Genomic DNA, 56302 nt, shown 5'->3' with positions numbered 1-56302 from the left:
GCTGGCGGAGGCGACGATCGTCGGCGCGCCAACCACCTGGGTGCTGTCCAACCACGACAAGCAGCGGCACGTCACCCGGTACGGCGACGGCGAGGTCGGGCTGCGCCGGGCCCGGGCGGCCAGCCTGCTGATGCTCGCCCTGCCCGGCTGCGCGTACCTCTACCAGGGCGAGGAGCTGGGCCTGCCGGAGGTGCTCGACCTGCCGGACGAACTGCGCCAGGACCCGTCGTTCCTGCGCACCGGCGAGAGCCGGGACGGCTGCCGGGTGCCGATCCCGTGGAGCGGCGAGCTGGCCCCGTACGGCTTCGGCCCTGCGGGCAGCGCGCCGAGCTGGCTGCCCGCCCCGGCCACCTGGGCCGCCCTCTCCGTCGCCGCCCAGGCCGGGGTGCCCGGCTCGACGCTGGAGCTGTACCGTGCCGCGCTGCGGATCCGGCACTCCCACCCCGCGCTCGGCCCGGACGCCGGCGAGGTGACCTGGCTGGAGGCCACCGGCCCGGGGGTGCTGGCCTTCCGTCGGACCACCGGCGGGGCCGAGCTGACCTGCGTGGTCAACCTCAGCGAGGCCGACGTCCTGATCGACGGCTACGGCCGGCCGGTCGCCGCCAGCGCGGATCTCACCGAGCAGGGCGTCGGGCACGTCCTGCCGGTGGACGCCGCCGCGTGGTTCGACCGGCGCTGACCTGGGTAGACTCCCATTTGAGCCCCTGGTCGTCCGTTGTGCCCCGCGCCGACGGGCGACTGGGTAGTCGACCCCTTGTGGTGGGGGGTGAGGTGCCGCCGACGCCCCGCGGAGCGAACTCCGCGGGGCGTCGGCGACCATCTGGACCACGGGACCGACGCGCGTCACGCCGGGTCGCGGGACGGCGGAAGTGTTCCCCGTCACCGGAGAATCAGGGCATGGCATATCTGTTTCTGGTGCTCGCGATCGCGTCCGAGGTCGTGGGGACGAGTCTGCTCAAGGCGACGCAGGGGTTCACCCGGCCGTGGCCGACACTCGCGCTGGCGGTGGCGTACCTGGCGGCGTTCGGGCTGCTCTCACTCGCGGTGCGGGACATTCCCGTCGGTGTGGCGTACGCGATGTGGTCCGGGCTGGGCACGGCGGCGATCGTCGCGGTCGGGGCGGCCTTCCTCGGCGAACCGCTCAGCGTGACCAAGGTCGTCGGCGTCGGGCTCGTCATCGCCGGCGTGGTCGTGCTCAACCTGGGCGGCGCGCACTGACCTGCCGCCGGCGACGGGAGCGACAGGTGGCGGCCCGGCCGGCGCCGACCGCGCGGGTCAGCCGCCCTTCTCGGTGAGCAGCTTGGCGATCCGGGCGAAGCCGGCCCGCAGCTCGGCCTCGTCCGGCGCCGGGAGCGGCCCGGTCCGGTCGTCCGCCTCGGCCGCCGCCTCCAGCTCGTCGTCGATGACGTCCTCGAAGTCGCCGTAGAGGTCGGCCGCCTCGATCCGGTTGTCCTCGTCCTGCGCGGCGAGTTGGGCGGCAGCGATCTCGCTGCGGATCTCGTCCGGCGACAGCGCCGGCAGCAGTGGCTCGACCACCGCCATGAGCTGCTCCTCGGCCACCACCGACTCGGCGAGGGCCAGCGCGTGCGGTCGCTCGTACGGCCCGCAGACCACCGGCTCCCACTCGTCGGCGTCGGTCTCGCCGAGCGGGGCGAAGGTGATGATCCAGGGCAGGCCATGCATCGGCGAGTCTTCCGGCAGGTCCAACGTCACGAGAGCGCCCACGCGCTCATCATGGTGGATTCTCACGTTCAGGTGGGTAGCTTTTGCCCTAATTGCCGGTTCTCCGGTTGTCGGTCCGGTGCACGTCCGCCGCCCCGCCCGGAACCACTCACCCTCGGCGGGCCGCGTCCAGGGCGGCCCGGACCAGGTCCAGCGCCGCGTCCGGCGCGACCCCGAGCCGCGCGGCCTCGGCCGCGTAGCCGGCCGCCGCCCGCTGCAACCGGTCCACCGCGTCGTCCCGGCCCGGTGCCACGAAGGTGCCGTGCCGCCCCCGCGTCTCCAGCAGCCCGGCGGCCTCCAGCTCCCGGTACGCCCGGGCCACCGTGTTCGCCGCGAGCCCCAGCTCGCCGGCGAGCCGGCGGACCGTCGGCAGCCGGGTACCGACCGGCAGCCGCCCGTCCCCGATCTGCTCGGCGAGTTGCCCACGCACCTGCTCGTACGGCGCCACCGGCGACGCCTGGTCCACGATGATCCGCATGTCAGCCCGCTCCCCCGGGCGCACCCGGATCGGTGTCGGCGTCGACGTCCGCCGGGACCGGCCCCTCGGCCAGGTCCACCACCCGGCCGTACGGGCTGGTCGCGGCGAGCGCCGCGCCGAACAGGACGAGCTGGTTGAGCAGGTAGAGGTAGAGCAGCACGCCGACCGCCCCGGCCACCACCGCGTACGCCGGGTTCCGCTCGGTGCGCACCACGTAGTACCGCCCGACCGTGTTCAGCAGCGTGATCCCGACCGCGACCACGAACACCACCGGGCGCAGCCGGCGCCGGCTCATCCGGAGCCGGGGCACCGCCACCAGCAGCGCCGTCGCCAGCACCGCGTTGACCAGCACGCTGAGTACCGCGCTCACCACCGTCAACCCCACCGAGCCGGTGCTGCTCAGCAGGAACCGCAGCAGCGACTCCAGCGTGTCCACGGCGGCCACCGAGACACCGAGCATCACGAACACCAGCACCAGCACGCCCAGGTCGATCACCCGGCGCACCACCAGGTTGCCGGGCTGCTGGTTGAGCCCGTATATCAACCGCTGCGACGAGCGGATCGCCTCCACCCAGCCGATCCCGGTGAAGGCCAGGATGACCAGGCCGATCACGCCGACGGTGCCGCTGCTCTGGGCGATCTGCGCCGGGTCCAGGAAGGGCAGGTTCTCCCGGAGGAACCCGGCGGCGGCGGCGCTGATCTCGTCGTTGTCCTCCAGGATCGCCCCGAAGATCGCGTACGCGACCAGGCCGAGCGCGAAGACCGCGAAGAAGCCGTAGTACGCGATGGCCGCCGCCAGCCGCGCGGCGAGCACATCGCCGTAGAGCGTCCCGGCCCGCCACAGATGGTCGAACGTCCGTGACCGGCGGCGCGCGGCGGTGACCCGCCGGCCGATGCCGGCCTCGATCCGCCCGATCATGTTCACGCCGTCATCCTCGCCGATCGGCCGCCGGCACGTCGACGGCCCGCCGGGTTCAAGTGCCGAGCAGGAAATCCCGGCGCGGCTGCCACCGGGCCTGCCCGCTGTGGGAGAAGAGGGTGAACGAGTCCACCTCGAACATCGCCGAGAAGTCGGCCAGGTCCTCGTACACCTTGTCCAGCGCCTCCGGCGCGACGTCCTGCGCCACCGTGACGTGCGGGTGGTACGGGAAGCGGGCCTCCCGGTGCAGCTCGGGCGCGACTCTGATCGCGGCGGCCAGCAACTCGCACTCGCTGATCCCGGCGGCCACCGCCACGAAGACCACCTGGGTGACGGGGCGGAACGTGCCGGTGCCGCGCAGGTGCAGCGCGAACGGCAGGTGGGCGGCGGCCACCGCGGCGAGGTGCCGCTCGACCGCCGGCAGCGCCGCCACCGGGATCTCGGTGGGCCCGAGCAGCGTCACGTGCGCCTGGACCACCAGGGGGTCGCCGGTCTCGACCCGGCGCCGGGTGAGTGTCCCGCCCCACGGTTCCGGGATGTCCACCGCGATCCCGATCTGGATGGTGTCGCCGGCCACCGGCGCCCCGTCCCTGCGATCCACGTTCCGCGCCACCCCTTCGGCCACCGAGCCGTCCACCCGGATCACGTCGCGCCGGCTACTCGGAGCACACCGGCGAAAACATGCCGGCAATTCTGTCAGCACCCCCCGGCGTACGTCATGACGGGCCGGCGGGTCGGCTCTCGGCCGCCGGCACCGGGGCGGCGACCTCGCGCCGCGGCTCGGGCAGGCGCGCCGCGGAGACCGCGAGCCGGGCCACCCGGCGCCCCTCCAGCGTGAGCACCCGCAGCAGCCACCCCCCGGGCGGGACGTCGAGGGCGCCGCCGTCGCCCGGGGCCGGGGGCACCGGCACCTCGTCGCCGTCGATCGGCAGCCGGCCGAGCGCCGCCATCACGTACCCGCCGACCGTCTCGTACGGGCCGGCTGGCAGCCGCACCCCGGTGCGCTCGGCGAAGTGGGCGAGGTTGAGCCGGCCGTCCACCACGGCGGGCAGCCCGGCCAGCGCCGGCTCGGGGGCGTCGTCGTGCTCGTCGTGGATCTCCCCGACCAGCTCCTCGATCAGGTCCTCGCAGGTGACGATGCCGGCGGTACCGCCGTACTCGTCGACCACCACCGCCAGGTGGTGACCCTCGCGGCGCATCTCGGTCAGCGCGGCCAGCACCCGCTTGCTGCCGGGCAACTGCTTGACCTCCCGGGTCAGCTCGCCGACGGTGGCGTCCGGATCGAGGTCGGGACGCAGCAGCACGTCGCGCAGGTGGACAAAGCCGACCACGTCGTCGTGGGTGCCGTCGACCACCGGGTAGCGGGTGTGCGTCTCGGCCCGGACCAGCCGCTCCGCCTCGGCCAGGCTCAGCCCGGCGGAGAGGAAGACCACCTCGGTTCGGGGCATCATCACCTCACGGACCAGGCTCGCTCCGGCCACCAGCACCTCGTCGATGATCCGCCGCTCGTCCGGGTCGAGAACGGTGTTGGCGGCGACCAGGTCACGCAGCTCCGCCTCGCTGATCCGTTCCCGGCCGGCCGCGGGGCTGGCCCCGAGCAGGTCGGTGACCAGCCGGGTGGCGCCGTCGGCGGCCCGGACCACGAGCCGGGCGACCGCCCGGGCCAGCGGCCCCGGAACGCGTCGAGCCCGCCTCGGCGATCGTCGCCGGAGCCCGGGACCGCCCGCTTCCCGCATGTCTGTAGATGGTAGAGCCCCGATGGCCCGGCGACGGCCCATGCGGCCACAGCGAGCCGTCGTAAGGTGATCACGAACGGCCACGCGAGGCGCGGCCAGGCAGGAGGCTCGACGTGAAACTGCTCGTCACCGGCGGTGCCGGCTACATCGGCAGTGTGGTGACCCGGCTGCTGCTCGACGCCGGCCACGAGGTGGTCGTCCTCGACGACCTGCGCACCGGGCACCGGGAGGCGCTCGCCCCGGAAGCCACCTGGGTCGACGCGTCGATCCACGACGCGGCCCGGGTGCTCACCCCGGGGGCGGGCTTCGACGGGGTGCTGCACTTCGCCGCCCTGATCGCCGCCGGCGAATCGATGGTCAGGCCGGAGCTGTACTGGGACACCAACACCGTCGGCTCGCTCGCCCTGATCGACGCGGTCCGGGCCGCCGGCGTGCCGAGGATGGTCTTCTCCTCCACCGCCGCCGTCTACGGCAACCCCGTCGAGCTGCCCATCCCGGAGACCGCCGTCAAGGCCCCCACCAACACGTACGGCGCCACCAAGCTCGCCGTCGACATGGCGCTCACCTCCGAGGCGATCGGGCACGACCTGGCCGCCGTGTCGCTGCGCTACTTCAACGTCGCCGGGGCGTACCTGCGCGGCGACCTCGCCATCGGAGAGCGGCACGACCCCGAGAGCCACCTCATCCCGATCGCGCTGGACGTGGCCGCCGGGCGGCGGGAGAAGCTCCAGCTCTTCGGCGACGACTACCCCACGGTCGACGGCACCTGCGTGCGCGACTACATCCACGTCGAGGACCTGGCCCGCGCCCACCTGCTGGCGCTCACCGCCGCCGTTCCCGGCCGGCACCGCATCTACAACCTGGGCAACGGCGCCGGGTTCACCAACCGGCAGGTCGTCGACGTGGTCCGCGAGGTCACCGGCCGGCCGCTGCCGATCGAGGTGGCGCCGCGCCGCGAGGGCGACCCGGCCGAGCTGGTCGCCTCCTCCGCGCTGGCCCGCGAGGAGTTGGGCTGGGTGCCCGAGAAGCCCACCCTGCACGACATGGTCGGCGACGCCTGGGCCTTCTACCGCACGCACGTCCTGGAGCGTCCGTGACCGATCCCGCGCGTCCCGGCGACGTCGCCGACCGCGCCGGCGCCGGCTTCCTGCACCGGTACGGCAAGCCACCCGCGGGCCGCTGGGCGGCTCCCGGGCGGGCCAACCTGATCGGCGAGCACACCGACTACAACGACGGCTTCGTGCTGCCGTTCACGCTGCCGCTGCGTACCGTCGTCGCCGCCGCGCCGCAGGACGGCGGGCGGTGGACGGTCTGGTCGGAGCTGTCCGAATCCCCGGTCGAGTTCGGCGCCGACGAGGTCGCCGCGCCCGGCCGGGTCGCCGGCTGGGGCGCGTACGTGGCCGGGGTGGTCTGGGCGCTGCGCGACGCCGGCCACGACGTGCCCGGCGCGCGGCTCGCCATCGCCTCGGACGTGCCGGTCGGCTCCGGGCTGTCCTCCTCGGCGGCGCTGGAGGCCGCCGTGCTGGCCGCCCTGGTCGACCTCGGCGGGGTGGACCTGCCGGCCGAACGGCGGCCCCGGCTCGCCCAGCGGGCCGAGAACGCCTACGTCGGCGTCCCCACCGGGATCATGGACCAGTCTGCGGTGATCCGCTGCCGCCCCGGCCACGCGCTGTTCCTCGACTGCCGTACCGAGTCCGTCGAACACATCCCGTTCGACCTGGCCGCCACCGGCCTGGTCGTGCTGGTGATCGACAGCCGGGCCCCGCACCGGCACGCCGGCGGCGAGTACGCCTCCCGCCGCGCCTCCTGCGACCAGGCGGCGAAGCTGCTCGGGGTGGCCGCGCTGCGCGACGTCCCCGCCGCCGGGCTGGACGAGGCCCTCGCCCTGCTCGACGACGACGAGACCCGCCGCCGGGTCCGGCACGTGGTGACCGAGAACCAGCGGGTGCTCGACACCGTCGAACTACTGCGCGCCGGCCGGGTCCGCGACGTCGGCCCGCTGCTGACCGCCTCACACGCCTCGATGCGGGACGACTTCGAGATCACCGTGCCGGAGATCGACACGGCGGTCGAGGCGGCCCTCGCGGCCGGGGCGTACGGCGCACGGATGACCGGTGGCGGCTTCGGCGGCTGCGTCCTCGCCCTGGTCGACGCCGACCGCGCCGACGCGGCGTCCGCCGCCGTCACCACCGCCTACGCCGCCCGCAACTTCCCCGCCCCCAACTTCCACCTGTCCACCCCCGACACCCACCCCCGCCCCTAACACCCCGCCACCTCCACCCCGCCCACCCACACACCCCACCCCACCCCACGCGCTATTTCACGGAAAGAGTGGCCATCCAAGCCCGGATGGCCACTCTTTCCGTGAAATAGCGGGGCGTTCGAGGGGTGGGGGCGGGCGGCGTCAGACGGTCTCGACGATCATGCCGGCGCCTACGGTGCGGTTGGTGGCCTCGTCGATGATGACGAAACCACCGGTGGTGCGGTTGCGGCGGTACTCGTCGGCCAGAAGCGGCACCGTCGTCCGCAGCCGGACCCGGCCGATCTCGTTGAGCCTCAGCTCGGCGGCGGTCTCGTCCCGGTGCAGGGAGTTGATGTCGAGGCGATAGTGCAGGCCCCGCACGATCGCCCGCGCCGAGCGGGTGGTGTGCTTGATCGCGTACTTGCCGCCGACCTGCAACGGGCGGGTCTCGTCCATCCAGCAGACCATCGCCTCGATGTCCTGCGCCACCGCCGGGGCGTTGTTCGGCCGGCAGATCATGTCACCCCGGGAGATGTCGATCTCGTCTTCGAGGCGGACCGTGACCGACATCGGCGGGAACGCCTCCTCCACCGGCCCGTCGGCGGTCTCCACCGCCGCGATGCGGCTGGTGAACCCGGACGGCAGCACCATCACCTCGTCCCCCGGCTTCAACACCCCCGAGGCCACCTGGCCGGCGTACCCCCGGTAGTCCGTCACCGTCGTGGACTGCGGCCGGATCACATACTGCACCGGGAACCGCACGTCCTGCAGGTTCCGGTCCGAGGCGATGTGCACCCGCTCCAGATGGTGCAGCAACGATGGGCCGTCGTACCACGGCATGTTCTCCGACCGGGACACGATGTTGTCCCCCCGCAGGGCCGACACCGGCACCACCGTCAGGTCGGGCACGTCCAGCTTCGCCGCGAACGCCGTGAACTCGTCCGCGATCCGCTCGAACACCTCCTGCGAGAAATCGACCAGGTCCATCTTGTTCACGCACAACACCAGGTGCGGCACCCGCAACAACGAGCACAGGAACGCGTGTCGCCGCGACTGCTCGACGAGGCCCTTGCGCGCGTCCACCAGGATCAGCGCCAGATCGGCGGTGGACGCCCCGGTGACCATGTTGCGGGTGTACTGGATGTGCCCCGGGGTGTCGGCGATGATGAACTTCCGCCGCGGCGTGGCGAAGTACCGGTACGCCACATCGATCGTGATGCCCTGTTCCCGCTCCGCCCGCAGGCCGTCGGTGAGCAGCGCGAGGTTGGTGTACTCGTCCCCCCGCGCCGCGCTGACGGCTTCGACGGCGGCGAGCTGGTCGGTGAACAACGACTTCGTGTCGTACAACAGCCGGCCGATCAACGTCGACTTACCGTCGTCGACGCTCCCCGCCGTCGCGAACCGCAGCAGGTCCATCGGCCGCGCCCCGAGATCGACCTCGGCGGCCACAGTGTCGGTACTCATCAGAAGTAGCCCTCCCGCTTACGGTCCTCCATCGCGGCCTCACTGACCCGATCGTCACCCCGGGTCGCGCCCCGCTCGGTGATCCGCGTCGCGGCCACCTCCTCGATCACCAGCTCCACCGAGTCCGCGTCCGAACGCACGGCAGCGGTGCAGGAGGCATCGCCCACCGTCCGGTAGCGCACCTGGGCCTTGAACCGCTCCTCACCCGCCCGGGGGTGGAAGAACTCGTTCACCGCGTAGAGCATCCCGTCCCGCTCCACCACCTCGCGCTCGTGCGCGTAGTAGATCGAGGGCAACGGGATCCGCTCCCGCGCGATGTAGTGCCACACATCCAACTCGGTCCAGTTCGACAACGGGAACACCCGGATGGACTCCCCCGGGTGATGCCGACCGTTGTACAACGACCACAACTCCGGACGCTGGTTCTTCGGATCCCACTGCCCGAACTCGTCCCGGAACGAGAACACCCGTTCCTTCGCCCGCGCCTTCTCCTCATCCCGCCGCGCCCCACCGAACAACGCGTCGAACCGGTGCTTCTCCACCGCGTCCAACAACACCGGCGTCTGGATCCGGTTCCGCGTCCCGTCCGCCGCCTCCCGCACGAACCCCCGCGCCAACGCCTCCGGCACACTCGCCACGATCAGCTGCAGGCCCAGCTCCGCCACCCGACGATCCCGGTACTCCAGGACCTCCGGGAAGTTGTGCCCCGTGTCGACGTGCATCACCGGGAACGGGATGTTCGCCGGAGCGAACGCCTTCTGCGCCAACCGCAACATCACGATCGAGTCCTTGCCACCGGAGAACAGCAGCACCGGCCGCTCCATCTCCGCGACCACCTCGCGCATCACGAAGACGCTCTCCGCCTCCAACGCGTCGAGGTGCGAGACCTGGTACGCGGCGGGGGTGGTCATGACACGGCCTCGATTCGCTCGGATCCGCTCATGGGATTCCAGACCTTTCCGGTCGGACACGTAAAGAAGAACGCTCAGGCTACCCGGACTGCCTCTGCAACGCTGCAAGCAACCGGCTGGCGAGATCCTTGCGGCAGACCAACAGGTCGGGCAGGCGCGGATCAGCCTCGTTGTATCTCAGCGCAGAACCGTCGATCCGGGAAGCATGCAGTCCGGTGGCCGTCGCCACAGCTACCGGGGCGGCCGAGTCCCACTCGTACTGGCCGCCGGCGTGGATGTACGCGTCGACCTCGCCGGTCACCACTGCGGCGATCTTCGCCCCCGCCGAGCCCATCGGAACGAGATGAGCGCCGACATCCTCCGCCAGATCGGTCAGAAAAACCGGCGGACGACTACGACTGGCCGCCAACCGGATGACCTGCCCCCCGCCCGCGGTCGCCGCCTCCAGCGCCATCGGTGGGTACGCCGGCGGTTGGTCCGTGCCCAGCACCCGGTGTTGCGCCGGCAGCCCGACCGCGCCGGCCACCAGGCCGTGCGGGGTGGCGGCGTTACGCGCCCAGAGCGCCACGTGCACCGCCCAGTCCGAGCGCCCCTCCTCGGCGTACTCCCGCGTCCCGTCCAGCGGGTCGACGATCCACACCCGGTCGGCGGTCAGCCGGGGCACCGCCCCGGCGTTCACCTCCGCCGCCCAGGCCAGCCGCGAGCCCTCGTCCTCCTCGGAGAGGACCGCGTCCCCCGGGCGCCACTTCGCCAGCTCCGTCCGGATCAGGTCGTGCGAGACCTTGTCCCCGGCCGACTTCAACGCCCCCGGGTCGGCGAAGCCCATCTCCGTACGCAGGCCCAGCAGCGCCTGCCCCGCCTGGGCCGCCAACCACCGGGCGAACGCGCCGTCGATCATCGGAGGACTGCCCACAACTCGCTCCCGTCGCCTCGCCGGCGACCCGGGCCGCCGGCTGCGGTTCGCCCGAAAGGCGCAGAATACCGGCCGGGCCCCGGTCACCCGCGTACGCCCCGCCCAGGTCACGCCCCGTGATACTGGTTCTGGGTCGGCTCCACGCCCCGGATGACCACCGACTCGACCACGTCCGCCGCCCGGTCGACCAGGAACTCGAGCTCCTTGCGCTCGGCGGCGGAGAAGTCCGACAGCACGTAGTCCGCCGGGTCCTGCCGACCCGGCGGCCGGCCGACGCCGAACCGCACCCGGACGTAGTCCTTCGTGCCCAGCGACTTCGACATCGAGCGCAGGCCGTTGTGCCCGCCCTCGCCGCCGCCGCACTTCACCCGCACCTGCCCGTAGTCGATGTCCAGCTCGTCGTGGATCGCGATCACCCGGCCCGGCGGCACCTTGTGGAACTGCGCCAGCCCGGCCACCGGCCCGCCGGAGAGGTTCATGTACGTCAGCGGCTTCGCCAGCACCAGCTTCGGGCCGCCGAACCCGAGCCGCCCCTCGGTGACCTCAGCCACCGTCCGCTTGTGCCGGCCGAACTTGCCACCCACGCGGGCGGCCAGCAGGTCGGCCACCATGAAGCCGACATTGTGCCGGTTGCCCGCGTACTCCCGACCGGGGTTGCCCAGGCCGACCACCAGCCACGGCCCCGCCTCGTCCGTCACGCCACGCCCCTCCCGCTCTCAGCGCCGCCCACCACGGCCGTGCGACCCGACGACCACCCCCGATATGCCGACAGGCGCCCCCGATCACGGGAGCGCCTGTCGCACGGAACGGGGACCGATCAGGCCTCGGTCTTCGCCTCGGCCTGGGCCTGCTCGCCCTCGGCGGCCGGGGTCTCGGCACCCTCGGCGGTCTCCTCGCCGACCTCGGCCTCGGCCTCGGCGGTGGCGACCTCGACCTCGGGGAGGGTGGCCTCGAGCTGCTCGGCGGTCGGCGCGGCGGTCACCGAGGCGACCGTGGCCTCCGGGTCGGCGACCAGTTCGACGCCGGCCGGCAGCTCCACGTCGGCGGCGGTGACCTGGGTGCCGGCCTCCAGACCCTCGATCGACGCCTCCAGGTGGTCCGGCACCTTCGTGGCGTCGGCGGTCACCGAGAGGGTGTCGTGGTCGTGCACGATCAGCGTGTCCTTGGCGGCCTCGCCGGTCAGCTGGACCGGGACCTCGACGGTGACCTTCTCGCCGCGGCGGACCAGCAGCAGGTCGACGTGCTCGTAGCTGTCCCGGATCGGGTCCCGCTGGATCGCCTTCGGCAGCGCCAGCACCTGGGTGCCGTCGCTGACCTCGATCGCGAAGAGCTGGTTGGCGCCGCCCTTGCGGATCGCGGCGGCGAACTCACGCACGGGCAGCGCGATGTGCTTGGGCTTCTCGCCGTGGCCGTAAAGCACGGCGGGCACCAAGCCGGCCCGGCGGGTACGGCGGGCACCACCCTTGCCGAACTCGGTACGGGGCTCGGCGCTGATCTTTACCTCGGACACGGGGAAACTCCTGATGCTTTCGCTGCGGCGGGCTTGTCGACTGGCGGTGCTGGGGCGAGGGGCTCGCTGGGGCTCATGCGTCATGAACGACTGCCCGGAGCACCGCGTCGATGACGGTGCATCCGTGCGGCGCTTTTCAGCGGCCCGCCGGGCACCCTCGCCGTGGCAACCGCAGTAGTCTACCCGAGTTGATTACGCCCCCGACGGCAGTCCCCGCCTCCGCCATCCGCAGGAGCAAAAACACCCAGCAGACACCGTCCCCGGACGCCGGTCGGACATCGCCCCGGACGCCGCGTCGGAGCCGGTCCGGACGCCGGTCCGGAACCCGCGCGCCGGCCTCGGGACGACGGCCGGCGCGCGGGCGGCCGTCAGCTCAGGCCGCCGAACAGGGTGGTCACCGACCCGTCGTCGAAGACCTCCCGGATCGCCCGGGCCAGCAGCGGCGCGATCGACAGCACGGTGATCTTGTCGAGCTGCTTCTCGGACGGCAGGGGCAGCGTGTTGGTCACCACGACCTCGGTGATCGGGCTGTTCTTCAGCCGCTCGGTCGCCGGGTCGGACAGCAGCGCGTGGGTGGACGCCACGACGATCTCCGCCGCACCGGCCGTCCGGAGGATCTCGGCGGCCTTGGTGATCGTGCCGCCGGTGTCGATCATGTCGTCGACGATCAGGCAGACCCGCCCCTCCACGTCGCCGACCACCCGGTTCGCCACCACCTGGTTCGGCTTGAGCGGATCCCGGGTCTTGTGGATGAACGCCAGCGGGCAGCCGCCCAGCCGGTCCGTCCACCGCTCCGCCACCCGAACCCGACCCGAGTCCGGCGCCACCACCGTCATCGGCCGACCGGCGAACTTGCGCTCCACGTACTCGGCCAGGATGTCCATCGCGAACAGGTGGTCCACCGGGCCGTCGAAGAAGCCCTGGATCTGCGCGGTGTGCAGGTCCACCGTGAGGATCCGGTTCGCGCCCGCGGTCTTCAGCAGGTCCGCCACCAGCCGCGCCGAGATCGGCTCCCGGCCCCGGTGCTTCTTGTCCTGCCGCGAGTACGGGTAGAACGGCAGGACAACGGTGATCCGCTTGGCCGAACCGCGCTTCAGCGCGTCGATCATGATCAGGGTCTCCATGACCCAGGTGTTGACCCCGTGCGTCACGGACTGCACCACGAAGGCGTCCGAACCGCGCACCGAGTCCTTGAACCGTACGAAGATCTCCCCGTTCGCGAACTCGTACGCGTCGGCGGGCGTCGGCGCGACGCCTAGCACCTCGCCGATCTCCTCGGCCAGCTCCGGAAAGCCACGTCCGGAGAAGAGCATCAGGCTCTTGCGGTTTTCGGCGACGATGCTGCCCATGGGCTCGTCTGCTCCCGTTGGTCGGTGGTCCCGGCTGCGGTCTGGCCGGGACTATGCGGTTGCAGTATCTCCCCCGCCTGACGGCCGTCGAACCGCCTCGGCGCCCCCGTGGATTGCCTCACCTTCCCTTGCGGCCCTCATGCCTCCGGCGCATCCTCCGCCGCTTCCGCCACAGCTTGGCGGGCCCGCTCGGCGGCCTCGGCCGAGGCGGTGCCGGGCCGCCTGCGGGCCACCCAGCCCTCGATGTTGCGCTGCGGCGCCCGGGTAACCCCGAGCGCGCCCGGCGGCACGTCCTGGCTGACCGCGCTGCCCGCCGCGACGTACGCGCCCGGGCCCACCTCAACCGGGGCGATCAGGCTGGTGTCGCAGCCGATGAACGCCGCCTCGCCGACCGTGGTGCGGTGCTTGTTGACCCCGTCGTAGTTCACGAAGATCGTCGCCGCGCCGATGTTGGCCTTCGCCCCGATCGTCGCGTCACCCACGTACGACAGGTGTGGCACCTTCGCGCCCGCGCCGACCTCGGAGTTCTTCACCTCGACGAAGGTGCCGACCTTGGCCCGCTCGGCCAGCTTCGCCGCCGGTCGCAGGTACGCGTACGGCCCGACGCTGGCCCCCGGGCCGACCTCGGCCTCGACGGCGTGGCTGCGCAGCACGGTCGCCCCCGGGCCGATCACCGTGTCGATCAACGTCACGTCCGGGCCGACCACGGCCTCCGCGCCGACCACGGTCCCGCCGCGCAGCTGGGTGTTCTGGTCGATCACCGCGTCCCGGTCCACCGCGACGGTCACGTCGATCCAGGTCGTCGCCGGGTCCAGGATGCTGACCCCGGTACGCATCCACCCCTCGTTCACCCGGTCGCGCAGCAGCCGGCGCAGCGCCGCCAGCTCGACCCGGTCGTTGCAGCCCAGCGTCTCGACGTGGTCGGCGGCCACGTGCACCGCCACCGGCTCGCCGGCGGAGACGAGCAGGCCGAAGACGTCGGTGAGGTACTCCTCGCCCTGGTCGTTGTCGGCGGAGAGCTTGCCCAACGCGGCGCGCAGCCGCACCGCGTCGAACGCGTAGATGCCGGCGTTGATCTCGCGCAGCGCGCGCTGGGCCGGGGTGGCGTCGCGCTCCTCGACGATCTGCTCCAGCCGACCCGCCGCGTCCCGGACGATGCGCCCCAGCCCGGTCGGGTCGGGCACCTCGGCGGCCAGCACCGTAGCCGCGGCCCCCGCGCCCTCGTGCGCGTCGACCAGCGCGGCAACTGTCTCGGGGCGGAGCAGTGGCACGTCGCCGTTGATCACCACCACGGTCCCGGCGGCGTCCGGCGCCGCGTCCAGCCCGATCCGGACCGCGTGGCCGGTGCCGAGCTGCTCGGCCTGGAGCACCGGGGTGGCCGCCGGGGCGACCTCGGCCAGGTGCACCCGAACCTGGTCCGCGCCGTGCCCGACCACCACGACGGTCCGGTCGGCCGCAAGCGGCGCGGCGGCGGTCAGCACGTGGCCGAGCAGGGTCCGGCCGAGCAGGGGATGCAACACCTTGGGCAGCGCCGACTTCATCCGCTTGCCCTCCCCGGCGGCGAGCACGACGACGGTTCGGAGGTGGAGCTGGGACACGATGTAGCTCCCGTCGGGACGGCGACAGTCTCGCGGCCATGCTAACCACGCAATGGCGGTATTCCGCATCCGCACAGACAAAAGCCGGAATACGGCCGGCAGGTGAACGCGAGCTGGGGTGCCTGGATTCGAACCAGGAGCTCAAGGCTCCAAAGGCCTGTGGGTTGCCGTTACCCCACACCCCATCGCCCGCCGGCTCAGCGTAGCGGCATGTCGATCTGACCCGCCACACCACCTATCGTTCGGAACAGCTCGGCGATCATACCTTCGATCCGCCAGTAGAGCTCGCGGCTGCGCGGGACGGTGATCGTTAGACAGCCCCGGTAGTCGTCGCCCGTGTTCCGCCGGACCGTGGCAGGGTTGTGCCGTTTCAGCACCGGGCGCCCAAACCTACCCATCGGCAGCCCCAGCCGCTCCGCCCACCACCGCGCTGCCGCGTCCGCGTCGGCCGACTCGTGGATGCTGACCCGGTAACCAGGCATGCTCCGGTCCACCCCGCATTCGTCGAGGAACCGGAGGAACAGCGCCAGCAGCCCTGGGTCGCTGTTGATGAACTGCAGGCGGTCCTGCGGGCGCCACGGCTTCGATTTGGCACCCTCGCACCAGTAGATCGCCGCCCCGAGGACCAGCACGTCCCGCCGGTCGAGCGAACCAACCACCCCTGCGGCACTGGCCTGCTCGGCCGCACGAGCGGCGTCACGCGTCTGCCGGTGCTCCGCCCATCGGACCTCCGTCATGAGCCGCGAGTGGGCTCGGCGTTGCTGCGCTGACGCGTCGTCTGGATCGAGGGGCAGATGCTTCACCCACTGGTAGGCGGTCGACTTGGCCACGCCGAGACACCGGCCGATATCGTTGACGGACCGCCCTGCGGCGCGCAGCTCCACAGCCTTGGCGCGGAGCTCGTCCTTCGCGTTAGGTCGTCGCGTCCACTCCGGCGGGGGCACCCCGCGCAGTAATTCGTACACCCGATTGCGACCGAGGCCCGTCCGAGCCCGGATTTCCGGACGCTGAGCCGCTCGTCGACACGCAGTCGGCGGACCTCGGCCGCCATGGGGTCGTCCACGAGCACGCTAGAACACCCGTACGACATCGACGTATCCACGTACGGAATGGCGCACTGGGCCTTAAGTTACGGTGACGTAGGGGTAACCCGCTGCGAGGTGCAATGTCCGCCGCCCTACGTGAGCCCCACCCTTCGGCCCGAAGCCCCTCATCTGGGTCTTCGAGAAGGCGGGGGCGGCCTGGGCGGTGCGCTGGCCGAAGCCGGAGCGGATCGCGGCCAAGTTGGTCAGGCCCGAACGGGGCCCGCCGTGCCGGCCGACGCCGGGTCGACCGGCACGGGTACGGTCGGACGACGCGGCGGCACCGTCCCGATTCGGACGGGGTCGACGGCGCGAACAGCGGAGGCAGCGGCTCCCCACGACAGGCGTCCCCGAGCGCCGGCGAGGTGACGACATGGCGGACGGTCCGGTCGGCGAGGGTGGCACAGGTGGTCGGCGGCGCGCGGTTGCGGCGGCGGGCAAGCCGCCCTCGCGGGTGCGGATGTCGGCGGCCCAGCGGCGTGAGCAGTTGATCTCGATCGGCCGGCAACTGTTCGCCGAGCGCGGCTTCGACGCGACCTCGATCGAGGAGGTGGCGGCCCGGGCGAAGGTCTCCAAGCCGGTGATCTACGAGCACTTCGGCGGCAAGGAAGGGCTCTACGCGGTGGTGGTGGACCGGGAGGTCCGGGCCCTGCTGGACCGGATCACCACGGCCCTGACCGCCGGTCATCCGCGGGAGTTGCTGGAGCAGGCGGCGATGGCCCTGCTCGGGTACATCGAGGAGGAGACCAGCGGGTTCCGGGTGCTGGTCCGGGAGTCGCCGGTGATGTCCGCGACGGGCAACTTCAGCAGCGTGATGAACGACGTCGCGCACCAGGTCGAGCACATCCTCGGCGCCGAGTTCAAGGCCCGGGGGTACGACCCGAAGCTGGCCGAGCTCTACTCGCAGGCCCTCGTCGGGATGGTGGCATTGACGGGGCGCTGGTGGCTGGAGGTACGCAAGCCGCGTAAGGAGACAGTGGCCGCGCACCTGGTCAACCTGGCCTGGAACGGTTTGTCGCACCTGGACGCGAAGCCGACCCTGATCACGGCGAAGGGCCGGTGACCGGGGTCCGGAACGGCCGGGTTCAGCGACCGCCGGGGACGGCGGCGCGGCGGTGCCGGCGTTCGGCCTCGGCGCGCTCGGGCGGGCCGACCTTGTCGTAGAGGCCGGTGGCGAGGAGCACCAGCCCGAACAGCAGCGACACGATGACGGTGGACATCGAGAAGTTGAGGAAGTTCGCCGAGGTCTGCAGGACGGACATCATCAGCACGCCGGTGACCAGGAAGACCACCCCGGCGGTCAGGTTCATGTAGTGGCCGAGGTTGCTCCGCCGGGACGCCCCGACCATCAGCACGGCCCCGAAGATCACCGAAACCAGCGAGAACGCGAGATTGGTGCGGAGGCCGAGGGCCCAGGTGCTGCCCCGGTCGAACAGCCCTTCGCCCCAGGTCGCGGCCACTCCCCAGACACCGAAGACCAGGATGTAGAGCCCGATGGCCCCGGCGAGGACGCGGTAGAGCGCCCGCGCCGGGTGATTGACCGGAAAGTGCGCCATAACCCCTCCGTCCGGATGTGTCCGTTCGGAAGGATTGTCGCCCGCGCGGGTGCCGGATGCGGGCCGAACCGCCGCAGCGGGACCGGAACCAGCCGATCCCCGCAGCGGCGCCCCTGGTCAGAGGACGAGCCGGGCCTTCTGCCAGGCCTCGCTCTCCTCCTCGGTGCCGACCTTGCCATACATGCCGACCATCAGCAGCACCAGCGAGAGGGTCAGCACCACGATGTCGGTGAAGATGGTGAAGTTGAGAATGTTGGCGTCGGTCTGCAGGAAGGCCAGCGCGGCCAGGCCGAGAACCATGAGCACGTACGCCAGCCACTGGTTGATCGCGACGTCGAGGTTGCGGCCGATCGCGGTGCCGGCCAGGATCGCGACGCCGAGCAGGACGCTGATCAGCGAGAATCCGAGATTGGTCCCCTGGCCGAGCACCTTCGTGTCATCCTGGGCGAGGAAGTCGTTGCCGGCGCTGGCGATGATGCCGAGCACTCCGAAGACCACGAAGTACAGACCAACGAGCCCGCCGATCGCCCGGTAGATCGGCCGCGCGGGGTGGTTGACGGGGGTGTGGGCCATGTCTGAATCTCCAAGACCGTGCGGGTGAGGGGTCACCTGATTGTCCCGCACGGCGGGCTGTGACGCCGCACACCCCCCACCCGAGGCCGGCTCGCCTTCCGGCAGCCGGCCGGCTCAGTTCCCGGGGACCTGCTCGGCGAGGGCCAGCCAGGTCTCCTCGACCTGCTCCCGTTCGGCCCGCATGTCCTTGAGTTGGGCGTCCAGCTCGGCGACCTTGGCGTAGTCGGTGGCGTTCGCGGCGAGCTGGTCGAGCAGCACCGCCTCCCTCTGGTCCAGCTTGCCGATCTGGCGTTCCAGGCGGGTGAGGTCCTTCTTCGCCTGCCGGGCCTCGGCGGCGGACATCCCACCGGCCGCCGGGGTGGCGCCCACCGTGGCGGTGGATGCGCCGGCGACCGCGGCCAGCGGCTGGTTCGCGGCCCGGGCCAGGTACTCGTCGACGCCGCCGGGCAGATGCACCAGCCGGCCGTCGCCGAACATCCCGTACGCCGATTCGGTGACCCGCTCGATGAGGTACCGGTCGTGGCTGGCCACGATGACGGTGCCGGGCCAGGAGTCGAGCAGGTCCTCCAGCGCGGCGAGGGTGTCGGTGTCCAGGTCGTTGGTGGGCTCGTCGAAGAGCAGCACGTTGGGCTCGCCGGCGAGCAGCCGGAGCATCTGGAGCCGGCGGCGCTCCCCGCCGGAGAGGTCGCTGACCGGTGTCCAGAGCCGGCGGTCGTCGAAGCCGAAGACCTCGGCGAGCTGGGCGGCGGAGACCTCCCGGTCGCCGAGCTGCACCCGGCGGGCGACCTCCTCGACGGCTTCGAGGACGCGCAGGTGGCCGGGCAGCTCGGCCAGCTCCTGGGAGAGGAACGCGGGCCGGACGGTGGAGCCGGTGGCGAACCGTCCGCCGTCGGGGCGGGTGATGCCGGCCAGCATCCGCAGCAGGGTGGTCTTGCCGGCGCCGTTGCGGCCGAGGATGGCGATCCGGTCACCGGGGCCGACGTGCCAGGTGGCGTCGTGCAGGATCTCCTTCGGGCCGGCGTACAGCCGGACGCCCTCCAGGTCGTACACCTGCTTGCCGAGCCGGGCGGTGGCCATCCGTTGCAGCGACATGGTGTCGCGCGCCGGCGGCACGTCGGCGATCAGCGCGTTGGCGGCGTCGATCCGGAACTGCGGCTTGCTGGTCCGGGCGGGCGGGCCGCGACGCAGCCAGGCGATCTCCTTGCGGAGCAGGTTCTGCCGGCGGGCCTCGGTGGCGGCGGCGACCCGGTCCCGCTCGACGCGGGCCAGGGTCCAGGCGGCGAAGCCTCCCTCATACGCCCGGACGGTCTGGTCGGCGACCTCCCAGGTGTCGGTGCAGACCGCGTCGAGGAACCACCGGTCGTGGGTGACCACGACGAGGGCGCCCTTGCGGCCGACCAGGTGCTTCGCCAGCCAGTCGACGCCGCCGACGTCGAGGTGGTTGGTGGGCTCGTCGAGGATGAGCAGGTCGGAGTCGCGGACCAGCAGGGCGGCGAGGGCGACCCGGCGGCGCTCGCCGCCGGACATCGGGCCGACGGGCTGGTCGAGGCCGAGGTGGGGCATGCCGAGGCCGTCGAGGATGCCGCGGACCCCGGCGTCGCCGGCCCACTCGTGCTCTGCGCCCATGCTCTCGCCGAGCCAGGCGGTGCCGAGCACCACGTCCCGGACGGTGGCCTCGGGGGCGAGCGTCAGGGCCTGCGGAAGCCAGAGGACGCGCAGGTCGCGACGGTGGGTCACCCGGCCGTCGTCCGGTTCCTCCTGCTTGGTGAGCAGCCGCAGCAGGGTGGACTTGCCGGCGCCGTTGAGGCCGACCACGCCGATCCGGTCGGCGTCGTCGAGGCCGAGCGAGACGTCGGTGAGCAGCGGCCCGGCGGCGCCGTACCCCTTGGACACCCGGTCCAGGTTGACGATGTTGGCCACGAACCCACCTTTCATGATGAAGGCGTCCCGGTGCCGGCGGGCACCTCAGGACGCCTGGCCTCCAAGGGTACGCGGACGCTCCGGGCCGCCCCGGCGGGCGTACGCTCCGCCCGCCCGGCGGGCGTATTCCCGGCTCAGCCGATCCGCGCGCCGGGCACCGGGCCGTACGCGGTGCGCGCCTGGCGGCACACCCCGGCGGTCGCCAGCTCGGCGGCGATCCGCTCGGCGTCGTCGGCGTCCGCGGCGAGGAACACGCAGGTCGGCCCGGAGCCGGAGACGATGCTGGCGAGCGCCCCGGCGGCCTCGCCGGCCTTCAGGGTGCCGGCCAGCGACGGGCGCATGGCGAGCGCGGCGTCCTGGAGGTCGTTGCCGAGGCTGGCGGCGAGCACCCGGGGGTCCCGCTGGCGCAGCGCGGCAAGCAGCCCGTCGGTGCTGCCCAGCGGCGGGCCGGCGGCCCCGGCGTCGCGGAGCCGGTCGAGTTCGGCGTACGCGGCGGGGGTGGACAGCCCGCCGTCGGCGATGGCGACCACCCAGTGCCAGGAGGTGGCACGGGCCAGCACGGGGCTGACCGCCTCGCCCCGGCCGGTGCCGAGCGCGGTGCCGCCGTAGATCAGGAACGGCACGTCGGAGCCGAGGTCGGCGGCGATCCCGGCCAGCTCGTCGCGGGACAGCCCGGTGCCCCAGAGGGCGTCGCAGGCGACCAGCGCGGCGGCGGCGTCGGCGCTGCCGCCGGCCAGCCCGCCGGCCAGCGGGATCTGCTTGCGCAGGTGCAGCCGGGCGTGCGGCGGGACGCCCGCGTACCCGGCGAGGGCGCGGGCGGCCCGGATGGCCAGGTTGGTGTCGTCCAAGGCCAGCTCGCCGGCGCCCTCCCCCTCCATCGTCAGGGTGAGGGTGTCGCCGCGGCGGGCGGTGAGCTCGTCGTAGATCGAGATGGCGTGGTAGACGGTGTTCAGCTCGTGGTAGCCGTCCCGGCGCAGCGGGCCCACCCCGAGGTGCAGGTTGACCTTGGCGGGCACCCGCACCCGGACCGGGCCGCTGGCCCCGCGCCGCTGCTGGTCGTCATCGTCGTCCGGTCCCCAGGCCTCGGTCACCGCGCCAGCCTACTGCGCGGCCGGTGGGGCGGTCGGGGCCGACGCGGCGATGGCGGCGAACTGCTCGACGGTGAGCGACTCGCCGCGCGCGCCGGGGTCGACGCCGGCGGCGGTGAGCGCCGCGGCGGCCCGGTCCGCGCCCCCGGCCCAGCCGGCCAGGGCGGCCCGCAGGGTCTTGCGGCGCTGGGCGAACGCGGCGTCGACGACGGCGAAAACCTGTTTCCGGGGTACGTCGGGGCGGGGCGGCTCGCGGCGGGTGAAGGCGACCAGGCCGGAGTCGACGTTGGGCACCGGCCAGAACACGTTGGGCGGCACCTTACCGGCGGCGCGGGAGCGGGCGTACCAGGCGAGCTTGACCGACGGGATGCCGTAGACCTTGGAGCCGGGGCCGGCGACGAGCCGGTCGGCGACCTCCTTCTGCACCATCACCAGGCCGTGCCGGAGGCTGGGCAGCTCGGCCAGCAGGTGCAGCACCACCGGCACGGCCACGTTGTACGGCAGGTTCGCCACCAGCGCGGTCGGCGCGGGGTCGGCCAGCTCGGCGGCGCCGATCCGCAGGGCGTCGGCGTGGTGCACGGTCAGGCGGGCGGCGGCCGGCCCGGCGAACCGGGCGGCGGTCTCCGGCAGCGCGGCGGCCAGCGTCGGGTCGAGCTCCACGGCGTGGGTGTGCTCGGCCACCGGCAGCAGGGCCAGGGTGAGCGAGCCGAGGCCGGGGCCGACCTCCAGGGCGACGTCGTCCGGGGCCAGGCCGGCGACGGTGACGATCCGGCGGACGGTGTTCGGGTCGTGCACGAAGTTCTGGCCGAGCTTCTTGGTCGGGTGCACGCCGAGGCGGGCGGCGAGTTCCCGGATCTCCGCCGGGCCGAGCAGGCCGGTCACCACGGGCCGAAGGCGCGCTCGCCGTTGGCCGACAGCGCCGCGCACAGCTCGTCGAGGTCCGCGCCGGTGGTCGCGGCCAGCGCCCGCACGGTGAGCGGGATGAGGTACGACGCGTTGGGCCGCCCCCGGTGCGGGGTGGGGGTGAGGTACGGCGCGTCGGTCTCCACCAGGAGCTGGTCGAGCGGGGTGAGCGCGGCGGCCTCGCGCAGCGCGACGGCGCTGCCGAAGGTGACGGTGCCCGCGAAGCTGAGCAGGTAGCCGCGGCGCACGCAGTCGGCGGCGAACCCGGCGTCGCCGGAGAAGCAGTGCAGCACGACGGTGTCCGGGGCGCCCTCGTCGTCGAGGATCCGCAGCACGTCGGCGTGCGCGTCCCGGTCGTGGACGACCAGGGCCTTGCCGTAGCGCTTGGCGATGGCGACGTGCGCCCGGAAGCTCTCCTCCTGCGCGGCCCGGCCCTCGTCGCCGGTGCGGAAGAAGTCCATCCCGGTCTCGCCGATCCCGCGCACCCGGTCCCGGGCCGCGAGCGCCTCGATCTGCCGCAGCGCCTCGTCGAGGTCTGCCAGCCGGGGCGCCTCGTTGGGGTGCAGGGCGACGGTGGCCAGCACCGCCGGGTAGCGGTCGGCCGCGTCGGCGCTCCACGCGGAGGACGCCACGTCCACGCCGACCTGGACGAGCCGGTCCACGCCGGCCTCGGCGGCCACCGCGACGGCCGCCGCGACCGGGTCGTCGGCGGCGGCGTTCCCGCCCGCCCCGCCGGCCGGGGCGCCGGCCTCGGTGACGGTGATGTCCAGGTGGGTGTGGCTGTCCGGCACGGGGCGGGGCAGCGGCTCGGGCGCGGGCGGGAACTCCCCGGCCCGGCGGGTGGCCCGTTGGCGGCGGGACTCAGTCGGCTCGGTCATCGCCGTCAGCATCACACACCGCCGGTCGGACCGAAGCGGTGGTGGGCGGGCATAACAGCAAGAGGGCCGGGAATGCGCCGGGTGTCCGACGGCCCCGACCCCGCTCCGGGAGACGACATGCCCTTCATCACCGTCGGCGCGGAGAACTCCGCGCCCATCGACCTGTACTACGAGGACCACGGCGCCGGGCAGCCGGTGGTGCTGATCCACGGGTTCCCGTTCAACGGGGCGACCTGGGAGAAGCAGACCAGCGCCCTGCTCGCCGCCGGCTACCGCACGATCACGTACGACCGGCGGGGTTTCGGAAACTCCAGCCAACCGGCCGCCGGGTACGACTACGACACGTTCGCGGCCGACCTGGACGTGTTGCTGACCGAGCTGGACCTGCGCAACGCGATCCTGATCGGGCACTCGATGGGCACCGGGGAGGTGACCCGTTACCTCGGCGCGTACGGGTCGAGCCGGGTGGACCGGGCGGTGCTGCTCAGCCCGCTCGCGCCGTTCCTGCTGAAGACCGCCGACAATCCGGAAGGGCTGGACCGGAGCCTGTTCGACGGGTTTCAGCAGGCGATCCTCGCCGACCGGTTCGCGTTCCTCACCAGCTTCTGCGACAACTTTTTCAACTATGCGGACAACAAGGGCAAGTTGGTCAGCGAGGAGGCGTACCGGGCGCACTGGGAGATCGGCACGCGGGCCTCGGCGATCGGCACGTACCAGAGCGTGGACGCCTGGCTGACCGACTTCCGGCCGGACCTGCCCCGGATCGACGTGCCGGTGCTGATCGTGCAGGGCGACCAGGACCGGGTGCTGCCGTACGCGGCGACCGGGCAGCGATTGCAGCCGATGCTGCCCGACAGCCGGCTGACCACGCTCAAGGGAGCGCCGCACGGCATCCCGTGGACCAACAGCGACGAGGTGAACCGCGCGATCCTGGAGTTCGTGGTGGCCCCGGCGATGGCCCGACGCTGAGGCCGCCGCCGGCCGTACGGCCGGCGCGGTCCCCGGGGGCGGGGGCCGCGCCGGCGCGGTGGGTCGGGCCGGCGGCGGGTCAGGCCGACGGTGGTCAGCCGGCGAGCCGGGCCAGTTCCTCGTCGACGATCGACGGGTCGAGCTTGCGGAAGACCGGCTTCGGCGCCGCGAGCGGCCGGCCCGCCTCCAGCGGTACGGACTCCCAGCGCGTCCCGACCGTGTAGTCCCCGGTCAGCACCGGGTACGCGGGCCCGCCGTCGAGGTCGTCGACCTCCTCCAGCACGGGCATCGGCGCGTGCACGCCGGTGCCGCCGAGCAGCTCGTGGATCTTCTGCGCGGAGTGCGGCAGGAACGGGGTCAGCAGCGTGTTCGCGTCGCTGACCACCTGGAGGGCGACGTGCAGGATGGTGCCCATCCGGGGCTTGTCCGCCTCGTCCTTGAGCTTCCACGGGGCCTGATCGGAGATGTACTTGTTGGCCTCGGCGACGACCCGCATCGCCTCGCCGATGGCCTGCTTCTGCCGGTGCCGGCCGATCAGGCCGCCGACGGTCTCGAAGCCGGCCCGGGCGGTGGCGAGCAGCGCCTCGTCGGCCTCGGTGAGCCCCGCCGGGTCGACCGGCGGGATCGCGCCGAAGTTCTTCGCCGCCATCGAGACGGACCGGTTGACCAGGTTGCCCCAGCCGGCGACCAGCTCGTCGTTGTTGCGGCGGAGGAACTCGGCCCAGGTGAAGTCGGTGTCGTTGCTCTCCGGGCCGGCGACGGCGATGAAGTAGCGCAGCGCGTCGGCGTCGTACCGCTCCAGGAAGTCCCGGACGTAGATGACCACCTTGCGGGAGGAGGAGAACTTGCGCCCCTCCATGGTCAGGTACTCGCTGGAGACCACCTCGGTGGGCAGGTTGAGCCGGCCCAGCCGGCCCGGCTCGCCGTCGCGCGCGCCCCCACCCGAGTAGCCGCCGAGCAGCGCCGGCCAGATCACCGAGTGGAAGACGATGTTGTCCTTGCCCATGAAGTAGTGGCTCTGGGTGTCACCGTCGGTGCCGCCCTCGGCGCCCGTCGGGTTCCAGAACTTCCGCCACGCCTCCGGGTCTCCGGTGCGGCGGGCCCACTCGATGGACGCGGACAGGTAGCCGATGACCGCGTCGAACCAGACGTAGATCCGCTTGTCCGGCCGGTCCCGCCAGCCGTCGAGGGGGATCGGCACGCCCCAGTCCAGGTCCCGGGTGATCGCCCGGGGCTGGAGGTCGTCGAGCAGGTTCTTGGAGAACCGCAGCACGTTGGGCCGCCAGCCCTCCCGGCTGTCCAGCCACTGCCGCAGGGCGTCGGCCAGGGCCGGCAGGTCGAGGAAGAAGTGCTCAGTCTCGATGAACTCCGGCGTCTCGCCGTTGATCTTGGACTTCGGGTTGATCAGGTCGACCGGGTCGAGCTGGTTGCCGCAGTTGTCGCACTGGTCGCCGCGGGCGCTGTCGTACCCGCAGATCGGGCAGGTGCCCTCGATGTACCGGTCGGGCAGGGTCCGGCCGGTGGACGGCGAGATCGCGCCGACGGTGACCTTCGGAACGATGTACCCGTTGCGGTGCATCCCGGAGAACAACTCCTGCACCACGGCGTAGTGGTTGCGGGTGGTGGTGCGGGTGAACAGGTCGTACGACAGCCCGAGCGCCCGCAGGTCCTCGGCGATCACCCGGTTGTACCGGTCGGCCAGCGCGCGCGGGGTGACCCCCTCGGCGTCGGCCTGCACCTGGATCGGGGTGCCGTGCTCGTCGGTGCCGGACACCATGAGCACGTCGTGGCCGGCCATCCGCATGTACCGGGCGAAGACGTCGGAGGGAACGCCGAAACCGGAGACGTGGCCGATGTGGCGCGGGCCGTTGGCGTAAGGCCAGGCTACCGCCGCGAGAACGTGACTCATGACCAGCAAGCCTAGTGACCTCGCCGGGTGCACCGCGAACCAACAGGCCACCCGGGCGGGTCAACGCCCCGTCGGGCATGCCGGGCCGACACGGACGGGGGCGGGGCGAGGGGGCCTCGGCGACCGGGCGGCGTCGGGGCGGACGATCGTTGCCCGAATTGTCGCCGACACGCGGCCTGAGCTGCCTGGACACCCACGCCGACCGGTGTCCAATGAAGCCCGTGACCGCCAGCCGAGCCGCCCGGGACCACGAGGAGCCGCCCACCGGGTCGGCCCGCGACGACGACCCGCCGCCCGGACCGTCGCCCCGGGCCGGGACCGTGGCGCCACAGCCCCGACCGGTCCCGGCCGCCGGACCGACGGGGGCTCCCGCCGCCGCCACGCCCCGGCCGACCGGACCGATCGCCCTGCCGGGGCCGCCCCGGCCGATCGCCCTGCCGGGGCCGACCCCGCCGATCGCCCTGCCGGGGCCGACCGCCGTACCCGCGCCGAGCGTCCCGTCCGGACCAACCGCCCTGCCGGGGCCGACCGCCGCACCGGCGCCGAGCGTCCCGTCCGGACCGGCCGCCCCGCCGGGACCAACCGCCCCGCCGGGACCAACCGCCCCGCCCGCGCCGAGCTCCGGGCCCGGACCAACCGCCCCGCCCGCGCCGAGCTCCGGGCCCGGACCGAACCCCGCAGCCGGGCCGAGCGCGCTGCTGGCCGGTTCGGGCGTCGTGCCCGGGCAGGCCACCGGCGGCCCCGGCCGGCCGGTGGAGGTGGAGCCGACCACCGGGGCGCCGGTCGGCGCCGTGCCGCGCCGGGTCCCGGTCCGGCAGCCGGGCGGCCGGCCCCGCCCGGGAACCGCCGTCGGCGACCCGCCGGGGTCCGACGACGGGCTGTTCTGGGCACCGATCGAGGAGGTGCACTGGGACGGCACACCGCTCGGGGAGGGGCACGGCCGGTGGCGGCACGGCGACGGCGACCGGGCGGCCCGGGTCCGCCGTCGGCGGGCCGACCGCCCTGCCCGGCCGCCGGAGCCCTGGCGAGGGCTTTCCGCGCTTCTGGCGCTGAGCCTGCTCGCCGCATTCTTCGCCTGGGTGAGCGTCAACCCGTTCTGGCTGGCCGTCGGGCACCGCGTCACCGGCAGCGTGGTGGTCGACGAGTGCACCGGCGGCGGGCTCACCCAGCGCTGCCGGGGGATCTTCACCGCCGACGACGGCCGGTACGTCGCGTTCGGGGTGCGGATCAGCGGCGTGCCCGCCGAGCGCAGCGCCACCGGCTCCGTCCTGCCCGCCGGGATGACCGGGCCGGCGTCCGATGCGGCGTACGCCGACACCGGGGTCGGCCGGCACCTGCGCTGGCTGCTCGGGCTGTTGCTGGTGCTGGCCTGCGGTGGGGCGATCGCCCGGTGCACCGGCGCCACCCTGTTCACCGATCGGCGGGACCGCCGCTGGGCGGTGGCCGCCGCCGTGGCCGGTCCGCTCGTGATCACGGCAGGCTTCCTTGTCAACGCCTGGTGACGCCCCCCAGCCGGGCGCGGACCTCCCGTGTCCCGTCCCGCCCACCTCGCCGCCGGCCGGGGCGGCGGCGGGCGACCTCCCGACACCTCAGGCGTGCACGACCGCGTAGACGTCGCGGCGGCGCAGGCCGTACCCGGTGGCGACCTCGGTGATCGCGTCCCGCCGGGACAGGCCGGCGGCCTCTCGTTCGGCCACGGCGGCACGCAGCGTCGCGTCGTCCGGTCGCTCGGCGGCGGCTGGCGCGGCGCCGGCCACCACCAGGGTGATCTCGCCGCGCGGCCCGCTGTCGGCGGCCCAGGTGGCCAACTCTCCGAGCGGCCGGCGGACCACCTCCTCGTACGTCTTGGTCAGCTCGCGGCAGAGCGCCGCCGGCCGGTCGGCGCCGAACTCGGCGGCCAGGTCGGCGAGCGCACCGGTGATCCGGTGCGGGGCCTCGAAGAGCACCAGGGTCCGTTCCTCGCCGGCCAGGGCGCGCAGCCGGGAACGCCGAGCGCCGGGGGTGCGGGGCAGGAAGCCCTCGAAGCAGAACCGGTCGCTGGGCAGCCCGGACAGGGCCAGCGCGGTGGTGACGGCGCTCGGGCCGGGGGCGGCGGTCACCGGCACACCGGCGTCGAGCGCGCCCCGGACCAGCCGGTACCCGGGGTCGGAGACGCTGGGCATTCCGCCGTCGGTGACCAGGGCCACGACGTATCCCTCGCGGAGCACCTCGACCAGCTCGGGGGTGCGGCGCTCCTCGTTGCCCTCGAAGTAGGAGACGATCCGGCCCGACACGGTGATGTCGAGGTCCCGGGCCAGCCGGGTGAGCCGCCGGGTGTCCTCGGCGGCGACCACGTCGGCGGCGGCGAGCACCTCACGGAACCGGGCGGACGCGTCGGCCGGGTTGCCGAGCGGCGCGCCGAGGAGGACCAGGCGGCCAACTTCGGACATTTCACCCACGAGACGCACTCCTTCATCGACAGTTGTTCCGGTATTGGAGACGACGGGCGCCACCGGGCACCTCCGCAGCCTACGATCGCTTCGTGACGAGTGCGTCGACAGCGCAGAGCGCGAGCGCGGGCCAGGCGAAATCGGAGCACGCCGCAGCCGGCGCCGCGACCGAGGAGTCCGCGCCTCCCCCCATCAGCGGCAGTGGGGGCGTCCCCGCCATCGTGCGGCGGCGGCTGGCGACCGTCGATGCCCGGCTGGACGTCAACTCGTGGCTGGCCACCGCCGTCGTGGTGGCGATCGCGGCGATCCTGCGCCTGGTCGGCCTCAGCAGCCCGAAGGGCAAGATCTTCGACGAGATCTACTACGCCCGCGACGGCTGGGGGCTGGTCGACAAGGGCATCGAGTGGAACTACAAGGACAACGGCCCGTCGTACGTGGTGCACCCGCCGCTGGGCAAGTGGCTGATCGGGCTCGGCGAGTGGGCCTTCGGCTACTCCGACGCCGAGCACAACATCTCCGTGCCGGGGCACCTGACGACCACCGCCCCGGAGTTCGGCTGGCGCATCGGCGCCGCGATCGCCGGCATCGTGTCGGTGCTGCTGCTGGTCCGCATCGGCCGCCGGCTGTTCCGCTCCACCGCGCTCGGCTGCGCCGCCGGCCTGCTGCTCGCCCTGGACGGCTTCCACCTGGTGCTCTCCCGCACCGCCCTGCTCGACATCTTCCTGCTGCTGTTCGTGCTGGCCGCGTTCGGCGCCCTGGTCCTCGACCGGGACGCCCGCCGGCGACGGTGGAGCCGGGCACTGGAGGCCGGGCTGGACCCCACCGCCGCGGGGCGGGCGGGCCGGCCGGCCAGCGGCTGGCGGAACTGGCCCTGGTGGCGGCTGGCGGCCGGGGTGCTGCTCGGCTGCGCCTGCGCGGTGAAGTGGAGCGCGGTGTACTTCCTGCCGGCCTTCGCGCTGCTCGCCCTGTTCTGGGAGGTCGGCGTACGCCGGTCCGCCGGGGTGCGCCGGCCCTGGCGCGACGCCCTGCTCGACGAGGTGCCCTGGCTTGCCCTGGCCGGGGTGCTGATGGTCGTCACCTACGTGGCCACCTGGTCGGGCTGGCTGCTGACCGACGACGGCTACTACCGGCTCGCCGCCCGGTACCCGAACGTGCCCGGGCTCAGCGACACCCCGTACCTCGGGGCGCTGAACAACCTGTGGGAGTACCACAAGGCCGCGTACGGCTTCCACACAACTTTGGCCAAGTCACACCCGTATCAGTCCTGGCCGTGGCAGTGGCTGCTGCTCGGCCGGCCGGTGGCGTTCCACTGGTCCGGTGACGGTGCCTGCGGAGCGCCGACCTGTGCCAGCGAGGTCCTGCTGCTCGGCACGCCGTTGCTGTGGTGGTCGTTCCTGCCCGCCCTGTTCGGGGCGGCCTGGATCGGCGTCGCCCGGCGGGACTGGCGGGCCGGGGCGATCCTGCTCTGCGCGGCGGCCGGCCTGCTGCCCTGGTTCTGGTTCGCCCTGGACGGGCGGACGATGTTCTCCTTCTACGCCGCGCCGGCCCTGCCGTTCCTGGTGCTGGCGGTGGTCTACGTGCTGGGCGCCATCGTCTCTCCGGCCCCCGCCGGTGCCCGGGCGCCGGCCGGGGCCCCACCCCCCGGGCCGGACGACGTGGCCGACCGCCGGCTGGTCGGCGGGATCGTGGTCGGCGCGTATGTGCTGCTGGTCGCGCTCTGCTTCGCGTACTTCTATCCGATCTTCGTGGGAAGGCTGCTGCCGTACGCGGAGTGGTCGGCCCGGATTTGGCTGGACGGCCGCTGGACCTGACGACGGCCCAGCGGCGGCGCCCCCGCGACCGGTGGTCGACCGCCGACGTGGGGGCGTTCCGACTGTCGCGGACGGTGATGATGGGGCGAGTCCGGTAGCCGGTAAGCGGAAACCGGAGGCGGCGTCGGATATCGGATAGCCAGCGGCTCCGGCGCGAGGACATCAAGGGCCCGGGCACGAAGAAATGGCCCCGACACGAAGACGCGCGCCCCGATCGCCTGCCACGGGGGAAGCGGGCGATTGGGGCGCGCACGTGAAGCTTAGCCACCGGGAACCACCGGCACAACGGGTGGACTCGGGTCAGATTTCTGACGAGACTCACCCCAGCCTGGTGGTTTACACCCGGCAGTTAACCGTCAGTTATCCGGGGAAGGCCAGGCAAGACCTCCACGGCCGGCCCCGCCGGAGTGCTGGTCATGCGGGCCATTCTGGGCCGTCTGCCGGGTGCGGGGCAGCCGCCGGGGGGCGACCGACCGTCCGGAGTGGATCTCACTACACTCGCCCCGGTGATCAACAGAAGACGATCGACATCCGTCCTCGGTGGACTGCTGGCGGCGACCGTCCTGATCGGTCCCGGGATCGTGCTGAGCGGGCCCGCGCCCGCGTGGGCCGACGAGGAGACCCCCACCGAGCCGCCCCGGGTCGAGCTGGTGCTCGACGTCAGCGGCTCGATGCGGGCCCGGGACATCGACGGGCGGAGCCGGATCTCCGTGGCGCAGCAGGCGTTCAACGAGGTCGTGGACGCGCTGCCGGAGGAGACCCAGCTCGGCATCCGGGTCCTCGGCGCCACCTACAAGGGCAAGGACAAGAAGGTCGGCTGCCAGGACACCCAGCAGATCGTGCCGGTCGGCCAGGTGGACCGGACCCAGGCCAAGGCGGCGGTGGCGACCCTCCGGCCCACCGGCTTCACCCCGGTCGGGCTGGCGCTCCGCTCGGCCGCCCAGGACCTGGGCACCGGCGCCACCGCCCGCCGGATCGTGCTGATCACCGACGGCGAGGACACCTGCGCCCCGCCGGACCCGTGCGAGGTGGCCCGGGACCTGGCCGCGCAGGGCACCAAGCTGGTGGTGGACACCCTCGGCCTGGCCCCCGACGAGAAGGTGCGCCGGCAACTGCTCTGCATCGCCAACGCGACCGGTGGAACGTACACGGCCGCGCAGAGCGCGGACGAGCTGACCGGACGGATCAAGCAGTTGGTCGACCGGGCCCGCGACACGTACACCGTGGCCCCGGCCGTGGTGGGCGGCTCCGCCCGTTGCCCGGACGCGCCGCTGCTCGCCCCCGGCGTCTACACCGACCGGGAGCAGTTCTCCGAGCACCGCTGGTACCGGGTCCCGGTGCGCCCCGGGCAGGAGCTGCGTGCCTCGGTGAGCATCGCGCTGGACCGCCCGGTCAACCCGGACTACGGGGTGCTGCTGCGGGCCACCGCGCCGGACGGCCGCGAGCTGGTCCGCGGCGTGGACGCCGGCAGCGGCCGTACCGACGTGGTCTCCGCAGGCCTGCGCTGGTCGGCCGCCGCCGATTCGGACGACGCCGACGAGGGGGAGACGCCGACCCCGGCGCCGGGCGAGGCCGACGCCGCCCCGACCACCGTCTGCCTGGTGGTCAGCAACGCCTTCGCGCCCCGTCCCGGCACCCGGGCCACCCCTGGCATGCCGATCGAGCTGACCGTGGACGTGGTCGCCTCGTCGCCCGCCCCGGGCGGGCCGGACCTGGGTCGGGGCTGGGTGCTGCTGATGCTGCTGACCCTGGCCGGCCTGCTCACCGGCCTCGTCGCCGGCCTGCTCACCCGCTGGTGGGTCGCGACCTGGAGGGAGAACTGACGATGCGTACCCCGCTGATCCGGTCCGGGGCGGCGCTGGCCGCCGCCGCCGTCCTGACGCTGCCGACCGCCGCCACGCTGGCCCTGCCGACCGCGCCCGCGCTGGCCGGGCCGCCGCCCCCCGCGATCCGGAACGAGCTCGCCGCGCCCACCCCCTCCCCCGGGGCCACCACGGTCACCAAGGCCGGCACCTCGTTCCTGACCGCCACCGGCATCACCGCCGGGCAGCCGGTCCGGGTCGGTGCGTCGACCGGCGACCACCTCTACTGGTCCTTCCCGGCCCGCGCCGGGCAGATCCACGAGATCACCGCGACGGCCGGCTTCCCCAAGGGCCGCACCGGCGCGTCCACCTGGACCGTCGAGGTCTTCGACGGCCTGCGCCGTCGGCAGGCGTGCACGGCGGGGGCGCAGACCCCGACCGCCGCGGCGTCGGTCACCAGCGTCGCGCTCGGCTGCACGCTGCGTCAGGTCCGGCCCTCGGCGGAGCCGTGGTCAGCCGACCCGCTGCCCGGCACGTACTACGTACGGCTCTCGGTGGTGGACCTGCCGGAGCCGGACCTCGGGCTGCCGATCGACGTGGACCTGCTGGTCTCGGACGTGGGCGACGGCGACGCCCCGGCCGACGACGGGGAGCTGAAGGCACCGCTGGTGCCGAACACGAAGGCCGGCACGGTGCTGACCGGTGAGCCGGCGGCGGCACCGGCCGAGGAGGAGGACGACGAGTCCCTCCTCACCGGCTGGCTGCCCGAGGGGTCCTCGCGCTGGATCTGGACCACGGTCGGCGGCGTGCTGGCCGCCGTGGCCGGCGTGGTCGGCTTCGCCCTGACCCGCCGCCCGCGCCGCCCCTGACCGACGCCCCTCCCGGCCCACCGCCCTCGACCGACGCCCCTCCCGGCCGTGCCGCGCGCCGACGTGCCGGTGGCCGCTCCCTCCCGCGGGGGGGGCGGCGGCCACCGGCGGGGGTCGGTCGGGCCACGTCCGGGGCCCTCCGGCGCCGCCCCCTTGCGGTACGTTCGGCACCGATGAGCATCCGGGAGTTGACCACCGAGCAGGTGCTGGCCTGGCGGGCCGAGGCGGCCGGGGCCGGACGTGCGTGACCTGCTGCCGCCCGAGGTGGCGGTGGCCGTCGCCGGGTCCGACGACTGGACCGGGGAGTTGCTGCCCGCCGAGCGGGCCTGCCTCGGCGAGCGGGCGGTGGAGAGTCGGCAGCGGGACTTCACCGCCGGGCGGGTCTGCGCCAGGCGGGCGCTCACCCGGCTCGGGGTGCCGGCGGTCGCCCTGCCGTCGGCACCGGACCGGTCCCCGGTCTGGCCGGCCGGGGTGGTCGGCACCATCACCCACACCCACGGCTACTGCGCCGCGGCGGCGGCCCGCGTTGACCAGGTCCGCTCCGTCGGCATGGACGCCGAGCAGCACAAGGAGCTCAACGCCGGGGTACGCCGGCTGATCGGCCTGCCCGAGGAGTGGGACGGGTGCGCTCGGCTGCCGGCCGGCATCTCCTGGCCGGCGGTGCTGTTCAGCGCCAAGGAGACCGTCTACAAGGTCTGGCATCCGATCGTCGGCACCTGGCTCGACTTCCACGACGCCCTGGTCGAGCTGGACCCGGACTCCGGCCTGTTCACGGCCCGGATCGCCGCCGCCCGGCTGGATGCCGCCCCGGTGCCCGACCCACCCGCGACGATCACCGGACGGTTCACCGTCGACGCCGGCCTGGTCCGCACCGCCGCTATCCTGTTACCCCGCTGAGACGGTACGTGCACCCGGAGCCTTGCCGGGGGCGATACCGTCAGGTCGTCGCGATCGTGATCAGGTGCCGAGGAGTACGGTGAGCCACCCCCAGCCCCCTTACGGGCCGCAGGATCCATACCAGCCGAACCAGGAACCGCCGACGGCGCCCGTGCCGCAGTGGCCGGCCGATCCGACCGCACCGCTGCCCCCGCCGCCCGTGTCCGGTGCGCCGTACACGCCGCCGCCGGTCTCCGGCGCCCCGTACCAGCCGGCCTCCGGGTCCCCGTACCAGCCGCCGCAGGGCGGGTTCACGCCCGCCGATCCGGCGTACCAGCCGGGTGGATACCCGCCGCCGGCCAACCCGGATCCGGCGTACCAGCCGGGTGGGTACCCGCCGCCGCCCGCCCCGGACGCGGCGTATCCGCCGGTGTCCGGCACGCCGTACCCGCCCACCTCGGGATCGCCGTACCAGCCGTACCAGCCGGGTGCCGCGCCGGGCGGCCCGGGCTACCCGCTCGGCCCGGTCCAGCCGAAGAAGAGCAGCAAGAAGCCGATCATCATCATCGCGGTCGTCGCGGCGGTGCTCGCCCTGCTCTGCTGCATCGGTGGCGTGGTGGCGCTCGTGAAGGGCGTCGACGAGGCGGCGAAGGAGGCGGAGCGGCAGCTTCCCGGGCCGGTGAAGACCGCCGATCCGAGCGGCCTGCCGACCGACCGCCCGTCCTCGTCCTCGTCCCCGGCGGACGGTGAGACGTTCAACCTGAAGGCCGGCCAGAGCCTGGTCATCACCGACGACGAGGGCACCCTGGAGATCACGGTGCTGCGGTTCCGCACCTCGACCAAGGGCTGCAAGGCGTACTCGTCCGCGCCCGACAAGGGGCTCTACCTGATCGCGGACGTCACCGCGACGGTGAAGAAGGGCAAGATGTCGATCAACCCGTTCTACTTCCAGTGGGTCGCCGACGACGGCACCACGGAGAACGGGATCGCAGGCGCGTTCGCCGGCTGCGGCGACCTGCTCGACTCCGGCGTCAACCTGCGGGAGGGCAGCAAGCGCACCGGCAGCGTCACCTTCGACGTGGCCAACCAGAACGGCGCGATGGAGTACCGGCACAAGTTTGAGGCCGCCGGCTCCTGGAAGCCGTAGGTCCGATCCGCGTACCCGGATGACCGGGTGCGTCGACCGGCCACCCAGCGACGCGGTTGGAGGCCGCTCCCCTGCCGGGGGGCGGCCTCCAACCGCGACATGACCCGATCGCTGAAGGGCTGAGGGCACCCCCTACGTCACGGGTGCCGCTCGGCAGGCGCCACGTGGCCGGGGGTGGTCTGGCCGACCACGAGTGGGGCGGGCCGGTACGACGGTGGTCGGGGCGGCCCGGCGGTGGCGGCCAGCTTGGCCCGGGGCCGGTCGGCGTCGGGGTGGCGCAGCTCGTCGAAGATGGCCGACGCCGCCCGCCAGGCCCGCCGGGCGGCGGCGAGGTCGCCGGCCGCGCGCTCGGCGTCGCCGAGGTTGTCCAGCACCTCCGCCTCGTCGTACCGGTCGCCCAGCTCGCGGTGCAGCGCGAGCGCCCGCCGGTAGCAGTCCGCGGCCTGCCCGTGGTCACCGCGCCCGTGGTGGACGTAGCCGAGGCTGTCCCAGGTCAGGGCGGCGCCGTGCCGGTCGCCGTTCTCCTCGTGCAGCCGCAGGGCCGCTTGGCAACAGCGCAGCGCCGGCCCGGGTTCGCCGAGGCGGGCGTGCAGCCAGCCCAGGTTGTTGAGCGCCTTGGCCTGCCCGACCCGGTAGCCGGCGGCCCGGTAGAGGTCGAGCGCCCGCTGCGTCTCGTCGAGCGCCGCCCGGTGCCGGCCCTGCCGGGCCAGCACCCAGCTCACCCCGAGGTGCGTGTGCGCCCGACCGGTGTCGTCGCCCAGCTCCCGGTAGAGCTCCAGGTCACGGCCGTAGTGCAGGTGTGCGCCCCGGTGGTCGCCCAGCCAGGTGCAGGCGATGGCCAGGCCCCGGTGCGCCAGGGCCTGCCCGGCCAGGTCGCCCCGGCGCCGGGCCGCCGCGAGGGCGGTGCGGTGCGCGGCGGCCAGTTCGGGCCAGTGCCCGCGCCGGTCGAGGTACGTGGTGAGGGCGGCGGCCAGCATCCACGCGTGCCGGTCCAGGCCGGTGCCCGCCGCCTGTTCCACGGCGGCCAGCAGGACGTGGTGTTCGGCGGTGAACCAGCCGGTCGCCCAGGCGTGGTCCGGCCGGTCGCCCACCGTCACTCCCGGCTCCGGTGCCGGCAGCGTCGCCGGCCGGGCCAGCCGGTACGGGTCGAGCAGGTGGTCCGCCGCGTGCGTGGCGTGCAGGTAGTGGTCGAGAAGGCGGCTCCGGGCGGCTGTCCGCTCGGGCTCCGGGTCGGCCTCGTGGCACAGCTCTGAGGCGTAGGCGCGGAGCAGGTCGTGCATGGCGTACCGGCCGGGGACGCGCTCGGTGAGCAGGTTCGCCCGGGCCAGCCCGACCAGCAACGGGCCGACCCGGGACGGGGGCAGGCCGGCCAGGCTGGCCACCGCCGGCCGCGCGACGTCGGGGCCGGGGTGCAGACCGAGCAACCGGAACAGCCGGGCGGACGCGGCGTCCAGCGCCCGGTACGACCAGGAGAAGACCGCCCGGGCGTCGGTCGCGGGGTCACCGGTCTCCAGCGCGGCGAGCCGGTCCGCGTTGGTCCTGCGCAGTTCCGCGGCGAGGGCGGCCAGCGGCACGTCAGGCTGTCCGACAGCCCGGGCTGCCACGATGGCCAGCGCCAGCGGCAGGCCGGCGCAGCGCCGCACGATTTCGTTGAGCGCCATCGGCTCGGTGCCGGCGCGACCTCGGCCGAGCCTGCGGCCCAACAGTTCCCGCGACTCCGCGGGCGCGAGCAGGTCCAGGGTCACCGGACGGGCCCCGTCGCTGACGACCAGCCCGGTGAGCCGGTTGCGGCTGGTCACCACGACCAGGCTGTCCGGTGAGCCCGGAAGGAGGGGCCGCACCTGCTCGTCGTCGCGGGCGTTGTCGAGCAGCACCAGCACCCGCCGGCCGGCGAGCAGGCTCCGGAACAGCGCGGACTGCCCGGGCAGGTCGGTGGGCACCCGCTGGGGCGGCACGTGCAGCGCCGCCAGGAAGCCGCGCAGCGCCTCGGCCGGCGGGACGGCCCGGCCGTCGAGGTCGAACCCGCGCAGGTTGACGTAGAGCTGGCCGTCCGGATAGCGATGCGCGATCCGGTGCGCCCAGTGCACCGCGAGGGTGGTCTTGCCCACCCCGGCGGTGCCGGCGATCGCGGAGATCACGACCGCCCGGCCGGCACCGTCCCCGCCGGCGTCGCCGGTGCGCATGGTGCCGTCCTCGCCGGCGGGATCGCCGGGCAGCAGGTCGTTCAGCTCGCGCAGCGCCGCCGTCCGCCCGGTGAACCAGGCTGGCTCGCCGGGGAGCTGCGTCGGGGGCGGCCCGGCGGGCGGGGACGCGACTGCCCCGGCGGGGACGGGCGGGGCGGGCCCGGTGGCGGTTGGCACCTGGCCCCGCAGCACCCGCAGGTGAGCCTCGGCCAGTTCGGCACCCGGCTCCACACCCAGTTCGTCGACGAGTTGGTGCCGGGTCTCGGCGTACAACCGCAGCGCGGCGGCCTGCTGGCCGCAGCCGGCCAGGGCGAGCAGGTACCGGGCCACCAGGGGCTCGCGCAGCGGGTGGGCGGTGACGAGGGGGCGCAGGGCGTGCGCGACCCCGGCGCACCGGCCGAGGCCGAGTTCCACGGCGGCGAGCCGCTCGTGGGCGGCCAGCCGCTGCTCGTTCAGGCCGGCGGCTGCGGTGGCGACGAAGGCACCCGCCGCGCCGGCCAGCGCCGGCCCGCGCCACAGCGCCAGGCCGGCGCGCAGCAGCCGCGCCGCCTCCGCAGGCCGGCCGGCCGCCTCCTCGACGCGGGCCTGCTCGACCGCCGCGGTGAACTCGGCCAGGTCCAGCTCCGTCCCGCGTACGGTGAGCCGGTAGCCGCCGCCCTGGGTGACCAGCAGGTGGGCCACGCCCTCGGCGCGCAGGGCCGCCCGGATCCGGGAGACGCAGACCTGCACCTGGGTCCGGGCGGTGGCCGGTGGGTCGTCCGCCCAGAGCGCCGCCACGAGTTGCCCGGCGGGGACCAGCCGGTCGGCGTCGAGCAGCAACAGCGCGAGCACCGCGCGTTGCTGGGGACGGTCGATGGCGAGGACCCGGTCCCCGGCGGTCACCTGGACAGGACCGAGGACGGACCACCGCATGACGTTCCCCACCAGTCGTGATCGGACGAGCCAAGTCTATGGACGGGATGCGCGGGGGTGGCCGGCGGCAAGCCGTCGGATAGTGGACGCCAAGCGTGGCCGCCCAGGCTATCCCCAGCTGCCGGCGACGGACCGGCGGCGACGGGCCGGTGTTAACGCGCCGGCCGTCCGGGGTGGACAGGGAGATCGACAATGCGAGCAATCAGGGGACGTAGCGTGCTGACGGCGGTCGTCGGGGCGGCGGCGGTGCTGGGGGCGATCGGCGGGGCGGTGCCGGCCTCGGCGGACCCCGCCGGGCTGGAGACGGTCACCCAGTTGGCGGCCGAGAGCAGCCTGGACAAGTCGGCGCTCGCGTCGTGCCCGGCCGGCAAGGTGGTCACCGGGGGCGGCGGCTTCCTCACGGCCGGGTCGACGGCCGACGGCCGGGTCGGGCTGGACCGGCTGGAGCCGCTGGCGAACGGCACCGGCTTCTTCGTGACGATGCGGGAGGTCGGCCCGACGAACTTCACCGGCGACTGGGGGCTCCAGGCCCTCGCCCAGTGCGCCACCACACCGGCCGGCTACCAGGTCGTGGCGACCACCGGGGCGGTCGGGACGGAGTTCGTCACGGCCAGCTGCGGGACGAAGAAGGTCATCGGGATGGGCGGGCGGATCAACAGCGGCCTGGGTGACGTCGTGCTCGATCAGGTGGTCCCGTCGTCCGACCTGACGTCGGTGACCGTCCGGGCGGTCGCGGTGCAGGGCACCTCGCCGACCGGCTGGAGCGCCACGTCGTTCGCGGTCTGCGCCACCGCGCCCGCCGGGCTGGAGCGGATCGTGGTGACGGGGACGAGTTCGAGCGACCCCCAGCACACCCACTTCAGGACCTGCCCGGCCGGCAAGGCGCTCTACAGCGCGGGGGCGGACATCAACGCCGGCAACGGGCAGGTGCTGCTCAACGCCATCAACATCACCTCGGGCACCACCGTGCGGGTGCGGGCGACCGAGGACGCCGACGGCTTCGCCGGCAACTGGAGCCTCAACGGGTACGGCATCTGCGGTAGCTGACCCGTGGGTCCGGGTGCCGCCGGCGGTGGCGGAACCCGGACCGGCCCGGGTGGCGACCGGGATCGGCCACGTCGACCGGCGCCGTCGGGGACACGGGCCGACAAGGAGAGGCCTGAACGGGGCCGCCTGCCTGGCGATCCGATCCCGTATCCAGCGGGATCCCGGGTCTGGTCGCCAGGCAGGCGTAGTCGGACCGTGCGGTCCGGGCGTGCCGGAATGGCTGTCAGACGGTGTAGAGGATCTTCACACCGCTGTTGCTCGTCGCCGAGACGGCCGTGCCACGGACACCGGAGCTGAGGTTCCGCCAACCACTGTTGCTGGCCGCCTCGTGCACCACACCCCCGGCCACGGTGTAGACGATCTTCACACCGTTGAGGTTGATCGCCGCCAGGGCGTCGGCGCTGACCCCGGAGATACCGGAGTTGAGGTTCCGCCAACCGTTGGCGCTGGACGCCTCGTGCACCATCCCCCCGGCCACGGTGTAGACGTACTTCACGCCGTCAACGCTGATCACGGCCAGGGCGTTGGCGCTGACCCCGGAGATGCCCGTGTTCAGGTTCCGCCAACCGCTGTTGCTGGCCGCCTCGTGCACCGAGCCCCCGGCCACGGTGTAGACGATCTTCACACCGTTGAGGTTGATCGCGGCCAAGGCGTTGGCGCTGACCCCGGAGATGCCCGTGTTCAGGTTCCGCCAACCGTTGGCGCTGGACGCCTCGTGCACCATCCCCCCGGCCACGGTGTAGACGTACTTCACGCCGTCGACGCTGATCACGGCCAGGGCGTTGTTGCTGACGCCGGAGATGCCGGTCCACAGGTTGCGCCACCCGGTGTCGCTGGACGCCTCGTACACCCGGCCGTCGTTGACGGTGTAGAGCAGCTTGTTCGTGCCCATGACCATCGACGCGGTGGCCGAGCCGGTGATGCCGTTGACCGGCAGCATCTGCCAGCCGCTGTGGCTGCCGGACTCGTACACCTGGCGGTTGGTGTTGACCTGCCCACAGTTCTGGCTGGTCATGTTCCGGGCCGCCGAGGTGGGGCCGGAGATGTACAGCGGACCGGTGTTCGGGCTGCCGTCGGAGGTGATGCCGGAGGCCACCCCGTTGAAGTACGACTCGGTCTTGACGCCGTCGCGCACCTGCTCGTAGTGCAGGTGCGGGCCGGTGGAGTTGCCGGTGCTACCGACCCGGCCGATCTGCTGGCCGGTCGACACCCCCTGCCCGGCGCGGACCATCGGCGACTCGATCATGTGCAGGTACAGCGTCCGCCAACCGCCGCCGTGATCGATGATCACGTACCAGCCGCCGCTGTTCCCCCAGCCGGCGAACGTGACGGTGCCGCTGTACGAGGCGAGGATCGGCCGGCCGTTGCTGGCCCCGCCGGTGAAGGTCAGGTCGATGTCGTAGTCGTCGTGGCCGTAGTAGGTGGCCATCCTCCATGTCTCGCCGCAGGGAACCGGCATCTGGAAGTTGGGCCGGGGGCCGGCGGCATGGGCCGGCGTGGCCATGACAGCGGTGGTGCCCGCGACCGCGAGCACCGAGGCGCCGGCGGTCGCGAGCGCCAGACAGGCCGACGTGAGGACGCGGGTGAATAGACCCGTCATTGAGGAGTCCCCTCCGAATAAGACGACTAGGTAGAAGGATGTCGATCCTACTGCCCCCCGTCGGAGCCTCCCGTCGGACGCCCCACCCAGGCGATGCGGTGAGCATTCCTGACCGCTGGTGGAGGGTTGACTCACGACGGGGTCAGCCCGATCGCCCGGGCCGAAGCGCTACCTCACCGCCGCATCCAACACCACCGTCACCGCGGACCAGGTCGCCGACTGCCCACCCGCCGTCACCGACACCGTCAACAAATGCGAGGCCGGCGAGACCCTGGAAGCCATCGTCGCCCACGACGCCGACAGCCTCGAATACCTCGTTCATGCCGTCGAATACCACCATCAAGGCATCGACAACGTCCAGCGCTGGATCGACAGCAGTCGCGCCGCACTCAAGACCGCCTCCGCGCACCGCATCGCCGACGCGGCACTGACCGGACAACCCCTCGCCTGGCTCACGCGCCGCGCACCCAGGTCATTGCTGGGCGGCCTCGGCGGGCGCGCGCGGAGCCGACCCGACCGCCGCGTACGCGATGAGCCCACCGAGCGCGAGCAGTCCTGCCGTCACGGCCGCAGCGGTACTCCCCGGAGGCTGCGCCTGCCACGTCAGGACTCGCCCGATCGGTTCCGGCTGAGGGAACAGGATCGCGGCCAGCGTCCAGCCCAGCGGCAGGAACCACGCTCGGGCGGTGCCGATGGCCGCGGCGCCCAGGGCGGTCAGTCCGAGCAGCCCGGCCGCGTCGCGCACCACCAACCAGGCAGGGCCGAAGCGGGCCCCGGTCGCCAGCGTGGCCAGCAGCAACACCACTATGACCAGGAACGCCGCCAGCAGATGCGCGGCCCGTCGCGGCGGCCAGGGCATCCCGGCCGTTCTCTCGATGGCGTCGTCGGGGCCGCCGAGCGTGGCGGTCAGTGCGGCGACCAGCAGCAAGACCGTCAGGACGACCATCAGTACGTCTACGCCGCGGTCGTCGGAGAACACCGACCACAGTGACCACATCAGCGCCGCACAGCCGCCGGCCGCGACCAGCGCCATCGGGACCCGCCGGGAGCGTAGGTAGAGCGTCAGCCACCTCATCGCGCGCTCCGGGAGAGCGGTCCGTCGCCGACCGAGCAGGTCACTGCGGCCTGGCGCAGTGCGCTCACCCGGGCGTCCCCCTCGCCTGCGGGCAGCCCTCGCAGGTCGCGCCACAGCTGCCCGGCTTCGGCGACATACTCGGCTTCGTAGATGTTGCCGGCCACCGGCTCGCGTCCGATCAACCAGTAGGCGGCTGCCAGTTTCTCTGCCCGGTTGGCGGAGTTCTCGCATCCAGGTGGGCTGGCGAACGCCCCGGACACCACGTCCGCCGGCACACCGGCCTCGTCCTTGAGGTGACCGTTGGAGCCGGCCTCGACGTGGAGCAGGACGACATCCTTGTTCCACTGCGGGTAGCTGTCGGGGAAGTACGTGGTGGTGTCCTCGTGCACCCGGGTCGGCGCGTCGGGCAGCTTCGCCAATATCGACAGACCTTCCCGAGCTCCCGGGGTCACCTCGGACAGCAGCCCGGAATGGACCCGGCTGACGCATACCCGCGGTTCGTCCTCGGCGCACACCAGTTCCTTCGCCACCGGGTCGAGCGCGTCGGTGACGAGTCTGTTCTGGTGGGGCATGACCGTGATCGCCAGCGCGGCGCCGACCACCACCGGCAGCAGCGCCGCCACGCGGATCCGCCAGCCGCTGAACGCGAACAGCAGCACGGCGGAGACGGCGAGAGCCGTCAACCAGACGGCCTGGGCGACGCTGGCCCGGCCGGGCACGGTCGCGTAGGCACCCGGCATGTTCATCTCGTAGATCGGCGAGAACACCAGGGCCAGCCAGCCCCGGGGACGGGTCGCGGCGGGAATGAGCAGCAGCAGCGCCAGGCCCGCCACGCCGAGCGCCGGAGCGGTCACCGGCGACGGCAGCAGGCGGCCGACCGCCAGGCCGAGCCAAGCTGCCGCGATCAGCGCCAGGGCGCCGACGGCCATGACGCCAAGGACCGACACCGGCAGGTACTCGGCGGTGCCGATGATCCACAACGCCCCTGCCAGAGCCATCGCCAGGTATCCGCAGACCACCGCGACAGCCATCGCACCGAGCGTCGGCGTCGTCCGTTGCACCGCCGGGCGAGGGGTGCTGGCGAACAGTTCCGTCACGTTCGAGCGGTGCTCGCGGCGGGCCTGCCAGGCGCCGGCGGCCAGCGCCAGGGGCCACAGCACCGCCAGATAGAGCCGCTGGGTCATGGCCAGCTGCATCCATCCGGTCGCGAAGCCGATCCCGTCGGCGAAGAAGAGCAGCACGACGCCGACCAGCAGCAGGGTCAGGGCGGTTCCGAGCGCTGCGGAGCGGCGCAGTTCGATACCGAAGATGCGGCTCATCGACCGGCCTCCGCCCGGTGCCGGCGCAGCAGCGCGGAATAGCCCCGCTCGGCCGCACTGTCGCCGGCGTCGCTCTGTCCGCCCTGCGCGACCAGGTCGGCCGGGGTGCCCTGGTAGACGAGCCGACCCTCGTTGATCATGACGACATCGGTGCACGCGGCCACCACGTCCTCGACCAGGTGTGTGGAGACCAGTACGCAACTGTCGACGCCGATGTCGCGCAGCAACTCCCGGAAGTCGAGGCGCTGCTCCGGGTCGAGACCGACGGTGGGCTCGTCGAGCAGCAGCACCGCCGGATCGTTGACGATCGCCTGCGCGATGCCCGCCCGGCGCAGCATGCCGCCGGACAACGTTTTCATCCGGGCACCCGCCTTGGCCGTGAGGCCGACCCGATCGATCGCCCGCTGCACCGCGCCCGGCACCGCGGTCTTCGGCATCTCCTTGAGCCACGCCATGTACTCGACAAACTCCCGCACCGTGAAGCGCGGATAGAACCCGAACTGCTGCGGCAGATAGCCCAGCCCGCGACGTACCCGCCGCAGGTCGGCACGGCCGTCGACCGACTCCCCGAGCAGCGTCAGCCGCCCGCCGGCCGGTTTCACCACCGTGGCCAGCGCGCGCATCAGCGTGGTCTTGCCGGCCCCATTCGGCCCCAGCAGGCCGTGGACGCCGGTGTCGAGGGCCAGGTCGAGCCCGTCGACGGCCAGGTGCCGGCCGGCGCGCACGCGCAGTCCTTCGGCATGGACCACCCAGGGATAGGTGGTGGGGGCTGTCTCGGCCGCGCTCACCGTACGCATCATCAGTCCTTTCGAAGACGGGCAGTGCCCGACAGATCAGTTGTGGCTGGTCAGCTGGCGGAAGTTGCCGGCCCGGGTCGCGGCCAGACCGGCCAGCGTCAGGGCGAGCAGCGCCCACACGCCGGAACTGCCCGGTTGCAGCACCGCCGGCAGCTGGGCGGTGACCACGGCCGGCACCACCACGGCAAGCGCCCAGGCAGTGCCGAGCCCGGCAGCGGCCCGGCGTACGCCGACAAAGGCGCCCAGCGCGATGGTCGCCGCGGTGAAGGCCACGCACGGCAGCAGCGTCATGGCCAGGGAGACTCCGGTACGGGTACTCGCCAACGCGAGCGCCGGCACGACCACGGCGAGCACCCCGGCCGTACGTCTCAGCAGCATCGCCAGTCCGGCAGCCGGCGTGCCGGCGACCAGTTCCCAGGCCGGATCGTGACGCCGGCTCCACGCGATCGCCACCGCCGGAAGCGGCGCCACCGGAGCCAGCAGCGACACCACCGACGGCAAGCTGGATTGCAGTACGTCGAGCAGGACCGCACAGCCCAGAACCGCCACCGTCATGATGAGCCACGGCACCGAATGCCAGACCAGCCAGCGGTTCCGGGCCGCCAACCAGCTCGGGCGGCCGGCCGGAGCCGGTCCGGCGGCGATGACGTGGTCCACGCTGGCGGCGACCCGAGCGAGCAGGTCCCGCGATTCGTCCGTCGTGCTGCTGGCCATCTGGGCGCGGCAGTCCGCGCAGTTCTCCAGATGCGCCTCAACCGACCACACCGTGGCTTCGTCGAGGCTCGTCTCCCGGTCGGCGTAGCGGGCGATCACCGCGGGACTCGGATGTGTGGTCATGACAGCGCCTCCCGAAGAGCGATCCGGGCCCGCCGGGCCCGCGACTTCACCGTGTTTTCCGGGACACCCAGCAGCAGGGAGGTCTCACGCACCGAGAGCCCGTCGAGAACCATTGCCCGCAGGACCTGCCGCGCCTCGGGCGGCAGCGTAAGCAGGGCCTGTTCCAGCTCCTGGCCGACCCGCCCCGCCATGACTTCGTCCTCGGCGGTGGGGGCGACCGTCTCGGCGAGAGGTACCGCCGGGAGCTGGTTCTGCCGGGCCCTCCGGCGGAACGCGTCGACGAGGCGATGGGCGGCGATGGTCCACAGCCAGCCGACCGCGCTGCCCGACGTTGCCGAGCCGGCGAAGCTACCCGCAGCCCGCCAGACAGCCAGGTAGGTTTCCTGCATCACGTCTGCGACCACGTCGTCGTCGGCACACCGGCGGCGCAACCGGGCAAGCAGCCACGGCGACGTACGCCGGTACAGCTCGTCGAATGCGCGCCGGTCCCCGGCTGCGGTGCGGCGCACGAGTTCGTCCTCGTCGGCCGCGTCCAGACTTCGTCTCACAACCGGCAAGACGACAGCCTCCCGCCCGTGGTTTCCCCAGCCGACGTGACATAGGTCACACAGTCATCAAACAGCGCCATGTCTCCGGGGATACAGTCACCGCCCGCATGCGTGCAACGTTTCACGAGGTAATCACAGCGTGGAGACGTCGGGATTTCCGTCACGAGGCGCGGCGGACCTCAGAGCGGCTCCGCCTGACCCTGCACGCGCGGGTTCTATGGCAATATCCTCCCCTTCGGCAGGTGTACGCCTCCGGAGTCCTCGAAGGCGGACCCGCCGTGACCCCTAATCCGACTGATGTGACCCGCCGCCTGGATGCGGCGCTGGCGGGCGTGGCCGCCACATTCCGGGGCATGACCGCCCACTGGCAGGAGTCCAACTGCGAGTGCCACTGGGGTAGCGCGGAGGAGTTGGCACTGCTCAAGACCCCGGACGTGTCGCTTGACGACGAGCTGCTCCGCCGCACGTACTTCACCACGGACTGGCGCTACCCGGGTCCACTGCTACGCCGGATCCTGCCCCAACTGACCCAGGGCATCGTGGCAGGCACAGTAGAGCCGATGGGCGGGATGGGGTGCCTGGGAGGTCTGTTCACCGCCGGTAGCCGGCAGGAGTGGCCCACCGCGCAACGTGACGCCCTGCGGGAATTCCTGAACGCCTGGTGGCTGCACGTCCTGGTCGAGCCCGACGCGAAGGTGCCCGCCCACGACGCCCTGACGCTCCTCGCCGAGATCACCACAGAGGTCGTCCCGTGGTTGACCATCTGGGCAGAGTCGCTCACCGTCACGGTGGCGCGGCGGCGGCTGGTCATGGCCGTGGACGAGTGGATGTACGACCTACTACGCGACGATCTCCCCTGGTCGAGCTGGCACGACGAGGACACCTGGTGCCCCGCGCTGTCACTGTGGGTGCTACGGCACGCGCCGGCCGCGCTACGGGAGCACGAGGCAGCGGCCGAGTTGCACGACCAGGTACGGCTGCTCACGCTGCCCTACGCCGACAGGTGGGGCCCGTAGTCTCCCGGCCTGCGCCCGAACTGCTGCGCTCTGCTGTACAAGATCGAAAAAGGCCGTCTCCGACTACCGGAAACGGCCGGCGGGCGGGCAAAGATCCCACCGAACCGGGCAGATCTAGCGTCTGAGTAGGGCCGTAACGGTCAGCGCTTCTCGACTTTATACACGGGTTTTCGGTCTCAGTTGTGCCGGATTTGTGCCTGTTGATCTTGCGCGGCCCCCGCCAGGTAGCCCTGCTTCTGCCGCCATCCCGCCCGCCGCCTGGCTCGCACTTCAAGCGGAAGCCAGGCGTTGCGGGCGGGTTGGTCTGTATCTCGCCGCCGCGCCGTCAGCAGCAGTTTGCGGTACCCGTCACGGCTGGCTCCTTCGCGGCGTCCGGGGTGCAGCAGGCATCTGCGGCGACCTTTTCCAGGTGATCGGAGTCAGCCTTGACGGTGTAGACCTCCCAGGGCTCGTTGCCGGGGCCGCGTACCCACACCTTGTCCTGGAGGGCGTAGCAGCATTCGGTGCTGTTCTCTTCGAGAGTGATCAGGCCGGAGTCGGTGAGGCGCTTGGTGGCAGCGTCGACCTCGTCGGTGCTGAACACCTCGACGCCCAGGTGGTCCATCACGGTGGGCTGGTCGGCCTCGCCCTCCAGGAGCACGAGCTTCAGCGGCGGGTTCTCGATGGCGAAGTTGGCATAACCGGGGCGAAGCTTGGCCGGCTCGGTGTTGAACAACTTCGAGTAGAAGGCGATGGAGCCTTCGAGGTCGGATACACGAAGGGCGAGCTGGACGCGAGACATGGTTCCCCTCCTGACGGATTTAGCGGATGTGGTAGCTGGTGAGAGCGGTGGTGCGGGCGCGCTCGTAACGGGCGTCGGCGTGGCAATCCGCAGTGCAGACCTGCCCGCACGACTCGCAGAGCGTCACATCTCGGACGTGGGTGTTGCGACGACGGGAGAACAGCATGAGCATCACCCTTACCTAGATGCTTTTCGAAGCAGGACCTACGTTGCACCCTGTTTCGATATATGTCAACCTAGAGTCATGTCGAAACAAGCGCTGCCGGTGGTGGACCTCCAAGCCGTGGCCTGCTGCTCACCGATCGACGTCCGCCCCCTAGAGGCCGATCAAGCGGCGGTGGTCGCGCCGATGTTCAAGGCGTTGGGCGACCCGATCCGGCTGCGGTTGATGTCGATGATCGCCTCCGTGCCGGAGATCTGCGTCTGCGACCTGACCCCGGCGTTCGACCTGTCCGGGCCGACCATCTCCCACCACCTCAAGGTGTTACGCGAGGCCGGCCTGGTCGAGGCCGACCGACGCGGCACCTGGGTGTGGTACCGGGTGAAGCCGGAGGCGTTCCGGCAGCTCGGCGCGTTGCTGGACATCTCCACCGCCCCGGCCGCCGACACCGCAGCGTGAGACTCCAACCACCTGCGTGTACTACACGACGCGGGCCTGGTGTCCACCGAGCCACGCGGCCGGTTCACCTACTACCGGCTGCTGCCCGACACGATCGAGGCCTCCGCCCGCCTCACCGTGCGGGCCGCCGCGCCCGCACCAACACCGAATCTCTCCGGGAGTGCTGATGACCGCCGCCGACACCACGTCCCCACCCCAAGCGGTGGTCGCCCGGCTGTCCCGCTTGGACCGGCTGCTGCCCGCCTGGATCGGCCTGGCCATGGTCGTCGGCCTGCTGCTCGGCCGGCTCGTCCCCGGGCTGAACAGCGCCCTGGACTCGGTGAAGATCGGCGGCATCTCCCTGCCGATCGCCCTCGGACTCCTCATCATGATGTATCCGGTTCTGGCGAAAGTCCGCTACGACCGGCTCGACACCGTCACCAGCGACCGTCGGCTGCTGATCTCCTCGCTGATCCTCAACTGGATCCTAGGCCCCGCCGTCATGTTCGCCCTCGCCTGGATCTTCCTGGCCGACCAACCCGAATACCGCACCGGCCTGATCATCGTCGGCCTCGCCCGCTGCATCGCCATGGTCATCATCTGGAACGACCTCGCCTGCGGCGACCGCGAAGCCGCCGCCGTCCTGGTCGCCCTCAACTCCGTGTTCCAGGTCCTCGCCTTCGGCCTACTTGGCTGGTTCTACCTCACCGTGCTGCCGAACTGGCTGCACCTGCCCGGCGCGCACCTCGACATCTCCGGCTGGGACATCGCCCGCAACGTCCTGATCTTCCTCGGTGTCCCGCTGCTGGCCGGCTACCTCACCCGCCGGCTCGGCGAACGCACCAAAGACCGCGCCTGGTATGAATCCGCGTTCCTACCCAAGATCGGACCGGTCGCGCTCTACGGCCTGCTGTTCACCATCGTGATCCTCTTCGCCCTGCAAGGCGACGCCATCACCTCCCAACCCTGGGACGTGGCCCGCATCGCCCTGCCACTCCTGGCCTACTTCGCCATCATGTGGGCCGGCTCCTATGCCCTCGGCCGCAGCATCGGCCTGAACTACCAGCGCACCACCACCCTCGCCTTCACCTCCGCCGGCAACAACTTCGAACTCGCCATCGCCGTGGCCATCGGCACCTTCGGTGTCACCTCCGGCCAAGCCCTCGCCGGCGTAGTCGGCCCACTCATCGAAGTGCCCGTCCTCGTCGCCCTGGTCTACGTCAGCCTCGCCCTGCGCCAACGCCTGTTCCCCGCCAACGACGCGGCCACCACCAGCGCGGCACGCCCATGACGGTCCACCTGCTGGGCTTGACACCCGTCCAGATAATCGCCAAACCCGCCGCTACCATCGGCCGGGCCTTCACCGACATCTTCGCCGGCATCGCCCCGGCCTCAGTGCCCGGCTTCGTCGCCACCCAACTCGTTGGCGGCCTGGTCGCCGTCGCCGCCTGGTACCCCCACGCCGCAGACTCCGTCGGCGCCGTCGTCGTGCCGCACCTCACCCAGAAGAACCGATGACCGCCCCCACCAGCACCACCGGATTCACCATCGCCGCCATGGGCGATGAGCACGCCAACGCCGTACTGGAGATCTACCGGCTTGGCATCGCCACCGGCAACGCCACCTTCGAAACCGAACCACCTACCTTGGAGCAGTTCACCGCCAGCCGGCTACCCGGTCACCGCTGGGTGGCCGTCGACCCCACCGGTTGCGTCCTCGGCTGGGTTGCCTGCTCCGCCGTCTCCGACCGGTGCGTCTACGCCGGGGTTGTCGAGCACTCCGTCTACGTCCACCCCGACGCCCAGAGCCAAGGAATCGGCCGCCTCCTGCTCAACGCCCTGATCGCCTCCACCGAGCAGGCGGGCATCTGGAGCATCCAATCCGGCGTCTTTCCCGAGAACACCGCCAGCCTCGCCCTACATACCGCCTGCGGCTTCCGCACCGTCGGCACCCGCGAACGCATCGGCCGCCACCACGGCACCTGGCGCGACGTCACCCTCATCGAACGCCGCAGCCCGATCTTTATCTGACAGGAAGAACATCACCGATGAACGACAAGCCCAGCGTCCTGTTCGTCTGCGTCCACAACGCCGGCCGCTCCCAGATGGCCGCCGGCTGGCTCCGCCACCTCTCTGGCGACACCGTCGAGGTCCGCTCCGCTGGGTCCGAACCGGCCGACCAGATCAACGCCGTGGCCATCGAGGCAATGCGCGAGGTGGGTGTCGACATCACCGGTCAGATTCCAGCCCGGCTCACCTGGGATGCCGCCGAAGCCAACGATGTCATCGTCACCATGGGCTGCGGCGATGCCTGCCCCGTCTTCCCCGGCAAGCGCTACGAGGACTGGAAGCTCACCGACCCTGCCGGCCAGCCCCTCGACGTCGTCCGTCAGATCCGCGACGACATCAAGACCCGAGTTACCGACCTGCTCGCCAGCATCGAGCCTCAAGGCTGAGCAACCCGGCTCGCCAGCTCGGTCTACGCGGGAACTCCCGACCCGGGCAAGCAGCCGAAGCGGCGGGCGGTCCCCGCTGTTGTTCACCGACGAACAGGGCAAGCCGCTTCATGAACAACGGTGGTCGGAGCTGTGGCGTGGCTGGCGCAAGGCGGCGGGATGGCCCGACGAAGGCACCTTTCACTCCCTGCGGCACTACTTCGCCACTCGCCTGATCACCTCGGGTGCCGACCCCACCGACGTGCAGAACGCGCTCCGGCACTCCAGCTTGCGAATCACGCTGGAGACGTACGTGCACTGGTGGCCAAAGAAGAACCGTCGCCGGAACATCGTCAGCACGGCGCTTCGGGAGGCTGCGGGCACCCGCTCCGGGGCGGGCCTTCCGGGCTGAGTTGTGCCGGATCTGTGCCAAACGATCAATGGCCAGCGTTTCCGCTGGCCATTGACGTTCTGGGTGGAGCTGAGGGGATTCGAACCCCTGACCCCCTCGATGCGAACGAGGTGCGCTACCGGACTGCGCCACAGCCCCCTCCACCGGCGAACCGGCTTCGGTCCCACCCGGCTTTCACCGGGCGGGCCGGCAGCAAGACTAACAGCACACCTGTCCGCCGAGCGAATCCGCCCCACCAGCCATCCCGATCTTGGTAGAAAACGGCCCCCGGGAGGGCCGAAATCTTCCAAGATCGCTCCAGAACACCCGAGCGGGGGTCAGGCCGAGTGGGAGGTGCGGCCCGACTGGTACGGGCGGCCCCGCAGGCCGCCCGTACGCCGGTACGACACCGAGCCGCCGCTGGCCGCGGGCGGCAGGTCGGCCGGGCGGTCCAGGCCCATCGCCCTGCGGCGTACCGCCTCGCGCTGGGCCGCCAGTCGGCGCTGCGCCTCCCGGCGGGCCGCCGCGCGGCGGGCCTGCTCGCGGCGCACCTCGGCATGGCGGGCGGCCAGCCACGCCGCCTCCCGGGCCTGGGCCCGCCGCCGGCGGCGCTCGACCAGCGCCAGCTTGCGCAGGTGTACGACGTACGTCACCAGCAGCGTCGCGGTGACCGAGAAGCTGATCCAGAACCCGGGGCCGACCACGGCCACGCCGATCAGTTCGACGAAGTTGAGCAGCAGCAGGGCGGCCAGAACCCGGCGGCGGCGGTAGATCGCCGGGGTGTGCTGGCGACGCCGGGGCGCGGCCCGTCGACGGGACTTCGCCGCCGACGGGACGGCGCTCAACCGACGCCGCCTGCGGCCCACGGCGGGCGGTGCGGAGACCGGGGCGGACAGACCACCCGTGTTCGTGTCCTCACTTAGGGTGACAACGAGTGCCCGGGAGGGGTTGACCGGTCGGCGGCCGGGGACAGTGCGGCCCCGCCGGCGGCGCTGGAGCACCCGCGCCGTCGACTGCGCCCGCTCCGCCACCAGCCGCTCGGTGGCGTCGTACCGACGAACCAGGGCCGGCGCGAGGGCGAGCAAACCGGCGGCGGCGAGGACGGCGAGGAGCACCGAGGTCGGCACCCTCATCCCTCCCGTCACCGAGTTCGGGACAACCGCCGCACGGCCGCAGGATCTTCGACAAATCGCCTTCCTGGCGGTCGATCATGCGGGCGGGCAACGCTTGCCACAGCTTGCAGTTACTTGAGGTTACGGGCCGCCGACCGTCTTGATTGTGCGCCGCGCCGATCAGGCGCAGGTGGGCCGCTTCACCCGGCGGTCGCGCGCAGCCGGTGCCAGCGGGCCAACAGGCCGCCCTCGGCGGCCACTTCTTCGCTGGTCATGGCGTATCCAATGTGGTCACGCCAGGCGCCGTCGATGTGCATGTAACGCACGTGGTACGACTCCTCACGGAAGCCCAGCTTCTCCACCACCCGGCGGGACGGCTTGTTCTCCGGCCGGATGTTCACCTCGATCCGGTGCAGCCCACCCGGGCCGAAGGCGTGGTCCACCGCGAGCGCCAGCGCGGTGGGGATGACCCCCTGCCCGGCGACCCGCGAGTCCACCCAGTATCCGGCGTACGCGGAGCAGAACGCCCGCCGGACCATGCTGCCGATGTTGAGGTGCCCGACCAGCCGCTCCCGCTCCTGCTCGCGCAGGCAGACCGCGAACGGCATCCCCTCGCCGGTACGCGCCGAACGGCGCTGGTCCCGGTGCACCCAGCGGAACGCGGCCGGCGAGTTCATCTCGTCCCAGCTCCCGGGCAGCGCGGACTCCCAGGGGGTCAGCCAGGCCCGGTTGGCGCGGCGCACCTCCGACCAGGCCGCCGCGTCCGAGCGTCGGTACGGCCGCAGCAGCACCGGGCCGTCCACGAGCACCACCGGCCAGCCCGGCGACCGCCCGGCCCGCAACAGGCTCACCGAGCCCGCCCTTCGCTCGCGACTGCGGGGCTCGCAAGCTCACTCCTCGCGCTCACCGAGCCCGCCCTCCGCTCGTGACTGCGGGGCTCGCAAGCTCACTCCTCGCGCTCACCGGCGCCGGTCCAGCAGGAGGACGTCCACGGTGGAGCCGGCGGCGGCGGCGGTGACCCGCTCGCCGAGCACCATCAGCCCGTTCGCCTCGGCCAGCCCGGACAGGGTGAACGGGCCGCCCGACAACGGCTGGACGGTGTAGCCGCCACCGCGCCGCTCGGCGACGTGCGCGGGCCGGAACTCGCGCAGCCCGCCGGGCGAGGTGATGGTCTCCAGCAGATGCGCGCGGACGCTCGGCCGGAACACCGGCTCGGCCCCGGCCAGCAGGTTGATGGCGGGGCGGGCCAGCACCTCGAAGCCGATCAGCGCCGCGCCGGGCTCACCGGGAAGACAGACCACCGGCACCTCCTCGGCGCCGACCGTACCGAACCCGAGGGCGGTGCCGGGATACAGGGCCACCTCGGTGAAGGTGACCGGCCCGGCCCGGCCGCCCTCCCGGCGGGACAGGATCCGGCGCACCATGTCGCCCGGCCCGGTGCCGGTGCCGCCGGTGGTGATGATCAGGTCGGCGCGCAGGGTCTGATCCTCCAGCAGCCCGCGCAGCCCCTCCGGGTCGTCGTCGCAGATACCCACCCGGTACGCCAGCGCCCCGACCTCGGCCGCGGCGGCGGTCAGCGCGTGGGAGTTGGCGTCCACCACCTGGCCGGGCTGGCTGCCCCGGCCCACGTCGACCAGCTCGTCGCCGGTGGCCACGACCACCACCCGGGGGCAGGGCCGGACCACCACGTGCCCGATGCCGGTGGCGGCGAACACCGCGACCAGGGCCGGGGAGACGTACGTGCCGGCGCGGGCGAGCAGCGTCCCGGCGGGCAGTTCCTCACCGGCGCGGCGTACCCCGTACCCCCGCTTGGGGGTGCGGAAGATCTCCACGGCGGCCATGCCCTGGTCGGTCCACTCCACCGGCACCACCACGTCGGCGGTGATCGGCAGCGGCGCCCCGGCCGCGACGGAGAAGCAGGAGCCCGGGGTGAGCCGGACCGGACGCCAGCTCGCCGCGCCGAGGTCGCCGACCACGTTCAGCCGCACGGTGCGGGACCCGGACGGGCCAGGGTGGTACCCGGCCGCCCGGCCCGTGCCGGAGAGGTCCTCCCAGCGGGCCGCGTACCCGTCCACGGCCGCCTGGTCGAAGGCCGGGAAGGAGTGCGGCGCGACGACGTCCTCGGCGAGGACGTTGCCGTACGCCTGGGTGAGGTCGAGGTCGAGCGGAGGCAGCGCGCGTAACCTGCGCAGCACGCTGCCCAGGTAGTCGGCGAGCGGCGTCAACTCGTTCGCGGCCGCCTCGGCGTCGGCCGTCGCGGTCATGTATTAGGACCGCCCGACCCCTCGCGCATCCCGTTCAGGATCGCCGCGGTGACGGTCTCGTCGCCCTTGTTGACGAACTCGCCGAGCCACGCGCGGAACTCGGCCCCGAGGTCCTCCCGCTCGGCGGCGATCTGCACCACGGTCTGGAGGTACCCCAGCGGCATGCCGGTGTCGTAGCGGGTGCCCCGGTAGACGATCGCGTGCACCGGCACGCCCTCGGTGCGCAGCAGCTCCATCGCGTCGGTGAGCTGGATCTCCCCGCCGCTGCCCGGCTTCGTCCGCCGGATCGCGTCGAAGATCCGCCCCGGCAGCACGTACCGGCCGAGGACTGCGAGGTTGCTCGGGGCGTCCTCCGGCTTCGGCTTCTCGACCATGCCGGTGACCTTCACGACCTCGCCGATGTCGGTCAGCTCCGCCTCGGCCGGCTCGACGGAGGCGATGCCGTACCGCTTCGTCTCGGCCGGGTCGACCTCGAAGAAGGCCAGCACGACGCCACCGGTGCGGGCCTGAAGCTCCAGCATCGCCGGTAGCAGCGGCTCGGACGGCTTGACGAACTCGTCGCCGAGCAGCACCGCGAAGGGCTGGTCCCCGACGTGCGACTCGGCGTACCCGACGGCGTGGCCGAGGCCGAGCTGCTCGGGCTGGCGGCAGGTGTAGATCTCGGCCAGTTCGCTGGGCCCGCGCACGGCGGCCAGCCGCTCGGTGTCACCCTTGGCCTCCAGCCGGGCCTCCAGGTCCGGCCGACGGTCGAAGTGGTCCACCATCGATGTCTTGCCGCGCCCGGTGATCAGCAGCACGTCGCCGATGCCGGCCTGGGTGGCCTCCTCGACGATGTATTGGAGCACCGGCCGGTCGACCACCGGCAGCAGTTCCTTGGGCACCGCCTTGGTCGCCGGCAGGAACCGGGTGGCCAGGCCGGCAGCGGGGATGACGGCCTTGACGGCGCGGGAACGACCGGTTGCAACGGCCGGTGAGGGGTTCGCTGAGTGCTCCGACATGTCGCGAGACTATCGGCCACGGGCGTGCCGCGACGGGTGAGGACCGGAAGACGCGCCGCCCGGCCCGGACCGCGCCACCGGCACATCGGGGCGCGCGGCGTCCGGGTCGGCCGGGCCGACCGCCGCCGCGACGCGGGCCGGGGACTCCCGCCCGTCGATCGCCGCGCCCGCCCGGGGCAGCCCGTCGGAGGGGCTGACCGCGGCGGCCGGCACGGCGATCTCCTCCACCGGGGGCCAGGGCCGTGCCTCGGCCAGCCGCCAGACGTCCCGGCCGGCCGCCTTGGCCGCGTACAGGGCGGCATCGGCGGCGTCGAGAACCTGCTGGCCGGTGGTGGCGTGGTCCGGATACACGGCGATGCCGACGGAGACGGTCACCCCGATGGTCACCCCGCCGGGCCCGTCCAACGCGACGGGGGTGTCCCGCACGGCCGCGCCGAGCCGCTCGGCCACGATGGTCGCGCCCCGGGCGTCGGTCTCCGGCAGCAGCAGCACGAACTCCTCCCCGCCCTGGCGGAAGGCCAGGTCCACCTCGCGGATCTCGCCCCGGAGCCGGCGGGCGAATTCGGCGAGCACCGCGTCCCCGGCGGCGTGCCCCCAGGTGTCGTTGACCGTCTTGAAGCGGTCCAGGTCGAGCGCGAGGACGCTGAGCATCCGGCCGAACCGGCTGGCCCGCTCGACCTCCCGGCGGATCGACTCGCGCAGGTAACGGTAGTTCCACAGCCCGGTGAGCGGGTCGGTCAGCGACAGCCGCTGGGCCTCCTCGTGCACCCGGACGTTGTCCACCGCCACGGCCGCGTGCCCGGCGAAGGTGCGCAGGGTGACCAGGTCGTCGTCGTCGAACTCGTCCCCGCCGAGCCGGTCGTAGAGGACCAGCACGCCGAGCGCCGCCGCCGGCTCCGCGCCGGCCCGTTCGGCGAGACCGCCGGGGGTGGCGAAGGGCACCGCGACGTACGTCTCGCAGCGCGGCTCCCCGGTCGGTTCGGCCGCCGGATCGACGCGGCCCCGGCACGGCTCACCGGTGGCCGCCACCGCGCCGACCACCCCGCGCCCCACCGGTACCCGAAGCGCCGCCGGGTCGGCACCGGCGGGCCGCGCCGGGTCGGCGGCGTCCGGCAGCGCCCCGGCGGCGGGCCAGCGCCCGTCCAGCCCTTCGGAGCACCGCCCCACCAGTACCCCGCCGTCGACCAGCAGCACCGCCCCGGCCCGGGCCCCGGTCGCGGCGATCGCGCTGTGCAGGATCACCCGCAGGATGCGTTGCAGGTCGTGGGTGCTGGCCAGGGTGTCGCCGAGCACCGCGAGATGCCCGCGTAACTGGTCCCGGCTGCTGGTGAGCGCCTGCACGTAGGAATCGGTCTCCCGGGTCATCCGGTTGAACGCGGCGGCGAGCCGGCCGATCTCGTCGCGGCTGCGCACCGGCACCCGGGCGCCCAAATCGCCGCGGGCCACCCGGTCCACCCCGCCGGCCAGCTCGACCAGCGGCCGGGTGGTGACCCGGGCCAGCCGCCAGGCCACCGCCACCGCCAGCAGCCCGGCCAGCACCACCGCGCCGACCAGCGCCGCGTACAGGCCGGGGGGCTGCTCGCTGGGCACGGAGAGCACCAGCGGCAGCGGCTGCCCCGGCGACGGGCCCACCCGGCGGACGTACCGGCCGTCCACGGTCTCGGTGACCCGGTCCCCGGTGACCTTCCGCGCGGCGGTGAGGACCGCGTCGCGTACCCCTGGGTCCTCGGTGGTGT

The 56302-nt window shown here is 72.9% G+C and carries 54 protein-coding genes, 2 tRNA genes and 2 pseudogenes (2 of these 58 only partly in view); 21 read left to right on the top strand and 37 right to left on the bottom strand.

Annotated features, from left to right (window positions below):
• Together ACH4T9_RS01685 and ACH4T9_RS01680 are read left to right on the top strand one after the other, a co-directional pair.
• A protein-coding gene (locus ACH4T9_RS01685; RefSeq protein WP_396669284.1) for a glycoside hydrolase family 13 protein crosses the window boundary here: on the top strand, positions 1–679 show its final stretch. The gene continues 959 nt to the left of window position 1, outside the view; 679 of the gene's 1638 nt are visible here — the last part of the coding sequence; its start codon lies off the left edge, out of view; it ends in the stop codon at positions 677–679.
• Between the two features lie 218 nt (positions 680–897).
• The gene (locus tag ACH4T9_RS01680; RefSeq protein ID WP_396669283.1) at positions 898–1218 is read left to right on the top strand and encodes a DMT family transporter; all 321 of its coding nucleotides are present in this window, start codon (positions 898–900) and stop codon (positions 1216–1218) included.
• 57 nt (positions 1219–1275) lie between these two features.
• Here the strand turns inward: ACH4T9_RS01680 and ACH4T9_RS01675 are convergent, their stop codons facing one another.
• The 5 genes from ACH4T9_RS01675 to ACH4T9_RS01655 all read right to left on the bottom strand — a co-directional run bounded on the left by ACH4T9_RS01675 (position 1276) and on the right by ACH4T9_RS01655 (position 4855).
• Positions 1276–1725: a hypothetical protein gene (locus ACH4T9_RS01675; protein WP_396669282.1), complete on the bottom strand. Its 450-nt coding sequence runs from the start codon at positions 1723–1725 to the stop codon at positions 1276–1278.
• 106 nt (positions 1726–1831) lie between these two features.
• Entirely contained in the window at positions 1832–2200 is a 369-nt protein-coding gene (locus tag ACH4T9_RS01670; protein ID WP_396669281.1) for a GntR family transcriptional regulator, read from the bottom strand.
• Position 2201: 1 nt separating this feature from the next.
• Positions 2202–3125 (bottom strand): YhjD/YihY/BrkB family envelope integrity protein, encoded by a 924-nt coding sequence (locus ACH4T9_RS01665; protein ID WP_396669280.1) that lies wholly within the window; start codon positions 3123–3125, stop codon positions 2202–2204.
• A 49-nt stretch (positions 3126–3174) separates the two neighbouring features.
• On the bottom strand, positions 3175–3762 hold the full coding sequence (locus ACH4T9_RS01660; protein WP_396669873.1) for a 2'-5' RNA ligase family protein: 588 nt from the start codon (positions 3760–3762) through the stop codon (positions 3175–3177).
• A 73-nt stretch (positions 3763–3835) separates the two neighbouring features.
• On the bottom strand, positions 3836–4855 hold the full coding sequence (locus ACH4T9_RS01655) for a hemolysin family protein (protein WP_396669279.1): 1020 nt from the start codon (positions 4853–4855) through the stop codon (positions 3836–3838).
• 113 nt (positions 4856–4968) lie between these two features.
• Between ACH4T9_RS01655 and galE the strand changes: the two genes are divergently transcribed.
• Together galE and galK are read left to right on the top strand one after the other, a co-directional pair.
• Entirely contained in the window at positions 4969–5952 is a 984-nt protein-coding gene (gene galE / locus ACH4T9_RS01650; RefSeq protein ID WP_396669278.1) for a UDP-glucose 4-epimerase GalE, read from the top strand.
• The gene (gene galK, locus ACH4T9_RS01645; protein ID WP_396669277.1) at positions 5949–7118 is read left to right on the top strand and encodes a galactokinase; all 1170 of its coding nucleotides are present in this window, start codon (positions 5949–5951) and stop codon (positions 7116–7118) included. Before galE ends, galK begins: the two co-directional genes overlap by 4 nt.
• 141 nt (positions 7119–7259) lie before the next feature.
• On the opposite strand, the gene cysN is transcribed toward galK, so the two are convergent.
• From cysN to ACH4T9_RS01600, 9 genes and pseudogenes are all read right to left on the bottom strand, one after another.
• Positions 7260–8561 carry a sulfate adenylyltransferase subunit CysN gene (cysN, locus tag ACH4T9_RS01640; RefSeq protein WP_396669276.1) on the bottom strand — a complete coding sequence of 434 codons (1302 nt, stop codon included), beginning with the start codon at positions 8559–8561 and terminating at the stop codon, positions 7260–7262.
• Positions 8561–9472 (bottom strand): sulfate adenylyltransferase subunit CysD, encoded by a 912-nt coding sequence (gene cysD, locus ACH4T9_RS01635; RefSeq protein WP_387019566.1) that lies wholly within the window; start codon positions 9470–9472, stop codon positions 8561–8563. Before cysD ends, cysN begins: the two co-directional genes overlap by 1 nt.
• A gap of 79 nt (positions 9473–9551) precedes the next feature.
• Positions 9552–10370, bottom strand: a complete 819-nt coding sequence (locus ACH4T9_RS01630; RefSeq protein WP_396669872.1) for an inositol monophosphatase family protein — start codon at positions 10368–10370, stop codon at positions 9552–9554.
• Between the two features lie 122 nt (positions 10371–10492).
• The gene (pth, locus tag ACH4T9_RS01625; RefSeq protein ID WP_396669275.1) at positions 10493–11083 is read right to left on the bottom strand and encodes an aminoacyl-tRNA hydrolase; all 591 of its coding nucleotides are present in this window, start codon (positions 11081–11083) and stop codon (positions 10493–10495) included.
• 119 nt (positions 11084–11202) lie between these two features.
• Complete coding sequence (locus ACH4T9_RS01620) at positions 11203–11895, bottom strand: 50S ribosomal protein L25/general stress protein Ctc (RefSeq protein ID WP_396669274.1); 693 nt, start codon at positions 11893–11895, stop codon at positions 11203–11205.
• 368 nt (positions 11896–12263) lie between these two features.
• Positions 12264–13244, bottom strand: coding sequence for a ribose-phosphate diphosphokinase (locus ACH4T9_RS01615; RefSeq protein WP_396669273.1), 981 nt, complete (start codon positions 13242–13244; stop codon positions 12264–12266).
• 51 nt (positions 13245–13295) lie between these two features.
• Positions 13296–14845, bottom strand: a pseudogene (gene glmU / locus ACH4T9_RS01610) (bifunctional UDP-N-acetylglucosamine diphosphorylase/glucosamine-1-phosphate N-acetyltransferase GlmU).
• Between the two features lie 110 nt (positions 14846–14955).
• Positions 14956–15027: transfer RNA gene (locus ACH4T9_RS01605), tRNA-Gln, on the bottom strand.
• A 12-nt stretch (positions 15028–15039) separates the two neighbouring features.
• The gene (locus ACH4T9_RS01600) at positions 15040–15807 is read right to left on the bottom strand and encodes a helix-turn-helix domain-containing protein (RefSeq protein WP_396669272.1); all 768 of its coding nucleotides are present in this window, start codon (positions 15805–15807) and stop codon (positions 15040–15042) included.
• 490 nt (positions 15808–16297) lie between these two features.
• Here ACH4T9_RS01600 and ACH4T9_RS01595 point away from each other — a divergent pair, with 490 nt between their 5' ends.
• The gene (locus ACH4T9_RS01595; RefSeq protein ID WP_396669271.1) at positions 16298–16987 is read left to right on the top strand and encodes a TetR family transcriptional regulator; all 690 of its coding nucleotides are present in this window, start codon (positions 16298–16300) and stop codon (positions 16985–16987) included.
• A gap of 22 nt (positions 16988–17009) precedes the next feature.
• Here ACH4T9_RS01595 and ACH4T9_RS01590 read toward each other — a convergent pair whose 3' ends face one another.
• The 6 genes from ACH4T9_RS01590 to ACH4T9_RS01565 all read right to left on the bottom strand — a co-directional run bounded on the left by ACH4T9_RS01590 (position 17010) and on the right by ACH4T9_RS01565 (position 22854).
• On the bottom strand, positions 17010–17480 hold the full coding sequence (locus tag ACH4T9_RS01590) for a DUF4383 domain-containing protein (RefSeq protein ID WP_396669270.1): 471 nt from the start codon (positions 17478–17480) through the stop codon (positions 17010–17012).
• Between the two features lie 117 nt (positions 17481–17597).
• Complete coding sequence (locus ACH4T9_RS01585; protein ID WP_396669269.1) at positions 17598–18053, bottom strand: DUF4383 domain-containing protein; 456 nt, start codon at positions 18051–18053, stop codon at positions 17598–17600.
• Positions 18054–18167: 114 nt separating this feature from the next.
• A complete protein-coding gene (locus ACH4T9_RS01580; protein WP_396669268.1) occupies positions 18168–19973 on the bottom strand; it encodes an ABC-F family ATP-binding cassette domain-containing protein in 1806 nt (601 codons plus the stop codon).
• A 134-nt stretch (positions 19974–20107) separates the two neighbouring features.
• A complete protein-coding gene (locus tag ACH4T9_RS01575; protein WP_396669267.1) occupies positions 20108–21064 on the bottom strand; it encodes a 4-(cytidine 5'-diphospho)-2-C-methyl-D-erythritol kinase in 957 nt (318 codons plus the stop codon).
• A gap of 9 nt (positions 21065–21073) precedes the next feature.
• Complete coding sequence (gene rsmA, locus ACH4T9_RS01570) at positions 21074–21943, bottom strand: 16S rRNA (adenine(1518)-N(6)/adenine(1519)-N(6))-dimethyltransferase RsmA (protein ID WP_396669871.1); 870 nt, start codon at positions 21941–21943, stop codon at positions 21074–21076.
• Complete coding sequence (locus ACH4T9_RS01565) at positions 21940–22854, bottom strand: TatD family hydrolase (RefSeq protein WP_161686865.1); 915 nt, start codon at positions 22852–22854, stop codon at positions 21940–21942. Before ACH4T9_RS01565 ends, rsmA begins: the two co-directional genes overlap by 4 nt.
• A gap of 105 nt (positions 22855–22959) precedes the next feature.
• On the opposite strand from ACH4T9_RS01565, the gene ACH4T9_RS01560 reads away from it, so the two are divergent.
• Complete coding sequence (locus tag ACH4T9_RS01560; protein ID WP_396669266.1) at positions 22960–23811, top strand: alpha/beta fold hydrolase; 852 nt, start codon at positions 22960–22962, stop codon at positions 23809–23811.
• A 94-nt stretch (positions 23812–23905) separates the two neighbouring features.
• Here the strand turns inward: ACH4T9_RS01560 and metG are convergent, their stop codons facing one another.
• Positions 23906–25720: a methionine--tRNA ligase gene (metG, locus tag ACH4T9_RS01555; RefSeq protein ID WP_396669265.1), complete on the bottom strand. Its 1815-nt coding sequence runs from the start codon at positions 25718–25720 to the stop codon at positions 23906–23908.
• A gap of 221 nt (positions 25721–25941) precedes the next feature.
• Between metG and ACH4T9_RS01550 the strand changes: the two genes are divergently transcribed.
• Positions 25942–27222, top strand: a complete 1281-nt coding sequence (locus tag ACH4T9_RS01550) for a hypothetical protein (RefSeq protein ID WP_396669264.1) — start codon at positions 25942–25944, stop codon at positions 27220–27222.
• Between the two features lie 87 nt (positions 27223–27309).
• On the opposite strand, the gene rsmI is transcribed toward ACH4T9_RS01550, so the two are convergent.
• Entirely contained in the window at positions 27310–28149 is an 840-nt protein-coding gene (gene rsmI, locus ACH4T9_RS01545; RefSeq protein WP_396669263.1) for a 16S rRNA (cytidine(1402)-2'-O)-methyltransferase, read from the bottom strand.
• Between the two features lie 92 nt (positions 28150–28241).
• Here rsmI and ACH4T9_RS01540 point away from each other — a divergent pair, with 92 nt between their 5' ends.
• From ACH4T9_RS01540 to ACH4T9_RS01520, 5 genes are all read left to right on the top strand, one after another.
• Entirely contained in the window at positions 28242–29960 is a 1719-nt protein-coding gene (locus tag ACH4T9_RS01540; RefSeq protein WP_396669262.1) for a dolichyl-phosphate-mannose--protein mannosyltransferase, read from the top strand.
• 506 nt (positions 29961–30466) lie between these two features.
• Complete coding sequence (locus tag ACH4T9_RS01535) at positions 30467–31783, top strand: VWA domain-containing protein (protein WP_396669261.1); 1317 nt, start codon at positions 30467–30469, stop codon at positions 31781–31783.
• Positions 31784–31785: 2 nt separating this feature from the next.
• Positions 31786–32631, top strand: coding sequence for a peptidase (locus ACH4T9_RS01530; protein ID WP_396669260.1), 846 nt, complete (start codon positions 31786–31788; stop codon positions 32629–32631).
• A gap of 240 nt (positions 32632–32871) precedes the next feature.
• On the top strand, positions 32872–33528 hold the full coding sequence (locus ACH4T9_RS01525; protein ID WP_396669259.1) for a 4'-phosphopantetheinyl transferase: 657 nt from the start codon (positions 32872–32874) through the stop codon (positions 33526–33528).
• Between the two features lie 79 nt (positions 33529–33607).
• The gene (locus ACH4T9_RS01520) at positions 33608–34654 is read left to right on the top strand and encodes a hypothetical protein (protein WP_396669258.1); all 1047 of its coding nucleotides are present in this window, start codon (positions 33608–33610) and stop codon (positions 34652–34654) included.
• A gap of 137 nt (positions 34655–34791) precedes the next feature.
• On the opposite strand, the gene ACH4T9_RS01515 is transcribed toward ACH4T9_RS01520, so the two are convergent.
• Positions 34792–37749, bottom strand: coding sequence for a BTAD domain-containing putative transcriptional regulator (locus ACH4T9_RS01515; protein ID WP_396669257.1), 2958 nt, complete (start codon positions 37747–37749; stop codon positions 34792–34794).
• Positions 37750–37941: 192 nt separating this feature from the next.
• Here ACH4T9_RS01515 and ACH4T9_RS01510 point away from each other — a divergent pair, with 192 nt between their 5' ends.
• Positions 37942–38796 carry a hypothetical protein gene (locus ACH4T9_RS01510; protein ID WP_396669256.1) on the top strand — a complete coding sequence of 285 codons (855 nt, stop codon included), beginning with the start codon at positions 37942–37944 and terminating at the stop codon, positions 38794–38796.
• A gap of 223 nt (positions 38797–39019) precedes the next feature.
• Here the strand turns inward: ACH4T9_RS01510 and ACH4T9_RS01505 are convergent, their stop codons facing one another.
• A complete protein-coding gene (locus tag ACH4T9_RS01505) occupies positions 39020–40396 on the bottom strand; it encodes a M23 family metallopeptidase (protein ID WP_396669255.1) in 1377 nt (458 codons plus the stop codon).
• 163 nt (positions 40397–40559) lie between these two features.
• On the opposite strand from ACH4T9_RS01505, the pseudogene ACH4T9_RS01500 reads away from it, so the two are divergent.
• Positions 40560–40865: pseudogene (locus ACH4T9_RS01500) on the top strand (hypothetical protein); the annotation flags it as partial.
• 3 nt (positions 40866–40868) lie between these two features.
• On the opposite strand, the gene ACH4T9_RS01495 reads toward ACH4T9_RS01500, so the two are convergent.
• Genes ACH4T9_RS01495 through ACH4T9_RS01475 form a run of 5 tightly spaced genes read right to left on the bottom strand, consistent with a single transcriptional unit; the run spans position 40869 to position 44972 of the window.
• Complete coding sequence (locus ACH4T9_RS01495) at positions 40869–41429, bottom strand: hypothetical protein (RefSeq protein WP_396669254.1); 561 nt, start codon at positions 41427–41429, stop codon at positions 40869–40871.
• A gap of 38 nt (positions 41430–41467) precedes the next feature.
• Positions 41468–42790, bottom strand: coding sequence for a hypothetical protein (locus ACH4T9_RS01490; RefSeq protein WP_396669253.1), 1323 nt, complete (start codon positions 42788–42790; stop codon positions 41468–41470).
• Positions 42787–43587, bottom strand: a complete 801-nt coding sequence (locus ACH4T9_RS01485) for an ABC transporter ATP-binding protein (protein WP_396669252.1) — start codon at positions 43585–43587, stop codon at positions 42787–42789. Before ACH4T9_RS01485 ends, ACH4T9_RS01490 begins: the two co-directional genes overlap by 4 nt.
• Before the next feature lie 36 nt (positions 43588–43623).
• A complete protein-coding gene (locus ACH4T9_RS01480) occupies positions 43624–44424 on the bottom strand; it encodes a zf-HC2 domain-containing protein (RefSeq protein WP_396669251.1) in 801 nt (266 codons plus the stop codon).
• Positions 44421–44972 carry an RNA polymerase sigma factor gene (locus ACH4T9_RS01475; RefSeq protein WP_396669250.1) on the bottom strand — a complete coding sequence of 184 codons (552 nt, stop codon included), beginning with the start codon at positions 44970–44972 and terminating at the stop codon, positions 44421–44423. Before ACH4T9_RS01475 ends, ACH4T9_RS01480 begins: the two co-directional genes overlap by 4 nt.
• Positions 44973–45325: 353 nt before the next feature.
• Between ACH4T9_RS01475 and ACH4T9_RS01470 the strand changes: the two genes are divergently transcribed.
• Entirely contained in the window at positions 45326–45988 is a 663-nt protein-coding gene (locus tag ACH4T9_RS01470) for a hypothetical protein (protein WP_396669249.1), read from the top strand.
• 325 nt (positions 45989–46313) lie between these two features.
• Here the strand turns inward: ACH4T9_RS01470 and ACH4T9_RS01465 are convergent, their stop codons facing one another.
• The gene (locus tag ACH4T9_RS01465; protein ID WP_396669248.1) at positions 46314–46769 is read right to left on the bottom strand and encodes an ArsI/CadI family heavy metal resistance metalloenzyme; all 456 of its coding nucleotides are present in this window, start codon (positions 46767–46769) and stop codon (positions 46314–46316) included.
• A gap of 19 nt (positions 46770–46788) precedes the next feature.
• On the bottom strand, positions 46789–46935 hold the full coding sequence (locus ACH4T9_RS01460; RefSeq protein WP_396669247.1) for a hypothetical protein: 147 nt from the start codon (positions 46933–46935) through the stop codon (positions 46789–46791).
• A gap of 78 nt (positions 46936–47013) precedes the next feature.
• Between ACH4T9_RS01460 and ACH4T9_RS01455 the strand changes: the two genes are divergently transcribed.
• From ACH4T9_RS01455 to ACH4T9_RS01430, 6 genes are all read left to right on the top strand, one after another.
• A complete protein-coding gene (locus ACH4T9_RS01455; protein WP_396669246.1) occupies positions 47014–47388 on the top strand; it encodes an ArsR/SmtB family transcription factor in 375 nt (124 codons plus the stop codon).
• Between the two features lie 166 nt (positions 47389–47554).
• Positions 47555–48658 (top strand): ACR3 family arsenite efflux transporter, encoded by a 1104-nt coding sequence (gene arsB / locus ACH4T9_RS01450; RefSeq protein ID WP_396669245.1) that lies wholly within the window; start codon positions 47555–47557, stop codon positions 48656–48658.
• Positions 48655–48885, top strand: coding sequence for a hypothetical protein (locus ACH4T9_RS01445; RefSeq protein ID WP_396669244.1), 231 nt, complete (start codon positions 48655–48657; stop codon positions 48883–48885). Before arsB ends, ACH4T9_RS01445 begins: the two co-directional genes overlap by 4 nt.
• Positions 48882–49397 carry a GNAT family N-acetyltransferase gene (locus tag ACH4T9_RS01440; protein ID WP_396669243.1) on the top strand — a complete coding sequence of 172 codons (516 nt, stop codon included), beginning with the start codon at positions 48882–48884 and terminating at the stop codon, positions 49395–49397. The genes ACH4T9_RS01445 and ACH4T9_RS01440 overlap by 4 nt, the downstream gene beginning before the upstream one ends.
• Before the next feature lie 17 nt (positions 49398–49414).
• Complete coding sequence (locus ACH4T9_RS01435; protein ID WP_396669242.1) at positions 49415–49822, top strand: arsenate reductase ArsC; 408 nt, start codon at positions 49415–49417, stop codon at positions 49820–49822.
• A 79-nt stretch (positions 49823–49901) separates the two neighbouring features.
• Positions 49902–50213 carry a tyrosine-type recombinase/integrase gene (locus tag ACH4T9_RS01430; protein ID WP_396669241.1) on the top strand — a complete coding sequence of 104 codons (312 nt, stop codon included), beginning with the start codon at positions 49902–49904 and terminating at the stop codon, positions 50211–50213.
• Between the two features lie 64 nt (positions 50214–50277).
• Here ACH4T9_RS01430 and ACH4T9_RS01425 read toward each other — a convergent pair.
• The 6 genes from ACH4T9_RS01425 to ACH4T9_RS01400 all read right to left on the bottom strand — a co-directional run.
• Positions 50278–50351: transfer RNA gene (locus ACH4T9_RS01425), tRNA-Ala, on the bottom strand.
• A 179-nt stretch (positions 50352–50530) separates the two neighbouring features.
• Positions 50531–51325: a hypothetical protein gene (locus ACH4T9_RS01420; protein ID WP_396669240.1), complete on the bottom strand. Its 795-nt coding sequence runs from the start codon at positions 51323–51325 to the stop codon at positions 50531–50533.
• 179 nt (positions 51326–51504) lie between these two features.
• Complete coding sequence (locus ACH4T9_RS01415) at positions 51505–52155, bottom strand: GNAT family N-acetyltransferase (protein ID WP_396669239.1); 651 nt, start codon at positions 52153–52155, stop codon at positions 51505–51507.
• 108 nt (positions 52156–52263) lie between these two features.
• Complete coding sequence (gene glp / locus ACH4T9_RS01410; protein WP_396669238.1) at positions 52264–53568, bottom strand: gephyrin-like molybdotransferase Glp; 1305 nt, start codon at positions 53566–53568, stop codon at positions 52264–52266.
• On the bottom strand, positions 53565–54566 hold the full coding sequence (locus ACH4T9_RS01405) for a UTP--glucose-1-phosphate uridylyltransferase (protein WP_396669237.1): 1002 nt from the start codon (positions 54564–54566) through the stop codon (positions 53565–53567). Before ACH4T9_RS01405 ends, glp begins: the two co-directional genes overlap by 4 nt.
• Before the next feature lie 9 nt (positions 54567–54575).
• On the bottom strand, positions 54576–56302 hold the 3' portion of the coding sequence (locus tag ACH4T9_RS01400) for a diguanylate cyclase (protein WP_396669236.1). The gene runs 538 nt beyond the window's last position; the window shows 1727 of its 2265 coding nt (coding positions 539–2265); its start codon lies beyond the right edge, outside the window; it ends in the stop codon at positions 54576–54578.

It is taken from the genome of Micromonospora sp. NPDC020750, assembly GCF_044334565.1.
GTDB lineage: Bacteria > Actinomycetota > Actinomycetes > Mycobacteriales > Micromonosporaceae > Micromonospora.
Note: the sequence above shows the minus strand (reverse complement) of the source record. Positions and strands in the feature narration are given on the sequence as shown.

Coding starts and splice junctions, on each gene's coding strand:
- ACH4T9_RS01405 (WP_396669237.1), bottom strand. CDS start 54,566: ATGTCGGAGCACTCAGCGAACCCCTCACCGGCCGTTGCAACCGGTCGT.
- arsB (WP_396669245.1), top strand. CDS start 47,555: ATGACCGCCGCCGACACCACGTCCCCACCCCAAGCGGTGGTCGCCCGG.
- rsmI (WP_396669263.1), bottom strand. CDS start 28,149: ATGTCCGAAGTTGGCCGCCTGGTCCTCCTCGGCGCGCCGCTCGGCAAC.
- cysN (WP_396669276.1), bottom strand. CDS start 8,561: ATGAGTACCGACACTGTGGCCGCCGAGGTCGATCTCGGGGCGCGGCCG.
- ACH4T9_RS01510 (WP_396669256.1), top strand. CDS start 37,942: ATGCGAGCAATCAGGGGACGTAGCGTGCTGACGGCGGTCGTCGGGGCG.
- ACH4T9_RS01435 (WP_396669242.1), top strand. CDS start 49,415: ATGAACGACAAGCCCAGCGTCCTGTTCGTCTGCGTCCACAACGCCGGC.
- ACH4T9_RS01515 (WP_396669257.1), bottom strand. CDS start 37,749: ATGCGGTGGTCCGTCCTCGGTCCTGTCCAGGTGACCGCCGGGGACCGG.
- ACH4T9_RS01455 (WP_396669246.1), top strand. CDS start 47,014: ATGTCGAAACAAGCGCTGCCGGTGGTGGACCTCCAAGCCGTGGCCTGC.
- cysD (WP_387019566.1), bottom strand. CDS start 9,472: ATGACCACCCCCGCCGCGTACCAGGTCTCGCACCTCGACGCGTTGGAG.
- ACH4T9_RS01670 (WP_396669281.1), bottom strand. CDS start 2,200: ATGCGGATCATCGTGGACCAGGCGTCGCCGGTGGCGCCGTACGAGCAG.
- ACH4T9_RS01495 (WP_396669254.1), bottom strand. CDS start 41,429: ATGGCGCTGGTCGCGGCCGGCGGCTGTGCGGCGCTGATGTGGTCACTG.
- ACH4T9_RS01485 (WP_396669252.1), bottom strand. CDS start 43,587: ATGCGTACGGTGAGCGCGGCCGAGACAGCCCCCACCACCTATCCCTGG.
- ACH4T9_RS01585 (WP_396669269.1), bottom strand. CDS start 18,053: ATGGCCCACACCCCCGTCAACCACCCCGCGCGGCCGATCTACCGGGCG.
- ACH4T9_RS01630 (WP_396669872.1), bottom strand. CDS start 10,370: ATGATCGACGGCGCGTTCGCCCGGTGGTTGGCGGCCCAGGCGGGGCAG.
- ACH4T9_RS01440 (WP_396669243.1), top strand. CDS start 48,882: ATGACCGCCCCCACCAGCACCACCGGATTCACCATCGCCGCCATGGGC.
- ACH4T9_RS01655 (WP_396669279.1), bottom strand. CDS start 4,855: ATGCGGGAAGCGGGCGGTCCCGGGCTCCGGCGACGATCGCCGAGGCGG.
- metG (WP_396669265.1), bottom strand. CDS start 25,720: ATGAGTCACGTTCTCGCGGCGGTAGCCTGGCCTTACGCCAACGGCCCG.
- glp (WP_396669238.1), bottom strand. CDS start 53,568: ATGACCGCGACGGCCGACGCCGAGGCGGCCGCGAACGAGTTGACGCCG.
- ACH4T9_RS01480 (WP_396669251.1), bottom strand. CDS start 44,424: ATGACCACACATCCGAGTCCCGCGGTGATCGCCCGCTACGCCGACCGG.
- ACH4T9_RS01470 (WP_396669249.1), top strand. CDS start 45,326: ATGACCGCCCACTGGCAGGAGTCCAACTGCGAGTGCCACTGGGGTAGC.
- ACH4T9_RS01680 (WP_396669283.1), top strand. CDS start 898: ATGGCATATCTGTTTCTGGTGCTCGCGATCGCGTCCGAGGTCGTGGGG.
- ACH4T9_RS01420 (WP_396669240.1), bottom strand. CDS start 51,325: ATGAGGGTGCCGACCTCGGTGCTCCTCGCCGTCCTCGCCGCCGCCGGT.
- ACH4T9_RS01560 (WP_396669266.1), top strand. CDS start 22,960: ATGCCCTTCATCACCGTCGGCGCGGAGAACTCCGCGCCCATCGACCTG.
- ACH4T9_RS01590 (WP_396669270.1), bottom strand. CDS start 17,480: ATGGCGCACTTTCCGGTCAATCACCCGGCGCGGGCGCTCTACCGCGTC.
- ACH4T9_RS01595 (WP_396669271.1), top strand. CDS start 16,298: ATGGCGGACGGTCCGGTCGGCGAGGGTGGCACAGGTGGTCGGCGGCGC.
- ACH4T9_RS01505 (WP_396669255.1), bottom strand. CDS start 40,396: ATGACGGGTCTATTCACCCGCGTCCTCACGTCGGCCTGTCTGGCGCTC.
- ACH4T9_RS01465 (WP_396669248.1), bottom strand. CDS start 46,769: ATGTCTCGCGTCCAGCTCGCCCTTCGTGTATCCGACCTCGAAGGCTCC.
- ACH4T9_RS01460 (WP_396669247.1), bottom strand. CDS start 46,935: ATGCTGTTCTCCCGTCGTCGCAACACCCACGTCCGAGATGTGACGCTC.
- ACH4T9_RS01615 (WP_396669273.1), bottom strand. CDS start 13,244: ATGGGCAGCATCGTCGCCGAAAACCGCAAGAGCCTGATGCTCTTCTCC.
- ACH4T9_RS01445 (WP_396669244.1), top strand. CDS start 48,655: ATGACGGTCCACCTGCTGGGCTTGACACCCGTCCAGATAATCGCCAAA.
- ACH4T9_RS01530 (WP_396669260.1), top strand. CDS start 31,786: ATGCGTACCCCGCTGATCCGGTCCGGGGCGGCGCTGGCCGCCGCCGCC.
- ACH4T9_RS01565 (WP_161686865.1), bottom strand. CDS start 22,854: ATGCTGACGGCGATGACCGAGCCGACTGAGTCCCGCCGCCAACGGGCC.
- ACH4T9_RS01490 (WP_396669253.1), bottom strand. CDS start 42,790: ATGAGCCGCATCTTCGGTATCGAACTGCGCCGCTCCGCAGCGCTCGGA.